60 protein-coding genes and 2 pseudogenes are annotated in these 57,671 nt (G+C 34.9%); 50 read left to right on the forward strand and 12 right to left on the reverse strand.

Annotation, left to right across the window (positions count from 1 at the left end):
• Positions 1 to 948 precede the first annotated feature (948 nt).
• From PGC35_RS19060 to PGC35_RS19075, 4 genes are all read left to right on the forward strand, one after another.
• Entirely contained in the window at positions 949 to 3,255 is a 2,307-nt protein-coding gene (locus PGC35_RS19060) for an ABC transporter permease (protein WP_375220267.1), read from the forward strand.
• A 4-nt stretch (positions 3,256 to 3,259) separates the two neighbouring features.
• Entirely contained in the window at positions 3,260 to 4,018 is a 759-nt protein-coding gene (locus tag PGC35_RS19065; protein WP_375220268.1) for an ABC transporter ATP-binding protein, read from the forward strand.
• Positions 4,019 to 4,261: 243 nt separating this feature from the next.
• Positions 4,262 to 5,737 (forward strand): serine hydrolase domain-containing protein, encoded by a 1,476-nt coding sequence (locus tag PGC35_RS19070; protein ID WP_375220269.1) that lies wholly within the window; start codon positions 4,262 to 4,264, stop codon positions 5,735 to 5,737.
• Positions 5,738 to 5,921: 184 nt separating this feature from the next.
• Positions 5,922 to 6,125 (forward strand): DUF2975 domain-containing protein, encoded by a 204-nt coding sequence (locus PGC35_RS19075; protein WP_375220378.1) that lies wholly within the window; start codon positions 5,922 to 5,924, stop codon positions 6,123 to 6,125.
• A 297-nt stretch (positions 6,126 to 6,422) separates the two neighbouring features.
• Here PGC35_RS19075 and PGC35_RS19080 read toward each other — a convergent pair whose 3' ends face one another.
• Positions 6,423 to 7,247: a metallophosphoesterase gene (locus PGC35_RS19080; protein ID WP_375220270.1), complete on the reverse strand. Its 825-nt coding sequence runs from the start codon at positions 7,245 to 7,247 to the stop codon at positions 6,423 to 6,425.
• A gap of 188 nt (positions 7,248 to 7,435) precedes the next feature.
• Here PGC35_RS19080 and PGC35_RS19085 point away from each other — a divergent pair, with 188 nt between their 5' ends.
• The gene (locus PGC35_RS19085) at positions 7,436 to 7,657 is read left to right on the forward strand and encodes a hypothetical protein (RefSeq protein WP_375220271.1); all 222 of its coding nucleotides are present in this window, start codon (positions 7,436 to 7,438) and stop codon (positions 7,655 to 7,657) included.
• Positions 7,658 to 7,749: 92 nt separating this feature from the next.
• On the opposite strand, the gene PGC35_RS19090 is transcribed toward PGC35_RS19085, so the two are convergent.
• Complete coding sequence (locus PGC35_RS19090; RefSeq protein WP_375220272.1) at positions 7,750 to 8,328, reverse strand: YkoP family protein; 579 nt, start codon at positions 8,326 to 8,328, stop codon at positions 7,750 to 7,752.
• A gap of 140 nt (positions 8,329 to 8,468) precedes the next feature.
• Here PGC35_RS19090 and PGC35_RS19095 point away from each other — a divergent pair, with 140 nt between their 5' ends.
• From PGC35_RS19095 to PGC35_RS19135, 9 genes are all read left to right on the forward strand, one after another.
• Complete coding sequence (locus tag PGC35_RS19095; protein ID WP_375220273.1) at positions 8,469 to 9,593, forward strand: MGDG synthase family glycosyltransferase; 1,125 nt, start codon at positions 8,469 to 8,471, stop codon at positions 9,591 to 9,593.
• A gap of 611 nt (positions 9,594 to 10,204) precedes the next feature.
• A complete protein-coding gene (locus tag PGC35_RS19100) occupies positions 10,205 to 10,411 on the forward strand; it encodes a DUF1657 domain-containing protein (RefSeq protein ID WP_053589392.1) in 207 nt (68 codons plus the stop codon).
• 77 nt (positions 10,412 to 10,488) lie between these two features.
• A complete protein-coding gene (locus tag PGC35_RS19105) occupies positions 10,489 to 10,962 on the forward strand; it encodes a YhcN/YlaJ family sporulation lipoprotein (protein ID WP_375220274.1) in 474 nt (157 codons plus the stop codon).
• A 20-nt stretch (positions 10,963 to 10,982) separates the two neighbouring features.
• Positions 10,983 to 11,462, forward strand: coding sequence for a stage V sporulation protein AC (spoVAC, locus tag PGC35_RS19110; protein ID WP_375220275.1), 480 nt, complete (start codon positions 10,983 to 10,985; stop codon positions 11,460 to 11,462).
• Positions 11,462 to 12,475, forward strand: coding sequence for a stage V sporulation protein AD (spoVAD, locus tag PGC35_RS19115; RefSeq protein ID WP_053589395.1), 1,014 nt, complete (start codon positions 11,462 to 11,464; stop codon positions 12,473 to 12,475). Before spoVAC ends, spoVAD begins: the two co-directional genes overlap by 1 nt.
• A gap of 2 nt (positions 12,476 to 12,477) precedes the next feature.
• Positions 12,478 to 12,828, forward strand: coding sequence for a stage V sporulation protein AE (spoVAE, locus tag PGC35_RS19120; RefSeq protein WP_053589396.1), 351 nt, complete (start codon positions 12,478 to 12,480; stop codon positions 12,826 to 12,828).
• 12 nt (positions 12,829 to 12,840) lie between these two features.
• Complete coding sequence (locus PGC35_RS19125; protein ID WP_053589397.1) at positions 12,841 to 13,047, forward strand: DUF1657 domain-containing protein; 207 nt, start codon at positions 12,841 to 12,843, stop codon at positions 13,045 to 13,047.
• Positions 13,048 to 13,070: 23 nt separating this feature from the next.
• Positions 13,071 to 13,931, forward strand: a complete 861-nt coding sequence (locus tag PGC35_RS19130; protein ID WP_375220276.1) for a DUF421 domain-containing protein — start codon at positions 13,071 to 13,073, stop codon at positions 13,929 to 13,931.
• A 624-nt stretch (positions 13,932 to 14,555) separates the two neighbouring features.
• Entirely contained in the window at positions 14,556 to 15,188 is a 633-nt protein-coding gene (locus PGC35_RS19135) for a histidine phosphatase family protein (RefSeq protein ID WP_375220277.1), read from the forward strand.
• A gap of 182 nt (positions 15,189 to 15,370) precedes the next feature.
• On the opposite strand, the gene PGC35_RS19140 is transcribed toward PGC35_RS19135, so the two are convergent.
• Both PGC35_RS19140 and PGC35_RS19145 read right to left on the reverse strand, forming a co-directional pair.
• The gene (locus PGC35_RS19140) at positions 15,371 to 15,700 is read right to left on the reverse strand and encodes a tRNA-binding protein (RefSeq protein ID WP_275786659.1); all 330 of its coding nucleotides are present in this window, start codon (positions 15,698 to 15,700) and stop codon (positions 15,371 to 15,373) included.
• A 33-nt stretch (positions 15,701 to 15,733) separates the two neighbouring features.
• Positions 15,734 to 16,631, reverse strand: a pseudogene (locus PGC35_RS19145) (DMT family transporter).
• A gap of 668 nt (positions 16,632 to 17,299) precedes the next feature.
• Between PGC35_RS19145 and PGC35_RS19150 the strand changes: the two are divergent.
• The 10 genes and pseudogenes from PGC35_RS19150 to PGC35_RS19195 all read left to right on the forward strand — a co-directional run bounded on the left by PGC35_RS19150 (position 17,300) and on the right by PGC35_RS19195 (position 23,971).
• A complete protein-coding gene (locus PGC35_RS19150; protein WP_375220278.1) occupies positions 17,300 to 17,578 on the forward strand; it encodes a hypothetical protein in 279 nt (92 codons plus the stop codon).
• 139 nt (positions 17,579 to 17,717) lie between these two features.
• Positions 17,718 to 18,587: a GNAT family N-acetyltransferase gene (locus PGC35_RS19155; protein ID WP_375220279.1), complete on the forward strand. Its 870-nt coding sequence runs from the start codon at positions 17,718 to 17,720 to the stop codon at positions 18,585 to 18,587.
• 100 nt (positions 18,588 to 18,687) lie between these two features.
• Positions 18,688 to 19,140 carry a VOC family protein gene (locus tag PGC35_RS19160; protein WP_056829996.1) on the forward strand — a complete coding sequence of 151 codons (453 nt, stop codon included), beginning with the start codon at positions 18,688 to 18,690 and terminating at the stop codon, positions 19,138 to 19,140.
• A 246-nt stretch (positions 19,141 to 19,386) separates the two neighbouring features.
• Positions 19,387 to 20,640 carry a Y-family DNA polymerase gene (locus tag PGC35_RS19165; RefSeq protein WP_053589405.1) on the forward strand — a complete coding sequence of 418 codons (1,254 nt, stop codon included), beginning with the start codon at positions 19,387 to 19,389 and terminating at the stop codon, positions 20,638 to 20,640.
• Positions 20,641 to 21,096: 456 nt separating this feature from the next.
• Positions 21,097 to 21,774: a GDSL-type esterase/lipase family protein gene (locus PGC35_RS19170; protein ID WP_375220280.1), complete on the forward strand. Its 678-nt coding sequence runs from the start codon at positions 21,097 to 21,099 to the stop codon at positions 21,772 to 21,774.
• Positions 21,775 to 21,942: 168 nt separating this feature from the next.
• Positions 21,943 to 22,380, forward strand: coding sequence for a hypothetical protein (locus tag PGC35_RS19175; RefSeq protein ID WP_375220281.1), 438 nt, complete (start codon positions 21,943 to 21,945; stop codon positions 22,378 to 22,380).
• Positions 22,381 to 22,386: 6 nt separating this feature from the next.
• Positions 22,387 to 22,788 (forward strand): annotated as a pseudogene (locus PGC35_RS19180) (DUF6157 family protein).
• Between the two features lie 16 nt (positions 22,789 to 22,804).
• Entirely contained in the window at positions 22,805 to 23,269 is a 465-nt protein-coding gene (locus PGC35_RS19185) for a DinB family protein (RefSeq protein ID WP_375220282.1), read from the forward strand.
• A 128-nt stretch (positions 23,270 to 23,397) separates the two neighbouring features.
• Entirely contained in the window at positions 23,398 to 23,544 is a 147-nt protein-coding gene (locus tag PGC35_RS19190) for a hypothetical protein (RefSeq protein WP_375220283.1), read from the forward strand.
• A gap of 118 nt (positions 23,545 to 23,662) precedes the next feature.
• Positions 23,663 to 23,971, forward strand: a complete 309-nt coding sequence (locus PGC35_RS19195) for a hypothetical protein (RefSeq protein ID WP_375220284.1) — start codon at positions 23,663 to 23,665, stop codon at positions 23,969 to 23,971.
• Positions 23,972 to 24,330: 359 nt separating this feature from the next.
• On the opposite strand, the gene guaD is transcribed toward PGC35_RS19195, so the two are convergent.
• Positions 24,331 to 25,698, reverse strand: a complete 1,368-nt coding sequence (gene guaD / locus PGC35_RS19200) for a guanine deaminase (protein ID WP_375220285.1) — start codon at positions 25,696 to 25,698, stop codon at positions 24,331 to 24,333.
• A 131-nt stretch (positions 25,699 to 25,829) separates the two neighbouring features.
• Here guaD and PGC35_RS19205 point away from each other — a divergent pair, with 131 nt between their 5' ends.
• On the forward strand, positions 25,830 to 26,285 hold the full coding sequence (locus PGC35_RS19205) for a GNAT family N-acetyltransferase (RefSeq protein ID WP_375220286.1): 456 nt from the start codon (positions 25,830 to 25,832) through the stop codon (positions 26,283 to 26,285).
• Positions 26,286 to 26,333: 48 nt separating this feature from the next.
• Here PGC35_RS19205 and serC read toward each other — a convergent pair whose 3' ends face one another.
• Complete coding sequence (gene serC, locus PGC35_RS19210) at positions 26,334 to 27,431, reverse strand: 3-phosphoserine/phosphohydroxythreonine transaminase (RefSeq protein ID WP_375220287.1); 1,098 nt, start codon at positions 27,429 to 27,431, stop codon at positions 26,334 to 26,336.
• 244 nt (positions 27,432 to 27,675) lie between these two features.
• On the opposite strand from serC, the gene PGC35_RS19215 reads away from it, so the two are divergent.
• The 6 genes from PGC35_RS19215 (at position 27,676) to PGC35_RS19240 (ending at position 33,235) form a co-directional block, all read left to right on the forward strand.
• Positions 27,676 to 29,433, forward strand: coding sequence for an ABC transporter transmembrane domain-containing protein (locus PGC35_RS19215; protein WP_375220288.1), 1,758 nt, complete (start codon positions 27,676 to 27,678; stop codon positions 29,431 to 29,433).
• The gene (locus PGC35_RS19220) at positions 29,430 to 31,214 is read left to right on the forward strand and encodes an ABC transporter ATP-binding protein (RefSeq protein ID WP_375220289.1); all 1,785 of its coding nucleotides are present in this window, start codon (positions 29,430 to 29,432) and stop codon (positions 31,212 to 31,214) included. Before PGC35_RS19215 ends, PGC35_RS19220 begins: the two co-directional genes overlap by 4 nt.
• Before the next feature lie 119 nt (positions 31,215 to 31,333).
• Positions 31,334 to 32,044: a cytochrome c biogenesis CcdA family protein gene (locus PGC35_RS19225; RefSeq protein WP_056829972.1), complete on the forward strand. Its 711-nt coding sequence runs from the start codon at positions 31,334 to 31,336 to the stop codon at positions 32,042 to 32,044.
• 18 nt (positions 32,045 to 32,062) lie between these two features.
• On the forward strand, positions 32,063 to 32,434 hold the full coding sequence (locus PGC35_RS19230) for a response regulator (protein ID WP_375220290.1): 372 nt from the start codon (positions 32,063 to 32,065) through the stop codon (positions 32,432 to 32,434).
• The gene (locus PGC35_RS19235) at positions 32,434 to 32,763 is read left to right on the forward strand and encodes a thioredoxin family protein (protein WP_375220291.1); all 330 of its coding nucleotides are present in this window, start codon (positions 32,434 to 32,436) and stop codon (positions 32,761 to 32,763) included. The genes PGC35_RS19230 and PGC35_RS19235 overlap by 1 nt, the downstream gene beginning before the upstream one ends.
• Positions 32,756 to 33,235 carry a CcdC family protein gene (locus tag PGC35_RS19240; protein ID WP_056829968.1) on the forward strand — a complete coding sequence of 160 codons (480 nt, stop codon included), beginning with the start codon at positions 32,756 to 32,758 and terminating at the stop codon, positions 33,233 to 33,235. The genes PGC35_RS19235 and PGC35_RS19240 overlap by 8 nt, the downstream gene beginning before the upstream one ends.
• Positions 33,236 to 33,290: 55 nt before the next feature.
• Here PGC35_RS19240 and PGC35_RS19245 read toward each other — a convergent pair whose 3' ends face one another.
• On the reverse strand, positions 33,291 to 33,746 hold the full coding sequence (locus PGC35_RS19245) for a DUF2621 domain-containing protein (protein WP_053589421.1): 456 nt from the start codon (positions 33,744 to 33,746) through the stop codon (positions 33,291 to 33,293).
• A 116-nt stretch (positions 33,747 to 33,862) separates the two neighbouring features.
• On the opposite strand from PGC35_RS19245, the gene PGC35_RS19250 reads away from it, so the two are divergent.
• From PGC35_RS19250 to PGC35_RS19265, 4 genes are all read left to right on the forward strand, one after another.
• Positions 33,863 to 34,078 (forward strand): DUF1659 domain-containing protein, encoded by a 216-nt coding sequence (locus PGC35_RS19250; RefSeq protein WP_375220292.1) that lies wholly within the window; start codon positions 33,863 to 33,865, stop codon positions 34,076 to 34,078.
• Between the two features lie 21 nt (positions 34,079 to 34,099).
• Complete coding sequence (locus tag PGC35_RS19255; protein WP_375220293.1) at positions 34,100 to 34,312, forward strand: DUF2922 domain-containing protein; 213 nt, start codon at positions 34,100 to 34,102, stop codon at positions 34,310 to 34,312.
• Positions 34,313 to 34,364: 52 nt separating this feature from the next.
• On the forward strand, positions 34,365 to 34,487 hold the full coding sequence (locus PGC35_RS19260) for a YvrJ family protein (RefSeq protein WP_082355352.1): 123 nt from the start codon (positions 34,365 to 34,367) through the stop codon (positions 34,485 to 34,487).
• Positions 34,488 to 34,591: 104 nt separating this feature from the next.
• The gene (locus PGC35_RS19265; protein ID WP_056829962.1) at positions 34,592 to 35,182 is read left to right on the forward strand and encodes an SCO family protein; all 591 of its coding nucleotides are present in this window, start codon (positions 34,592 to 34,594) and stop codon (positions 35,180 to 35,182) included.
• Positions 35,183 to 35,238: 56 nt separating this feature from the next.
• Here PGC35_RS19265 and mscL read toward each other — a convergent pair whose 3' ends face one another.
• Complete coding sequence (gene mscL, locus PGC35_RS19270) at positions 35,239 to 35,616, reverse strand: large conductance mechanosensitive channel protein MscL (protein WP_375220294.1); 378 nt, start codon at positions 35,614 to 35,616, stop codon at positions 35,239 to 35,241.
• A gap of 135 nt (positions 35,617 to 35,751) precedes the next feature.
• Here mscL and PGC35_RS19275 point away from each other — a divergent pair, with 135 nt between their 5' ends.
• Together PGC35_RS19275 and PGC35_RS19280 are read left to right on the forward strand one after the other, a co-directional pair.
• On the forward strand, positions 35,752 to 37,239 hold the full coding sequence (locus PGC35_RS19275) for a putative bifunctional diguanylate cyclase/phosphodiesterase (protein WP_375220295.1): 1,488 nt from the start codon (positions 35,752 to 35,754) through the stop codon (positions 37,237 to 37,239).
• 25 nt (positions 37,240 to 37,264) lie between these two features.
• Positions 37,265 to 37,960, forward strand: a complete 696-nt coding sequence (locus tag PGC35_RS19280) for a lytic transglycosylase domain-containing protein (RefSeq protein ID WP_053589428.1) — start codon at positions 37,265 to 37,267, stop codon at positions 37,958 to 37,960.
• Between the two features lie 16 nt (positions 37,961 to 37,976).
• Here the strand turns inward: PGC35_RS19280 and PGC35_RS19285 are convergent, their stop codons facing one another.
• The 3 genes from PGC35_RS19285 to yfkAB form a co-directional block, all read right to left on the reverse strand.
• On the reverse strand, positions 37,977 to 38,225 hold the full coding sequence (locus PGC35_RS19285; RefSeq protein WP_053589429.1) for a GlsB/YeaQ/YmgE family stress response membrane protein: 249 nt from the start codon (positions 38,223 to 38,225) through the stop codon (positions 37,977 to 37,979).
• Positions 38,226 to 38,305: 80 nt separating this feature from the next.
• A complete protein-coding gene (locus PGC35_RS19290) occupies positions 38,306 to 38,854 on the reverse strand; it encodes a cysteine hydrolase family protein (RefSeq protein ID WP_053592116.1) in 549 nt (182 codons plus the stop codon).
• A gap of 347 nt (positions 38,855 to 39,201) precedes the next feature.
• Complete coding sequence (gene yfkAB / locus PGC35_RS19295) at positions 39,202 to 40,311, reverse strand: radical SAM/CxCxxxxC motif protein YfkAB (RefSeq protein ID WP_053589430.1); 1,110 nt, start codon at positions 40,309 to 40,311, stop codon at positions 39,202 to 39,204.
• A 118-nt stretch (positions 40,312 to 40,429) separates the two neighbouring features.
• On the opposite strand from yfkAB, the gene PGC35_RS19300 reads away from it, so the two are divergent.
• On the forward strand, positions 40,430 to 40,933 hold the full coding sequence (locus tag PGC35_RS19300) for a DinB family protein (RefSeq protein ID WP_375220296.1): 504 nt from the start codon (positions 40,430 to 40,432) through the stop codon (positions 40,931 to 40,933).
• Between the two features lie 115 nt (positions 40,934 to 41,048).
• Complete coding sequence (acnA, locus tag PGC35_RS19305) at positions 41,049 to 43,757, forward strand: aconitate hydratase AcnA (protein WP_375220297.1); 2,709 nt, start codon at positions 41,049 to 41,051, stop codon at positions 43,755 to 43,757.
• 179 nt (positions 43,758 to 43,936) lie between these two features.
• Here the strand turns inward: acnA and PGC35_RS19310 are convergent, their stop codons facing one another.
• Complete coding sequence (locus PGC35_RS19310; RefSeq protein ID WP_056829953.1) at positions 43,937 to 44,500, reverse strand: GNAT family N-acetyltransferase; 564 nt, start codon at positions 44,498 to 44,500, stop codon at positions 43,937 to 43,939.
• Positions 44,501 to 44,643: 143 nt separating this feature from the next.
• On the opposite strand from PGC35_RS19310, the gene PGC35_RS19315 reads away from it, so the two are divergent.
• The 11 genes from PGC35_RS19315 to PGC35_RS19365 all read left to right on the forward strand — a co-directional run bounded on the left by PGC35_RS19315 (position 44,644) and on the right by PGC35_RS19365 (position 57,594).
• Positions 44,644 to 47,853 carry an AfsR/SARP family transcriptional regulator gene (locus PGC35_RS19315; RefSeq protein WP_375220298.1) on the forward strand — a complete coding sequence of 1,070 codons (3,210 nt, stop codon included), beginning with the start codon at positions 44,644 to 44,646 and terminating at the stop codon, positions 47,851 to 47,853.
• A gap of 40 nt (positions 47,854 to 47,893) precedes the next feature.
• The gene (locus tag PGC35_RS19320) at positions 47,894 to 48,505 is read left to right on the forward strand and encodes a hypothetical protein (RefSeq protein ID WP_375220299.1); all 612 of its coding nucleotides are present in this window, start codon (positions 47,894 to 47,896) and stop codon (positions 48,503 to 48,505) included.
• Positions 48,506 to 48,718: 213 nt separating this feature from the next.
• Positions 48,719 to 49,969 (forward strand): substrate-binding domain-containing protein, encoded by a 1,251-nt coding sequence (locus tag PGC35_RS19325; RefSeq protein WP_375220300.1) that lies wholly within the window; start codon positions 48,719 to 48,721, stop codon positions 49,967 to 49,969.
• 100 nt (positions 49,970 to 50,069) lie between these two features.
• Entirely contained in the window at positions 50,070 to 50,837 is a 768-nt protein-coding gene (locus PGC35_RS19330; RefSeq protein ID WP_053589437.1) for an ABC transporter ATP-binding protein, read from the forward strand.
• Positions 50,821 to 51,528, forward strand: a complete 708-nt coding sequence (locus PGC35_RS19335) for an ABC transporter ATP-binding protein (protein ID WP_056829947.1) — start codon at positions 50,821 to 50,823, stop codon at positions 51,526 to 51,528. The genes PGC35_RS19330 and PGC35_RS19335 overlap by 17 nt, the downstream gene beginning before the upstream one ends.
• A gap of 12 nt (positions 51,529 to 51,540) precedes the next feature.
• Positions 51,541 to 52,401, forward strand: a complete 861-nt coding sequence (locus PGC35_RS19340; protein WP_053589439.1) for a branched-chain amino acid ABC transporter permease — start codon at positions 51,541 to 51,543, stop codon at positions 52,399 to 52,401.
• A 6-nt stretch (positions 52,402 to 52,407) separates the two neighbouring features.
• Positions 52,408 to 53,421 (forward strand): branched-chain amino acid ABC transporter permease, encoded by a 1,014-nt coding sequence (locus tag PGC35_RS19345; protein WP_053589440.1) that lies wholly within the window; start codon positions 52,408 to 52,410, stop codon positions 53,419 to 53,421.
• A complete protein-coding gene (locus PGC35_RS19350; RefSeq protein ID WP_053589441.1) occupies positions 53,418 to 54,440 on the forward strand; it encodes a 3-oxoacyl-ACP synthase in 1,023 nt (340 codons plus the stop codon). The genes PGC35_RS19345 and PGC35_RS19350 overlap by 4 nt, the downstream gene beginning before the upstream one ends.
• On the forward strand, positions 54,440 to 55,351 hold the full coding sequence (gene phaZ, locus PGC35_RS19355) for an intracellular short-chain-length polyhydroxyalkanoate depolymerase (RefSeq protein WP_375220301.1): 912 nt from the start codon (positions 54,440 to 54,442) through the stop codon (positions 55,349 to 55,351). The genes PGC35_RS19350 and phaZ overlap by 1 nt, the downstream gene beginning before the upstream one ends.
• Positions 55,335 to 56,075, forward strand: a complete 741-nt coding sequence (fabG, locus tag PGC35_RS19360) for a 3-oxoacyl-ACP reductase FabG (RefSeq protein WP_053589443.1) — start codon at positions 55,335 to 55,337, stop codon at positions 56,073 to 56,075. Before phaZ ends, fabG begins: the two co-directional genes overlap by 17 nt.
• A gap of 19 nt (positions 56,076 to 56,094) precedes the next feature.
• The gene (locus PGC35_RS19365; RefSeq protein WP_375220302.1) at positions 56,095 to 57,594 is read left to right on the forward strand and encodes an AMP-binding protein; all 1,500 of its coding nucleotides are present in this window, start codon (positions 56,095 to 56,097) and stop codon (positions 57,592 to 57,594) included.
• The last annotated feature ends 77 nt before the right edge of the window (positions 57,595 to 57,671 follow it).

Consider the following 57,671-nt stretch of genomic DNA (forward strand, 5'->3'; position numbering starts at 1 on the left):
AAGCTCCACTACTGTTTGTTTAAATTCTTGGTTATAACGTTTTTGACTCATAATACAGACACGACCTTTCGTTAGTTCAATTTTATTGACTTAACCAAGATGTGTCCATAAATCTATTCTACATTCAGAAGTACATTATTTAACAAAATTGTTAAGGTGAAAAATGAAGAATAATAAAAATAAATCAAATGTTGGATATACAATATTTAAGCCAACGGGAGTATGTCACGAATTTCCTCAAGAGTAAAACAACAAGTGATTGGTAACGTACTTTTTATCGAAAAAACATATATGACAGTTATAGTTGAGTAAAAACTGAAAGTGTAAATGTCCAAGGAAGTATTGATAAAAAAGCGCTGATTTTGCGTTTCATGGATGGTTAACAGGAAATCTTTACAAATTCTTATTAATTCCCTGTTTTATTAAACTGTATAATTAACGTGTTATTCAAGCTCTATATAAATGTAACAGGAGGGGAATCTATGTATAAAAATTAAAATTTACTTTAAAAAAGACAGATTACAAGGCTTATTAAAAAACTACATATAAAAGGAAAATTATAATTATGCAAAAAAACAATTTGCTAATGACAAACATTTAGCTAATTGTTATTGGGTCAGTTACTAAATATGTGATGTAACAATCGATGTGCTTGAATAATAAAATAGTAGATTGACTTTTTGTCATCTTCCTTATGTACAAATTAAAAGGAGAATGTAGTTCTGAAAGTAAATTTTGAGGGATTAATATAATTATGAATAATATTCTTTGACTAATAGGAGCTTTAACCAGATGAGGAATAATGCTCTTTTTTGTTGAAAAGGACAATTATTTGGGAAATATTTTCAACCTTAAGATGCATAAAATCTCGGTCTTGAGATGTACTATAATTTTTTAATTATCTGTTAGATTTATATTATGAAAGAAAACCTAATACGGAGGTGACTTATGTATAACAGAATAATAGGCAATGACATTTTAAAGAGCAAAGCGATAACGTTGACAACAATGATATTTGTTGCTGCTGCGGCTATGCTTGTTTCGCTCGCGGCGATACTCGTCGTCAATCTTTCGGGTTCGCTAGATACACTTATGAAAAATGCTAAGACTCCTCATTTTATGCAGATGCATTCGGGTGAAATTGATACTGAGCGGCTTGCATCATTCGCTGAGCAAAATAGCAATGTCGATGATTATCAGGTGGTTGAATTTCTCAACATAGATAGTACGCAAATTATATTGGGCGATAATTCACTTGCGAATAGTGTTCAGGATAACGGCTTAAGCATACAAAACGAAAAATTCGATTATCTTCTTGATCTTAATAGTAACATCATCAACGTTTCCGACGGTGAAATTTATGTTCCAATAAGTTATATGAGGGACAAAACCACAAAGGTAGGTGACAAAGCGGTAATAAGCGGGAAGGAATTTACCGTTGCGGGATTTCTCCGTGATTCCACTATGAATTCCTCGCTCTCCGCGTCAAAGCGATTTCTTGTAAGCATCAATGATTTCGCGGAAATTAAAGACCTTGGAAGTATCGAGTATCTGATTGAGTTTAGATTAAAGGATTTCTCGGCGATAAGTGAATTTGAAACAGCTTATGCTTCCGCTGGACTTGAAGCGAACGGACCAACAGTTACATATACGCTTTTCAAAACGATGAACGCCATTTCAGACGGGATGATGATTGCGGTTATCCTTCTTGTAAGCGCACTTGTCGTTGCCATCGCATTTATGAGCATTCGTTTTACGCTCCTAGCAAAAATTGAAGATGACTACCGTGAAATTGGCGTTATGAAAGCAATTGGGCTTCATCTTTCCGACATAAAGAAGATATATCTTGCAAAATATGCAGCTATTGCGGCGGCAGGTAGTATCCTTGGTTTTGTTCTTTCGCTTATGTTTCAAGGCATTCTTCTTGAAAATATACGGCTTTTTATGGGCGAAAGCGAAAATTCTTCTTTTGCAATAGTTTTAGGAATCATTGGAATACTAGTTGTATTTCTTGCAATTATTGCTTATGTAAAAGGAGTGCTGAAACGTTTTAAGAAAATCTCCGTTGCAGAAGCTATACGCTTTGGTACTTCCCAGGAAAAAAAGGCTGGCGCTAAGCGTTTTTCCTTAAATAAAAACAGACTGTTTAGTACGAATATTTTTCTCGGAATCAAGGATGTCTTCGCAAGAAAAAGACTTTACGCCACAATGCTTGTAGTACTGGTGATTTCAGCATTTATAATTATTGTTCCGCAAAACCTTTACAACACGATTTCTGAAAAAAGCTTCATTCAATATATGGGAATTGGAAACTATGATCTGCGCATACAGACCAATATAACTGACAAAAGCGATGAAATTGTGAAGACAATTGACAGCGACATTACTGTTTCGAAATATGCTGTTATGACAACTAAGACATTCAAAGTAAAAACGAGTAACGGGTCAGAGGAAAATATAAAAGTTGAACTTGGTGACCATTCGGTATTTCCTATAGAGTATTCTGAGGGCAGAGCTCCTGTTGCAGAAAACGAAATCTCTCTTTCGTCTATAAACGCCGATGATCTGGGCAAAAAGGTCGGCGAGGTCATGACGCTGGTGATTGAAGGGAAGAAGAAAAATCTCACGGTAAGCGGAATATATTCGGATGTCACCAACGGCGGCAAAACCGCAAAGGCTGTATTCACCGACAATTCGGCGAGCGTCATGTGGACCATCGTCTGTGTTGAACTTTCGGATAAATCTCTTGTCGAAAGCAAGGTTTTAGGATATTCGGACAAATTCGATTTTGCAAAGACTTCCGACATTGATGAATTTGTTTCTCAGACCCTAGGCTCGACAATAACTTCCGTTAAAATGGCTTCCTACGCAGCAATTGCCGTTGCACTGATTATTACAGTACTAGTTACACTGTTGTTCATGAAAATGCTTATTGCAAAGGACAGATATTCCATTGCTGTCATGAAAGCGCTCAGTTTTACAAACTCGGACATTAAGACACAGTATGTTTCTCGTTCCGTTTTCGTTCTGATTGTCGGAATTATTCTGGGTACGCTTCTCGCGAACACTCTCGGAGAGGTCCTTGCCGGCGCACTTATTGCTTCGTTTGGAGCGTCAACATTTAATTTTACAGTTAATCCGCTTACAGCGTATTTGCTAAGTCCGCTGATGATGATAGTCGCGGTGCTTATCGCTACATTGTTGGGAACATCAGGTGCGGGGCAAATAAAAATTTCTGACAATATAAAGGAGTAGGCATATGAATAAGATTATTATCGGTGATCACATTGTGAAATCTTTTGGCGTGGACGATGAACAGCGAAATGTTCTCGACGGAGTGTCCGTTGATATAAATGAGGGTGAATTCGTTGCAGTTATGGGTCCTTCGGGATCGGGAAAATCTACACTGATGTTTGCTTTGAGTGGAATGGACAGCGTAGACGGCGGAAAGGTCGTTTTTGATGGCATGGATCTAACGGAGGTCGGGGAGAAAGAGCTTTCAGAAATACGCAGAATAAAAATGGGATTTATATTTCAACAGCCTACTATGCTGAAAAATCTAAATATACTCGATAACATTATTCTTCCGTCAATGCGAAACAACAGAAAAAACGCACCAAAAATATCTGAGAAGGCAAGAATGCTAATGCAAAGGGTAGGCATTGGAGATCTTGAAAAGCGCGATATTACACAGGTTTCGGGAGGTCAGCTTCAGCGTGCAGGAATATGCCGAGCGCTTATGAACAATCCGAAAATCATCTTCGGTGACGAACCTACTGGCGCGCTCAACTCTAAATCTTCGGAGGAGATTATGGACATATTTTCCGAAATCAACTTGGATGGAACCGCGCTTATGCTTGTAACTCATGACGCAAAAGTTGCAGCTCGGACAGATCGGATTATGTTTATGCGTGACGGAAAAATCGTGAGCGAGTTGAAGCTTCCGAAGTTTGACGGGAAGGAAATTGAAAATAGAGTTGATGAAGTTACAGTTAAAATGAGGGAAGTAGGAATATGATTTGATTTCTTCAAGAAATGAAAAGAAAAAAAACAACAATTAAGCATACCCTGCTCCATCGTTAAAAAAGAGGAGCGTACATTAATAAGTCTATGGATTTGGGTGGACTACTTGTATGAACTCCTCAAACAAATTTTCACTCTCTGTGGTGAAGCGCTGGTTATTGCGCTTCATCGATTACTAAAGGGGCAGAGAGATAACAAGGTCTTATAAAAAACTACATATAAAAGGAAATTTTAAATTATGCCAAAAAAACAATTTGTAATCGTTAAAATGTTAGTAATCACCATATTATTGCTAATGACAAACATTAGCGGAGTTGTATTTGCAAACGAAGATGAGTCTACAAATGGTAATCTAGATATTTCTGAGATCGATAAATTTATGAACAATGAAATTGAGAGACTGAACCTTCCTGGTGCTTCTTTGGCTATCGTAAAGGGAGATCAAGTTGAATACTTACAAGGGTATGGTTTTGCAAATGGAACAAATATAACACCGCAAACGCCAATTGTTATTGGGTCAGTTACTAAATCCTTTACAGCGCTTGCCATTATGCAGTTAGTAGAACAAGGAAAAATTAGATTAGAAGATCCCGTGCAATCTTATATACCTTGGTTTCAAATTGCAGATAAAGAGGAATCTAAAAAAATCACCATTCAACACTTATTGAATCAAACAAGCGGTTTTTCTACATATGATGGTCAAGTTGCTATTTCACAAGGAGATCAGACATTAAAAGAACATATACAAAGCTTGGTAAATATAAAATTGACATACCCTGTTGGGGAGCAATATCAATATTCGAATTTGAATTATAGCATTTTAGGTTTACTCGTCGAGGAAGTGACGAATACATCGTATAAGGACTACATAAATAAATATATATTCAAACCACTTGAAATGAGCAATAGCTTCACTGATCCTAAAGATGATATAAACAATACAATTGCGAACGGATATCAAACAATATTCGGCATAAAAGTGACGACAGAGCAATTAAACCATGAGGGCAATGTTCCTTCTGGTTACATTATTTCCAGTGCGGAAGATATGGCAAATTATATGATCGCACAACTGAATCAGGGAGAATTTAAAGGAAAGAGTATTTTATCATCGAATGCCATGAACACATTGCATCATCCATCATCTTTCTTAGGAAATGAAACCTACTATGCGATGGGCTGGGAAGTGAATAAAGAAGGAATCTCCCATAATGGTTGGACAGAAAACACATACTCAAAAGTTCTGTTAGATGGTGAGTATGGCATCAGCCTACAAATCAATTCCATGGATTATTTTAATCTTAATGAATATGATTCCATCGTAAGTGGAATAAACAAGCTGGTACATAATGAAGATCTTTCTATTTCAGATAGTAATCCATTTATGAAATATATAATTATTGATTTGATTTTACTTGCATTCATCGCTTTTATTGTTTGGTCAGCTTACAGAATCTTTAAATCTAAAAATCGAAAAGTACCGACATTCCGTAAGATTCTATATGGGTTGAGTATATTAGTATTTAACTGGCTGCTGCCGTTGATTATTTTAATTGGATTCCCTAAATTATTTGGCCCATTGTCTACGGTGACTTTATTTGCTCCTGGAATAGGGCACCTGTTATTTTTAATACCTTTGCTCCTTTTAATTGTGGGAGTCGTTAAATTAGGTAAAGTAACACTAACATTAAAGAAAAATACTTTGGATGCATAAGCTCTCTAAAATCGTGAATACAGGGGGTACTACTGAACGGGTATCGCCATTTCTTATTCAACTACCGGGGCAGGTTAGTTGAATAAGTTTATAAATAGAATAGTTTTTTAGTTTTATAAAGCATTTCTTTGTAATGAGGAATGCTTTTTTATTATTTTCTTAAAATGAAAATGATATCACTATAATCACCGTCAGTACATTGATAGTAGTAGGAATTATATTTGGAGTTATATTAGGTTCAAGTGAAGTTGAAGACATAACAGGTATTATAAGCTTGGGATTAATGCTCACTTTTGCTTCAATGGTGATTGGGATCTTTGCTACTGCTCTTCAAAAACTTTTACAAGAAGCAATCGACATAAAATCAGTGAATGACTTAATAGTCTGAGGTGAATTATCTAACTGATTTTAAAACAGAAAAAGAATTGATTCAAACTGTTGAGAATAATATTTACTACTATAACTATAAACGGTTCCAATAACGACTGAGCCACCGAGCTCCGATAGAATATCGAATCTCCATGGCTTAGTCTCTTTAGAACTGTCTACTTGACACAGGGGTAAGTGCAAATTTGGTCCTTTTTAATTATGATTGAAATTTCAAGAATATAGTTCTTGCTATTATGACAGAAGCATTTGTTTGTATATCAAGGTTAATATCGTTATCTCAAAATTTATTTCAAAGCTATATTAGTGTTAAATGATGTAGAGAAATTTCCGGGCGACTTCCAAAACGTATATTAACGCCAGTTTGTCCTAATCCTTCGCTAATATAAAATGATTTTCCCTGATGACTATGCAATCCTTTTATCATATTTAAGCGAACTAGTTTCCCCATTTTAATAAGATGATACGGTTTCGGCCAATGAATTTGCCCCCCATGAAAATGACCAGATAGTAAATAATCATAAGGAACATCTTCCATGCTAAGTACTATATTCGGATCATGAGTTAATACAAGATTGTATCCATCTGTCAGTCCTTCGTATGATTTATCCACGTTACTCCTATTTGTAGAGAAATCATCTATTCCAATAATGTTAATTTTCCTCCCATTATTCCATAGCACATCATTTTCATTTATCAACGTTTTACATCCATTCTGATCTAAAACTTGCTTTAATTTAATGAAATCTGGATGTCTTAAAACATAATCGTGGTTTCCAAACACTGCAAAAGTTCCGTGTTTTGGATTCAATTCATTTAAAACTTTTAAATATGGTAATAGTTTAGGGATAGTACGTTTACGATCTAAAAAATCTCCCGTTAAAGCAATCAGATCAATTGACTGATCTTCTAGAATAGAATAAAGGTGCGAAGGTGAAATGGAAATGTTTTCAAGATGCATATCTGAAATATGTAATACACGAAATGGATTCCCGTCTACCTGTGTATTCACTTTGGAATTAATAAACACATTATTAAATAATACTAGCTTGGTATTTTTATATCCTTTATAAAATAAAATAGACAGGATAGTTACAATGAAAAACGAAAACAAAATTAACAAGTAAATTCCCCCTCTTGGAAAATAATATAGGAGAAGAGAGAAGATTGTTAGCTTTAATTTATGGATACACAACCAGTAATGTTTATGATGAAACAAAATGAAGGAAATAATACTAAGCATAATAGCAAATTGATTACCGATACTAAGTGGGTTCAAAAATATTTTTAAAAGAAAGGAGGAAGATTGTAATGAGGTTTCTTACTTGGGGTGCAATAGGGGTTGCTATTTTTGGTGTAGTTCGAGGGATGCGAAATGGTACCTTTAAACAATTTACTCAAAATATGCCGAACAAATTAAATTTACAGAACTTACAGCAAATGACTAAACCATTGCAACAAGCGACGCAGCCATTACAAGGGATGGCAAATAACCCTTTAACCGAAAAACTACCGAAGCAGCAAAGCTTCTAATTTGTTGCAAAAAGATATAGAAATTCTCTTTTTTTATAAATTGCCTATAAGCAATGCCTATAATATTAGGCAGACCTATAGGCTTTTATTCTTCAAGAAGCAATAACCTTAGATGTTTTACCATATTTTATATATATCATATCTTTTGACATAAACAAGTAATGAGGATAAGGGGTCTTGTTACTTTTAGAAGAGTGTTTAGAATTGGAAAGGTAGTGGATTGGGTAAAGAGCAATCCGTTTATACCATAAATACGAAATACTAGAAAATGAAACAGATTCAAACCCTAAACGCCTAAATCCTTTATTAATCATTGTAATACCAATTACTCCTTTTATTTGTTGATTATTTTTATGATGGATAATATATAATGCAAGATCAGGTAAAGATTCCTGAACTTTCTTATAAAGATACAGGGATTTTTTAAAATTTTCGTCCTTGTTTTTCATTTCTTCTAATATACGGACGTTATGGAGATGGATCTTGATAAGAAGGTCATTTTTTTTAATTGAAGTTCCGTCAGAAAGAACTACTTCACGTCCTTTATAACGCGTTAACCGAACACGGAAAATATTATAATTCGTGCTAATTTTTTCAAGACATTTTAAACGAGTACAAAATAAGTAAACCTGGTCAAACATTCCCCATATTTGTATTATGAATTTTTTCATTATTGTTTACATTCCTCCTTGCATTTAGAAGTTACTATCCTGTTTAGATTAACCATTTCTCACTCTAATATTAATAAAAAATAGCTGGATATATTAGTGAATGGGGAACATACTACACAAAAAGACAGGTGGATGCATGTATGAAACGGATATTATTTATGCCCTTCTTGCAAATGTCATCTGGTCATCACCAAGTAGCAAATGGAATAATAGATTCACTTCAGGAGACTAATGACTTGTTTGAATGTGAAAAAATAGACATATTGTCGTACAGTTACGGAAATGTTGAAGGATTCATATCAAAATTTTATTTAAAATGGATTTATCTCTTTCCCAACTTATACAGCTGGTTATATAAGAAATCTGCATATAAATATAAAAATGAGGCAAAACGTTTTTATTTTTATGAATGGTTGTTCCTCTATTGGATAGAAAAATTGATTAAAGAAAAAAATCCGCAACTTATCATTTGTACACATGCATTACCTTCTTATTTGTTAAACCATTTAAAACAAAAAGGGAGTATATCTGTTCCAGTTATTAATGTCTATACCGATTATTTCATAAATCAAATATGGGGAATGGAATGTATAGACTACCATTTTGTACCCACCAAAGAAATAAAAGAAGTTTTAATTGAGCGCGGAGTCAAGTCTGATCATGTTCTTGTTACAGGGATTCCGATTCACCCTCGGTATAAGGCGCAGGCTAAGGTACTTCATCAAAAAGACAAATTTTCGATTTTAATATCTGGAGGTAATCTTGGTATAGGTTTAATAAAAACATTTGTTGAAACGCTCCAACCTTCAGGGAAAATTAATTATACGGTGCTTTGTGGGGAAAATAATAAGTTGTTTAATTGGATTAAACAATTGAATAATCCATTCATTAATGCTGTACCTTATATTTCATCGAAAGAAGAAATGAACAAATTGTACGATAGAGTTGACGCAATCATTACGAAGCCGGGAGGCGTGACGATAAGCGAATGTCTATTTAAAAGAATTCCTATCTTTATTTATCATGAGTTGCCTGGTCAGGAAGAAATTAATTTACAAAATTTAAAAAAGTGGGGTCTTGTGTATCACTTGGAGTGCTGGCGAGAAACCCCTAATTTTGAGGAAAAAATACTAAAGGTATTACATTGCGACAAGCTTCAGAAATTGCTGAATCAACAATTAAATACTTATCATCAACATTTATCAAAAGAGAATGTTTCTCTCTTCATTGAAAAGCTATTAGCTGAGAACAACATAGGTAAATAACATGGTTATCGCTAAATATCATGGGATGAGGAAAGTCACCATCCTTATCCTGAAATAGAGAAGAGGCTGGTCAATTAAAGTTGTTGACTGATTCTTATTCGACTAAAGGATACAGGAATAATCCGATACTTTTATTCAAACTTAATCGAAATCAACATTTTTAAAATAAATATTTTATTGCTTTTTCGTGAGTAAAGAATAGAAAAGAAAAGTAAGTGAAATTCTCTCTAGTAATAACGAAAAAATATGGATTATGGAAAAAAGAAAAATTTCACTATGTACTCTTAAATTCTATGATATAAGAACTATAAGGCAGGAATCTATTTTGAAATTTTCAAAATAGATTTTTTTTATTTATCGTAAAGATTCCCTAAAGAATAAATAAATTAGGTTTAATACAACATTGATTCAACAGACAACAAGTGAATTACAAGGATTAAGTACTGATAAATTGAACTTTTAAGGATTTAGAAGGTTTATTAACTAGAAGTATAAACTGCTAATTAAAGGGGTAAAATAGCGATTGTTCCAATTGACAATTAATAATTGGAAATGAAGACATTTTATTTTAATAGAATTTAGAATTCAAAAGACAAAAGGTGGTGTTAATCATGACAGTAGTTAATGACATTAAGACAGTTATAGCAGAATTGAAAAGTGCTCAGGCAAGCTTTGAAACATTTGCTCTAAGTACAGAAAATCAACAAGCGAAGTCGCTTTACCAAGATGCTGCTACACAAACCCAATCTATTGTAGATAGTATTGAACCTCGACTTCAACAAATACTACAAGAAGAACCTCAATACAAACAGGAATAATTAATATTGAGAGACAAAAGGTTGGTTACCTCAACTTTTTGTCTCGAAAATAATGCATAAAATATAGAGGTGAAATCATGATTTCCAAAACAACAAAATTGAAAGTTGCTATTTTAATATTAATGGTTATTGGATTATGCTCTGGTTGTAACGGAAATCAGAAACAATTTGCTGATACTAATGAGGATTTTACTGATTCACTCGTGAAAGTAAGTAATCCAATCAGTCAATCGGTCGCTAATCAAGTAAAAGAAAATATCAGCACAGAAGAGGAAATATCAGATGTAAAAGCTGTGAATTCTGATAAAGAGTTATTAGTGGCCATAAAAGTGAAACAATTTGATCGTTTCCAATTAAAAAAGATTGAGAAGAATTTAAAATCAGATCTGGAAAAAATGCATCCAGATTATAAAGTCTTGGTTTCTTCCGATCAAAAAATGTATTTTGAACTTGATAAATTGGAACAAAAACTTCTAAAGAATAACTTGAGTATGAAAAAGCTAGAAAAAGATATAAAAAAAATCAAAAGTCTCATGAAGGAACAATCGTAGAGGAAGAGGGGCTTGCTCCCATGTCGAATAATAAAAAGAAACAATTGACACCAGTACAACAGGAATATCAAGATCTTCAAAAGCAACACGAAATAAAAAGACCTGTAATTCGAAATTGTATAAAGGCATTTTTTACTGGTGGACTTATTTGCCTTATCGGGCAGCTAATTCAAACATTCTATATATATTTCTTTGATTTTACAGATCAAACCGCAGCAAATCCAACAGTTGGAACATTAATATTTATTGCCATGCTTCTTACTGGATTTGGAGTTTATGATAGAATCGCCCAATTCGGTGGAGCTGGTTCAGCTGTTCCAGTTACCGGATTTGGTAACGCGATTATATCTGCTGCAATTGAACATCGAACAGAGGGATTTGTGTTAGGTGTAGGGGGCAATATGTTTAAACTTGCTGGTTCCGTAATTGTATTTGGCGTATTTTCTGCATTTGTTATTGCTTTGATTAAAACAATGTTAATACAGTGGGGTGGTTTGTAATGTTAGCGGGTCATCGTACATGGATCTTTGATCATAAACCTGTCATTATTTCCACTGGAACAGTTGGTGGACCATTTGAGGCAGATGGAGCTATAGCAGACGATTTTGACCTTCTGCATTCGGATTTATGGCTGGCTCAAGATTCATATGAAAAAGCACATAAAATTCTTTTTGAAGAAGCTTGTCAAAAAGCACTAGAAAAAGGAGGAATCCAAAAGGAACAGGTACAATTTCTTCTCGCTGGTGATCTGATTAATCAAATTACCCCAACGAGTTTTGCAAGTCGAACTATTGGAGCACCTTATTTTGGTTTGTTTGGTGCTTGTTCGACATCTATGGAAGGCTTAGCTCTAGGTGCTTATATTATTAACACAAATGGTGCTAAATATTTATTAACAGGGGCTTCAAGCCATAACACTGCCGTTGAAAAACAGTTTCGATACCCAACTGAATATGGTGGACAAAAACCACCTACTTCACAATGGACGGTAACAGGTGCTGGGGCGGCTTTATTAAGCTCTTCCGGAGAAGGACCCCGTGTCACTTCTGCTACGATAGGCCGTGTAATTGATATGGGGTTGACTGATCCTTTTAATATGGGAGGGGCTATGGCTCCAGCTGCGGTAGATACAATTGAGGCGCATTTAAAGGAACGAAACATTGATCCTTCTTATTACGATTTAATTGTAACAGGTGATCTCGGTAGAATAGGCCAGGAAGCATCCTTTGATTTATTCAAAAAGCATGGCATTCCCATTGTAGAAAAACAATACCAAGATTGTGGTCTTATGATTTATCGAGAAGGACAACCAATTTTGGCGGGAGCAAGTGGTGCAGGTTGCTCAGCGACAGTAGTTTATGGCCATTTATTAAATAGAATGAGAAAAGGTGAATTTAAAAGAATGTTAGTAGTAGCTACAGGTGCTTTGTTATCTCCCCTGTCCTTTCAGCAAAATGAAACGATTCCTTGTATCGCACATGCGGTATCGATCGAATACGGGGGTGAAGAATAGAGATGATCTTTTTTTGGGCTTTTGTTGTTGGTGGATTTATTTGTGTAATTGGACAAATTATGTTTGATGTGTTTAAACTTACTCCGGCACATACGTTAAGTACCCTTGTAGTAATAGGTGCTATTTTAGATGGGGTAGGTTTATATGAACCGTTGATTGATTTTGCTGGCGCAGGAGCTTCGGTGCCTATTACAAGCTTCGGTAATTCTTTGGTACACGGTGCTATGCAAGAAGCTGAAAAACACGGTTTAGTTGGTGTACTTACAGGGATGTTTGAAGTGACGAGTTCAGGAATTTCATCTGCGATTATTTTCGGTATGTTGGGTGCGCTTATTTTTAAACCAAAGGGATAAGGAGAATGAAAGATGACCGTTGTTTCAGATGTAAAAAAATGCCTAGCCAGTCTTAAAGGAGTAGAAGCTAGTCTTTCCAATTTAGCGGAACGGACACAAGATTACGAATCCAAACAAACCATACATCAAACGATGATGACAGTATCCGAGGTAGTTGAGGATTTAAAAAAAAGAGTTGGAGAATTGGAAAGTGAAGAATTTCAATATAAAGGATTTTAAAAATAAAGGAGGTCTTTTATATTATGCCTGAATGGCTTGATGTCATAGTTCGATCGTTAACGTTTGTGATTTTTCTGTTTTTCGTTACAAAGATGCTAGGTAAAAAACAAATTTCCCAACTTTCATTTTTTGAATATGTTACTGGAATAACCATAGGAAGCATAGCGGCAGAAGTTATTATGGGATTAGAACAAAACATGTTTTTAGGCTTCCTAGCGATTGTAATCGTTTCTATTTTACCGTTTTTAGGTGGTATCGTTTCTTTGAAAAGCAAAAAGTTTCGCGATTTTACTGAAGGCAAAGGGACTATATTCATCAAAGATGGCAAGATTATGGAAGAAAATTTAAAAAAGGAAAGATATACAGTGGATGAAATGTTAGAATTACTTCGTAAGAAGGATGTCTTTCAAGTTTCTGATGTGGAATATGCAATATTAGAGGCAACTGGAGAGCTATCTGTCCTGTTGAAGAAAGAAAATCAACCTTTAACAGCAAAGGATTTAAACATTAAAGTAGCTTCAATTAAAGAGCCACAGACTGTTATTATGGATGGCAAGATTCTGGATGAACCCCTTTCTACCATTGGGTATAATCGGGGGTGGTTAAAGACTGAACTTGAAAAACTAGGGGTCACTATTGAAAATGTTTTTGTAGGGCAAGTAAACTCCTATGGGGAATTAACGGTAGATGTCTTTGATGATAAGCTACAAGTCCCATCTCCTCAAGAAAGGCCATTAATCCTTTCCACAATGAAAAAATGCCAAGCGGACTTAGAATTATTTTCGCTTTCAACAGAAAATAAGGATGCCAAGAAGTTATATGTAAAAAACAGTGAATTACTACAAAATGCTATTGATAAAGTTACCCATATCTTAAAGAGTTAAATCTACCATATTAGAGTTGACCTTATTTAGCAAGTTCTTATGAAGAAGATGAACCCAAACAAGCGATAAATTTCGAACAAAATAGTGAACTTCTATAAGTTTAGATAAATTATTATGGCCAATACGGAAGTAAATGCGATTAATATAATTAGAATGAAGTTACTATACTTAAATTTTGGTCTGATAATGATATAAAAAATTAGAATGCAAATGAGACAGGTTACTAAGACTGCTAAATTTTCTAATGTAGTTGGATAAAGATTAAACATATGATTACCAATCCTTCTTAATTTAGCTTAACCAACCTAGCCATAAAGTATTGTAGTACTAAAAAATAATCAAACAAATTTAGGCTTTCCCAATAAATCTTGGTGTTGGCTTTATCAGTTTAGACAAACATGCTAGAAACGATACTATTGAGGTTTTATCAAACAAAGGCTGTCTAGGGGGAAGTAACTTAGGGCTATAATTATGAACAAATGTACTTTAAGTAACGTTCGCTTTAGTTGGACAGCTCTTTTCTTATTAAAATAAAGACGCAACCAAGATATTAAATTAATGGTATATTTCTACAAGTAGGATAATTTGAAATATACCATTAATTTTTGGGGGAGGGAAGGCTGATTGAGCAACATTATCTTGATACAGCATTGTCAATCAGAACACCATATAAATAACATGACAGGAGGATGGACAGATACTCCTTTAACAGATTTAGGGAGAAAACAAGCAAAACTTATAGGGGACAAAATTAAAAAGGAAATAGTAGATCATAACGAATATGCTTTTTATTCATCTGATTTATTAAGAGCAGTACAAACAGCAGAAATAATCGCCAATTTGATAAACTTAAAAGTCAACAAAAATAAAGGACTTCGTGAAATAAATACTGGTGTTGCAACAGGAAAAACAAAGGATTGGGCAAGAGAAAATAGAATACCAAGGAAAAATAGTGGATTTGATTTAGATTATCAAGAATTTAAAGATGGAGAGACATGGAGACAGTTTTATAGTCGTGTTTGTAGCTGTATGGATAGGATATCTGAAATAGAAAAGGGGAAAAATTTAGTGATTGTCACACATGGCGGTACTCTGGGTTATATTACTGCTTGGTGGATGAGATTTGAACCTGAAATGATTGCTAACGCATACTTTTCTTCATCAGTTGGAGGTATTACAGTTCTAAATCGAAATAGTTTTCAACAGAACGTTATAAATAAGTTTAATGATACTTCTCATTTTTCTTTATTGAACTAACGGGTGCTTTAGAGAAAGATCATTGAGTTGTTATTTTAGCACATTTTTATTTTTCAACTAAAGGGGCTGTTTTGTGAAACATTGACTTTTAAAATAAAAAACACAAGTGGAAATATGATACCACTTGTGTTTTTTTGACTTTAATTTTAGGTGAAATTTTTAAGCTATGCTCATTACAGACCTTATCCTAATCGGTCTCCTTTTTTAACTTTTTGTTGTGGTTCTATAAGAACAACACCCTGTTCTGCATATACTCCCATCACTAAAACCTCAGAACTAAAACCAGCAACTTTCATAGGAGGAAAGTTAACTACTCCTAATACTTGTTTACCAATTAGTTCATCCAAATCATAACAATCTGTTATTTGAGCACTACTTTGTTTAATCCCTATCTCTTCTCCAAAGTCAACCCACAGTTTATATGCTGGTTTTCTTGCTTTAGGGAATGCTTCTGCTCTGGTAATTTCCCCAACACGCATATCTAGCTTTTGAAAATCGTCGAAAGTTGCCATAGTAATGCCTCCTATAATTTGTATTCGCTTTATTTATTGAGATAAAGAGTTTTGTTCTTCATGTCTATCTTTAATGACTATTAAGACCCCTAAGAGAATTAAAACAGAGCCTATCCAAAAGGTTATACTAATTGTTTCACCTAGTATTAACCATCTAATAATGTTCCAACAACGGGTTGAACGAAAAAGAAAACTCCACCACTGGAGGCATTTAGCATTTGTAATCCACGATTCCATAATAGAAATGCAATAGATGTCGATACTACACCCAAATAAATTAATCCTCCCAAAATGGTTGGATTAGTTAAATCGTTTATATCAATTTGTGGTAGTTTTGTTATAACAAAAGGAGTTAAAACAACAAATGCAATTAAAGTAGCATAGGTCGTAACGACAATTTGTGAATAATCACTAGGTAGACGTTTTATGAGTACAGACATTAACGCCCATGTTAATGCTGCTATTATAAGTGATACTCCACCAAGCATGCTAGACATATTAATATCATCCATTCCAACAATGGTAATCACACCAATAGTGGCTAAACTAACTGAAATAGCCTTCTTTAAAGTTAAACGTTCTTTAAGTATTAAACTAGCAAACAAAACCATAAATGCTGGTGTTGTAGAAGTTATAATAGCACCCATTTGTGAGTAGAAAGCATTGTACCTGTTTCTTGAGTAACAATGGAAATGACGTACCCTATTATAGAAATAGCAATTATAATGCCAAAGTGACGTCTTTTAATTCTCCAATTTTGTCTAGTCACCAGTCCAATTATGACTAGTGCCACTAGTGCTATTAAATAACGCATCCATACAAGTTCTAATGGTGGTATGACTGCCACTAATATTATAACGACAACATACATACCTCCCCAGATACTCGAAGCTAATATTAAATATAAAGAACCCATAAGTGTATTTTTCATTTTATACCCTCCGTTTTATTTTAGGCTAGATATGCCCTAACGGAGAGAAGTAGTATTATAATTTTCTCTCCATTAGAAGCGGGAGAGTACTACTGGTACATCGTTTTCGAATAAAGGTGCTAAAAACAAGATTATTCACTCCTTTTTAATATTAAGTAACGCATTTATTTTAGCAAATAACTATCCTAATTAAAATATAATAGGAGGTTGAAAATTAATAATATTAGAAAATCTATTTTGCCTAACGAAGTGCAATGCCAATATTATTATGGTGCTAACTGGTCCTTTAGTTAAATAAGAACATTAATTCGATGGTCTATTTTTATGTCCAATACAAATTTCGGTGATCAAGTGTGAAATGTTACACTTAAACTAACGTGGCAGGTTAGTTCAAAATCTAGAATCCAATGCCATACTATTAAAACAGGAGGTGACAAGATCATACTAGAAAAAAGGCACGTATAATCAACGGAATTTTCTATGAACATACCGTTTACCGTAATGGAAAATACAGACTTTATCCAACTATTACAGATTTAAATACTCTTATTGATAAATTAATTGAAGCAAACACAACAACTGAATATATCAGAATCACTCCATTTTATGTGAACGAAAAGGTAAACTTACAGCGTGAATTTGATCAATACATGTTCTTTGTAGAATGCATGGAACAGTTTAATGAACAAGATGCAGAAGATCGTATTTTAGAATCCTTAGACATGGATGCTACATCTGTGACACTAGAAGAATATGATAGGGGCAAAATACTAACCCCGATATGTAGATACGATGATTCAGAATCATTTAAAGCCTCACTAGATAAATACCGAGATTATTTAGATGTGCTATTACCCTGTTTATTTGATTACGCGAAAGTGGATTTGGAACTTTCAGAAAAGGATTTGGCATTTGGTTATTTTTGTTTTGAAATCCATAGCGAATAACTCTTATTCAACTAACGGGTACTTAGTTAAGGATCATGCGTTGCTTATGCAACTCATTCTTCTTATTGGACGAACAGGGCAGGATTATTTCAATAAATTAAAGTAAAATAAGAAAAAAACCAATATAGGGGGTGTTCTAATGCATACAGATAACAAATCAGTATTAGAATTAATGCAATTTGATGAATATGACGTATTAGAGTTAATAGAACTTTCAGCATCAGTGGGCTGGGATTATGATGAACATGAAATTAGAACTGTTATGTCATCCGGTAAAATATTTGGACATAAAAATGCTGTGGGGAAAATTGTCTCGAGTGCTGCAATAATACCTTATGATACTGATTTAGCTTCCATTGGTATGGTTATTGTTAATAAAGAATACAGAGGTTTAGGATTGGGAAAAAAAGCTACTCAGAAATGTATAGACAGTGTTTCTAAAGAAACCTCAATAATGTTAATTTCAACTGAAGATGGGAAACCCCTATATGAAAACTTGGGTTTTATTACTGTTGACTATATACATAAGTATTTAAGTGATAGTTATATTCAGACTAAAATGTCTATTAATCAAGAAATAACCTTAGGGAAATACAGTGAGAATGATTTTAATGAAATTGTTGAATTAGATTCGGCTGCGTTTGGTGATAAGAGAAGAAAATTTCTTCTTAACCGGATAGAACAATCAAAGCTATGTTTGGTCGTTAGAAATCAAAAGGGGAAAATTATTGGATATGGATTGTCTATATTAGGACCAATAAATCTAATATTGGGACCTATTGTAGCACCGAATCCCCAAACCGCAGCTTTAATAGTCGATGAGTTAGCTCTTAATCATCAAGGGAAGTTAAGGATTGATGTACCTTCCAGTAATAAGGAGTTAATGTTTTTCTTGCAGAAAAGTGGATTTATAAAAGTTAGTGAACCGCCCATTATGATAAAAAACTCTGTTAATATGCCATACAGGAATAAGGAGTTATTTGCTATTGCTGCCCAAATCTTTGGGTAAGGACAGAAATACCTTATTCAACAAACAGGTGCTTTAGCAGAAAATCATCGTGCTGCTTAGTTGAAGAAGATCAATATAGTATTTTAAAAGAGGTGTTACTTTGATAAAAGGTTTATATGAAGCACACTTACCAGTAAGTAACTTAGAAAATTCGATTTTATTTTATCAAAATTTAGGATTAGATATAGCCTATAAACAAGATAAACTAGCTTTTTTCTGGATTGCAAAAGGTGAAAGTTGGCTTGGTTTATGGGAAAGCGATAAAGTTGAGATACCTTATCATCCTTCGATACGTCATATCGCGTTTCGAGTAGAGAAAGAGGATATCATCTTCGCTAAGAAATGGTTGAGTGAAAAAGGAATAGGTATTCGTTCTTCATTTGGCTTTGATGAACATCGTCAACCACTTGTATTACCTAATAATCCTCATGCACATGCTGCGATTTATTTTGATGATCCAGATGGTAATTCAATTGAGTTCATCACTCCAATTAGATTAGATTTTCAAGAAGATTTTAAGATGATGACATTTGAAGAATGGCTGAAACGATAGGAGTCACAGCAGAAAACTTTCTTCAACTAACAACTAACGGATGCTTTCGTTCAATAAGAACTGCTAAATTAATAACTTGATTACAAGGTTTTGGATAAGTTAAATGAGAACTAAATTTTATCCATCTTGGATTGAAGAGGATGTAAAGGTGGATATAAAGTAAAACCTATTATTTACCATTGAATAAGAACGTTCGTTCGGCATATACTATGAGAACAGTTGTTCCTTATGAGAGGAGTAAATAATATGTATGAAGGGTTAGAAAGTCGGAAAATAATATGTATTGATATGCGGAGTTTCTTTGCGAGCTGTGCGGCGGCCGATGCGGGGCTGGATGTGATGAATACACCCATTGCAGTGATTGGTAATATGGAGCATAAGGGAAGTATTGTACTCGCAGCATCTCCTATGATGAAGAAAAAATTTGGTGTGAAAACAGGAACACGGCTATTTGAAGTTCCAGATCATCCGTCTATTCATTTAATTGAGCCGAAGATGGAATTTTTTGTTCGAGTTTCCGTTGAAATCGTTCGCTATTTAAATCAGTATGTTCCGAATGAAGCAATTCATGTGTATAGTATCGATGAGTGTTTTGCTGATTTAGGCGGTACCGAAAAGCTTTGGGGTCCAATCGAAAAAACAATTAAGCGAATCCAAGACGGCATGTACAGTCAGTTTCAATTGCCGTGCGCTGTTGGGATGGGACCAAACATGCTGATGGCAAAGCTTGCGCTAGACTTAGAAGCAAAAAAGACAGGTTTCGCGGAGTGGACGTATGAGGATGTGCAAAAAAAATTATGGCCCGTTACTCCTTTAAGTGAGATGTGGGGAATTGGTTCTCGTTTAGAGAAGACATTGAATAATATGGGGATTTTTACAGTTGGGCAGTTAGCCCAAACTTCTCTCGCTACATTAGAAGCAAAATTTGGTGTCATGGGCAACCAACTTTACCATCATGCGTGGGGAATTGACTTGTCCGAGCTTGGCGCTCCTTTAGTGAATGGACAAATCAGTTACGGGAAAGGCCAAGTATTGTATCGTGATTACTGTACAAAAAAAGAAGTGATGGCAGTGATTTTAGAAATGTGTGAGGATGTCGCTAGACGCGCCAGAGAAGCGAACATGGCAGGAAGAACCATCCATCTTCAAGTCGGATACAGCAAGGATTCATTTGGAGGGGGATTTAATCGTTCTCGCTCGATAGAAGAACCGACAAATGCCACGATGAAAATATATAAAGTATGCGAACAGATTTTTGATGAGTTTTATGATCATCGTCCTGTTCGTAGGCTGGCAATTTCTATTACCAATTTAGAGCCGGAATATTCGATGCAGCTCAGTTTGTTTGAAGAAGGAAAGTGGAAGGAACGAAAGTTAGGAAAAACAATGGATTTGCTGCGAAGCAAATACGGCTCCACTGCAATTCTACGCGCTGTATCCTATACAGAAGCAGGAACAGCGTTGAAACGTGCTGGTTTGCTTGGTGGGCATAAGAAGTAGAAGCGAGAACCAATCGAACATTTTTGACCCCAAACGAAAACATGACGTAATTCCTAGGACAACGTTATGTTTTTTTGAGTAGGTATGACATTGTGATGGCAACTGTTGTTAAATCAATAATGAGACCAAATTTTGTTAAATTAATCTAGATTTTTTGCGTAGATTTTCTCTGACATATCTAAAAAATTTATATTGATAAATCCCATGAAATATGTCCAACCTATGCCGATAATAAAAATAAATAGATACTAAATTAGTGTATACACAAGTGATGTAATGTGAAGAACAATTGCATCAATGGAAGAGGTGGCAGCATCTATTCATTTACAACTAGCATGTAAATGAAATTATTTTCGAGAATTCAACTAAACTCATATCACTATTTTTTGGACACTGACAGTAGGAATACATTTACGATTCATATAAAGAGATATTTAATACTAGGAGAAAATACTTTTGATAAATCAAAAAAATAGGAAAAGATTATTAATTACGTCAATTATTTTGGTTATACTCGTATGCTTAGAAGGCTTTCAAGCGACTTCAATGAGTGCTTCAACAATCCGTGTTGCCTGTGTGGGCGATAGCATTACTTATGGATATGGGTACCCTGCCGAATTGCAAACCCTGCTTGGTACCAGTTATAGTGTGGAAAACTTTGGTTACAGCGGCAGGACTGCGATGAGCACTGGCGACAAGCCATATGTGAATGAAAAAAATTTTCAGGACAGTTTAAATTACTTGCCGGATATCGTTGTAATTATGTTTGGGACGAATGATTCAAAAGTACAAAACTGGGTGAGTAAAGAGGAATTTAAAAAGCAATATAAAGAGCTTGTGCAGTCCTATACTCAGTTAAAATCAAAACCCGTTGTCTATCTCAATACACCAGCAACTCCCTTTTATGTTGATGGAAAAACAGAAGGCCCAATGGAGTTTAATATTCAAAAGGATATGGTCCATGAAGCAGCTGAAGCTGTACGGGAATTAGGAAAAGAGCTTGGATTACAAGTAATTGATATTAATGATATAACAAAGAACCATCCAGAATGGTTTAGAATAGATGGAATCCATCCAAATGCAGACGGAGCAAAAGCAATTGCCAATATGGTATACGATGCCATCAAAAAATAATTTATTATTTCAACCAAATCTGATTCAGCTTTAGAGCCGGATATTCGAAATGATCGAACGTTTACATGCGTTCGATTTTTTTGTTTTAAGATACGGACTTCAACTTTCCTATTTTGGAAGGGTATTCTCTCCTATATGTGGAATTAAATATAAAGGGAGAATAAGCGAATGAAAATGAAAAGTCTATATCTTATGAATTTGGTTTACATATTACTGTCGCTATACATGTTCCTCATCGCAAGAAAGTATATATTTGTTGATGAAACCGCGAGAAGCGCAGTGAGCACACTAGCTATAGGGATTATTGGAAGTATGAATACATTTTATATTAAACAAGATCGACTACAAAAAGCTTTCAAGCATTTACTCGCGATTTATACAATAGGACTAATAAGCTTAACTATTTTATTTTATATGGAATTACCTACTTATACGTACAAAGATGCAATAGCTAAAATAGAGAGCGAAACTGGTGAAGAAGTGGGTAAAGGAAAAGAAGTTAAAAAAACGATTGGGCACTATATTATCGAAACAAACGGTGGCACATACTTATTTAATGTAGAAAGTGGAGATTTTGCGAAGAGACAGGAAAATGCAAAGGAGTGATAGAAAGTGAGCTACAAAAACACTTTTATCCTAATATCTGAAGATTCACCAGTGGAATCTGCCATCATACCGATGTCGAGAAAAGAAAAACCAACTATTGCTTCAATTGAGTATGAATTAATCTACAATAATCCTTATAAATAAACGCAAGACGATGTGCAATTTCAAACTTATGTCATAAAAAATGAGATTGAATCAGACCAGCTAGACGAACTTCGCGAACAATTTTTCTCCAAACCTAAAGCATGCTTTAGAGCCTCTCCATTAGTTAAAAAATATGGATGGGGAATTCACTATAATGAAGAAGGAAAAGTCTCCATCTACGAAATGAATAGTAGACCATATCATCAATTTCTTCATTCGGATGAAACCACGATTTTAAAAGGAATGCGATCTAAGCGTAAATAAAGAGGGAGGACTTGAATTGGAACAAATGATATTTCATCATATGGAAACCGTACGAACAATAACAGAGAAGTCAATTAAAACGATACCAGAAGAGATTGCGGATATAGTACCAAAAGGTTTTAATAATAATATTCGTTGGAATTTCGGTCACATTGCATATATCCAAGAAAAACTCGTTTATGGTGTTTTGGGTGAAAAGATGAGCGTTCCAAATGAATATGAAGAGTTATTTAGTGCAGGAACAAAGCCAGCTGATTGGAAAAAGACGCCTCCTTCTTTAGCGGAAATTTCAGTAGTATTAAGCGAACAAAAATCCAGAGTAAAAAAAGCTCTACAAGGAAATTTCGATAAAGAGCTACCAAAACCATTTACAAACAAAGCTGGCATCACTTTTAATACCTTAGGAGAAACCTTTCTGTTCAGCTTTTATCATGAAGCACTTCATATGGAAGCAATTAAAAGAATTTATCTAGAATGCTAAAAAATGAATATGTAGTTGTGATCGTAAAAAAAGTTTTCTGCCCGGATAAGAAAAAATATGACCGGATAGATAAATTTCTGTCCATATAAAACTATTTGTGACCGCATAAAGAATATGGAGATATCAATATGAACTTAAAGTCTTTTCTCAGTGGAGTTTCTGTAGCTTTTTCTATCATACTCTTTAGATTGATAGATGAACACGTTTATAGAATGCCTATTATCTTTGATGCAATCTTAGTAGGTTTGTTCGCAGGGATTCTATACCGAATTTAAATAAAGAAATGAACAAATACATCTTTTATACACTATCAAGTATAGTTTTGTTGTGTATAGTTGATTCCTACTATTTATTTGATTTATAACAACAGACAGTGTTAAGGAGTCGATTTTATTGGAGTATCAATTTCCAGAGTTTATATATTTAAGACCAGTATTTATCGGTTTCATTATCATTTTACTCGTATTATTATTCGGAGTTATTTTTCTAAATAAAAACATAGTGAACCTATTTTCAGTTGTAAGTATAACGTTCATTTGTACATCCGTCTCTGCTATAACGTTTTATTCAAGTGGATATATTGTAGATGAGTATAATTTAGCGGGAGACCCCATTTCTTTTTACATGTTTTTTGTCATACTAGTATTAGCTTTTCTTAATTTAATTATTTTTATGACAAGATATAAAAAGAGCATGTTGTGAAGCATGCTCTCAGCTTGTCAACAAAAGGCTTCGAGATTTCATCCTCTCAATACCTTTCGATTTTGCCTAGAGAAATCTTAACTTATATAATATTCATTAGGTAATTATTCAATAGATTGATTGGAGCGGAGGCGGCGACTCCAGCGGGAAAAGCGGGACAGTCGAGACCCTGGACTGAGCCTTGCGAAGGAAGCGGCTCGGCCCCCGCCCGCCGAACGCGTCCGCCAGGAGCGGAAATCCCAATTCTATTTATCAAACTTTTTATTTTAAAAAAAGACTATAGAGAAACTCAAAATCCTAAGAGTTTTTCTACAGTCTGAGAGCATGTTGTGAAACATGCTCTTTTGTCTATTTATACATTACGTACGAGAATGAACTTTTTCACCTTGAACCCAAACTTCTCGAATGTTTTCTGGGCGAACTAAATACATTATTTTTTGGAAGACATCGATTAAGTCCTCATTCGAATTAAAAATAGGTAGTCTTGCGGATGGTAAAAGAGTATCAATGATTTGTACATCCCATGCATAGTTTTCTTCTAAACGACCAATTGGTAAGCTTAAACTTTCCCCACCACCAGCAGTTGCGAAGTAAAACGCCTCATTAATGGTGATCCGTGAATTTGACACACCGCGTTCATCTGCAGGTAATGACGTATTCACACCATCCTCTAACATTCTGGATGATATAACAGCTTGTCTAGCATTATCGAAAAGACTAGGCGAAAATCCACCGGAAATATCCGATCCTAACCCAATCTCAACACCTTTAGAATGCAAATGAGCGATTGGTATGACGCTATTTGCAAAGTAAGCATTGGAAACGGGGCAGTGGCTGACAGCCGTTCCCGTTTCTGCAAATAACTCTGCATCCGCATCATTTAAAAAATTACAATGAGCCATCACAGATTTTTCTCGTAGAAGCCCAAAATCATTTAAAGCAAACGCGTCATTCTTCTGAAAACGATTTTGTACATACTCATGTTCCCAATCACTTTCACTGCAATGCGACTGAATATATGTATCATATTTAGCAGCTAATTCTCCCAAACCTTTTAAGGCATCGTCTGTACAGCTAGGTATAAAGCGTGGCGTAACTACAGGATAGACACCTTGTTTAGTAGATTTTGCTAACTCTTTCACTGCAAGGATAAATTCCTCTGTGTCTTCTAGTGCGGTCTGCGTGTCAGTATCTCGATAGAAATCAGGATTTTCTTCTTGAGAATCCATTACTACTTTTCCAACTAGACCTCGCTGACCTTTTTCGGCACAGATTTCAGCTAGCAAGAGGCTCGCTTCCTTATGAACAGTTGCAAAATAAAGTGCAGTAGTTGTTCCGTTTGCTAAAAGCGTGTTTACTACTTCATCGTATACATTTTTTGCAAATGCTAAATCAGAGAATTTAGATTCTAGAGGGAAAGTATATGTGTTAAGCCAATCATAGAGTGGAATGTCTAATGCTGTTCCAGCTTGAGCCCATTGGGGTGCGTGTACATGAAGATCAATAAATCCGGGTAAAAGATATTGTCCATCGGCTAAACGGTGAAAATTTTCACTGACATGATAAGTCTCCAGTAAGGTTACATAATCCGTGTCATCTGGAGCAATTATTCTTTCAATCATTCCGTTCGAATTAATGCAGAAAAGATAATCTTTTAAAATTTGGACTTCTTTTGATGACTTACTTGAAAAAGCAGTTCCTTGAAATATTTGCGTATATTTTTCCATAAATTACACCTTATTGTTCGTATTTTTAGAATTACAGTTGTTATTATAGAGGATAAAAAATAATAAGTCTATTTAAAGAGGAGATAGTTACCTGAGTACCGAACTATTTACAAACATGGGGGTGCTGTGTAATGTATTTATACTTTAACGGCTTAATAATTAGAGAAGGTACCGAGGGGGTACCGGCACAAAATGTAGAACAACTTTTTGAAGATGCTGGATGGGCGAGAAATACTCCAGATTGGCAGAAAGAAAAATTCTCATTAATATTCAATAATTCTACCTGGGCATTTACTGTATGGAAGGAGAATAAAATGATAGCAATGATTCGAGTTATTTCGGATCAAATAATGGTGGCAAACATATTAGATTTAGTTGTATTATCTGAATATCGCGGGACAGGTATCGGTAAAAAGCTAGTGGAACTATGTGTACAGAAATTGCCTCACGGTGATTGGTTTGCTCATACGTCTTCCAACAATTTTAAATTCTACGAAAAGTGTGGGTTTGAAGTGAAAGATATCTCTCAAAACGGAACTTGTGCATATTATGGATATATACAAGCAAGAAAAGAAGGACATAGATAAAAGAAGAAGCCCTTGCCAATTGTTTTTAACGGCAAGAGCTTCTTTTTTTTACTGATGTTTGTTTTGAAATTCAACCATGAAATTGCTTAGTGCTTGGCATGCTTCTAAAGGAACAGCGTTATAAGTAGATGCACGGCAGCCACCCACAGATCGATGTCCATTTAAGCCTACAAAACCTGCCTCTTTTGCTTCCACTAAAAACTGTTTTTCCAGTTCTTCATCAGCTACTCGGAAAGTGATGTTCATAAGAGAACGGCTTTCAGGAGAAGCATGTCCAGTATAAAAACCATTACTATGATCAATAACATCGTAGATAACTTTTGCTTTTTCCTCATTTAGTTTGGCGATTTCTGTTAGTCCACCTTTTTCTTCCATCCAATTCAACACTTCTCCTAACATATAAATACCGAATGTAGGGGGTGTATTATATAAAGAATTGTTATCAACAAATGTACTGTACTTTAGCATAGTTGGAATTTCTGTGTTTGCAGTTTCAAGAAAATCTTTGCGGATAATAACAACGGTTACACCAGATGGACCAAGATTTTTCTGTGCACCAGCATAAATCATACTAAATTTACTTACATCAACAGGTTTAGACATAATATCACTAGACATATCCGCAATTAAAGGAACATCCCCAGTATCTGGGAAGTCAAACCAGCCTGTACCATAAATTGTGTTATTTGAAGTTAAATGTACATAAGCAGCATCTGAATCATATTGCATATCTTGTAATGAAGGAATGTTCCGATACTTGTTTTCTTTTGTACTTGCAACCTGATAAGGTTCTCCAAACAATTTTGCCTCTTTGAATGCTTTCTCTGACCAAGAACCAGTCATAATATAACCAGCTTTTTGTCCAGCATTAAGAAAATTCATTGGAATCATAGAGAATTGTAAGCTTGCTCCACCTTGCAAGAAAAGTACTTCATAATCATCTGGAACAGAAAAAAGTTTTTTCAATCGGGCAATTGCACCATTATGTATTTCCTCGAATGTTGAACTACGATGACTCATTTCCATTATGGACATTCCTGTACCACGGAAATTAATCAGTTCTCTTTGTGCTTTTTCTAGTACCTCTAACGGAAGTGCAGAAGGCCCTGCGTTAAAATTATAAGCACGTGTATTAGTTTGATTCAAATGAAACACTCCTTGTCGATATAAATTTTTTCATGTTAAAAGTATATACTGTTTTGTAGCTTTAGTTAGCTAAAGTAGCAAAATTTTTTTAAAAAAGTGAATAAAGTGTTAACAATAAATTTATTTCCGCAACAATAGGTATAGTTATTTCAGAATCCGAATAATTTTGTTTTCGTACCTTTCCCAATCTTCAAACATTTGCTAAACTAGTAAAGTCTTAATATGTAAATATGGGGGAAAAATTGTGAGGGTTTTTTTAGATTTAGGATGGTTTTTTAAAGAAAGGAAAAAGCAGTATTTAATAGGAATTCTAATGCTGATGTTTGTTGCTTTTCTCCAGCTACTACCGCCAAAAATAATTGGATATGTAGTAGATGAAATAAGTAAAGGAACATTAACTACAGCATTTTTAGTAAAATGGCTCGGTATACTTGCCCTTGCTGCTACAGGTATGTATATTTTGCGTTATTATTGGCGTATTATGATTTTCGGATCAGCCATCTATTTGGCAAGACTGCTAAGAAGGAATCTTTTTCATCATTTTACGAGAATGTCTCCATCGTTCTATCAAAAAAAACGTGTTGGGGATTTAATGGCCCATGCAACGAATGACTTGTCAGCAGTACAACAGACTGCAGGCGCAGGCGTATTGACTCTAGTAGATTCTATTACAACAGGTGGATTTGTTATTGCAGCCATGGCATTTACGATTAACTGGAAACTAACGATTATTGCACTTTTACCGCTTCCTCTTATGGCCATTTTAACAAGTTATTATGGCAAGCTTTTACACCAACGTTTTCGTTATGCACAGGAAGCATTTTCCGATTTAAATGATAAAGCACAGGAAAGTATTTCAGGTGCTAAAGTTATAAAAACATTTGGGCAAGAGAAAGAAGATACGGAAGAATTTGTTCAATTGTCCCAAGAAGTAGTAGAAAAAAATATTCGTGTTGCAAAGGTAGATTCCTTATTCGATCCTACAATATCACTTATAGTAGGAGCATGTTTCTTCTTATCTATTATATTCGGTACTCGTTTCATCCTTGCTGATGAAATGACTATTGGTGACTTATTTGCTTTTACATCCTATTTAGGACTACTAGTATGGCCAATGTTAGCATTTGGATGGCTATTTAACATTGTCGAGCGAGGTAGTGCCTCCTATGATCGAATTAAGAATTTACTTGAGGAAAAAGTAGAGATTGATGATAAAGAAGGAGCTTTAGATCAAAAACCTGAAGGAGATTTACAATTTGATTTAGAGGAATTCAAATTTCCAGAAGATGATCGAGTTGCCTTACATGATGTTCATTTTACTTTAAAACGTGGTGAAACGTTAGGGATTGTTGGAAAAACTGGTTCTGGAAAGACTGCTATATTAAAGCTATTAATGAGAGAGTTTGAAGGTTATCAAGGTGAAATTATCTATGGTAATCATTCCATTGATGCGTATAAGAAAAAAAGCTTACGTGAAGCTATTGGATATGTACCACAAGATCATTTTTTATTCTCCACAACAGTTGCTGGGAATATAGCCTTTGCAAATGCTAGCGCAACAAGTGAACAGGTGGAAGAAGCGGCGAAGCTAGCATATATTCATGAGGATATATTGCAATTCACAGATGGCTATAAAACAATCGTTGGAGAACGTGGGGTTTCTTTATCTGGAGGTCAAAAGCAACGTATTTCGATTGCTCGGGCATTACTGATGGAACCAGAGCTCCTCATTTTAGATGATTCCTTATCTGCAGTTGATGCGCGAACAGAGGAAGCTATTTTAGAGGCATTAAAAGAAAAACGAACGGATGAAACTACTATTATAACTTCTCATCGTTTAAGTGCTATTCAACATGCCCATCAAATTATTGTAATGAGTGAAGGAACTATTATTGAAAAAGGCTCTCATGACCAATTGATGGACTTAAAAGGAATGTATTATGAAATGTATCAATTACAGCAACTAGAATCTTTAGTTGAAAAGGGCGGTGAGTTACAATGAACGAGAAGCAACCACAGCTAACTGGAAAAGACCAATGGATGATTTTAAAAAGATTATTAACATACTTAAAACCACATACGAAAGCAGTATGTATAGCTTTATTTTTACTAGTATTAACTGTAACAGGAGATATATTGGGCCCATATTTAATCAAGGTTTTTATGGACAATTATTTAACACCTAAAAGTTTTCCAACTGGACCTCTAGTGGGATTAGCGCTAGGTTATATATTTATACAAATCGGGAATGTAATCATTAGTTATTTCCAACTTTTAAAATTCCAAGAAATTGCACTGAAAATTATTCAACAAATGCGAATTGATGTGTTTTCTAAAGTGCATAAGTTGGGGATGCGTTACTTTGACAAAACGCCAGCCGGAAGTATTGTGTCACGTGTAACAAATGATACAGAAGCTATCAAAGATATGTTTGTCAGCGTATTAGTAGGCTTCCTTCAAAGTGGGTTTTTAATAGTTGGTGTTTATATTGCTATGTTTATATTGAATGTAAAATTAGCATTGTTCGCAACGATTTTATTACCTATAATGTTTGTAATCATTCGAACATATAGAAAGTACAGCTCTGTCGTTTATCAGGATTTACGTGAAAGACTGAGTCAATTAAATGCAAAGCTTGCAGAATCTTTACAAGGTATGACTATGATTCAAGCTTTCAGACAAGAAGACCGTTTACAGGATGAATTTAATGATATTAATGACTCACACTGGAATGCAGGAAAACGTAACATTAAGTTAGATAGTATTCTTCTTCGTCCTGCGATCGATTTAGTGTACGCCTTAGCCATTATTATGGTGTTAAGCTACTTTGGGATAACTTCTATGAACAATTTCGTAGAAGTAGGGGTAATTTATGCATTTGTAACTTATATAGATCGATTCTTTGAACCAATCAATCAAGTGATGCAACGTCTTTCGATATTTCAACAAGCAATCGTTGCGGCATCCAGAGTGTTCACTTTGCTAGACGAGAAAGATTTAGCCCCTGCTCAAAAGGATAATGCAAAAGCTAAAATTGAAGAAGGAAAAATTGAATTTCAACATGTAACGTTTTCATACGATGGTAAAACGGATGTGTTAAAAAATATCTCCTTCACAGCAGAACCTGGTCAAACAGTAGCTCTAGTAGGACATACGGGAAGTGGAAAAAGCTCCATTATCAACTTACTAATGCGTTTTTATGAGTTTGAACAAGGTGATATTAAAATAGACGGGCATTCAGTTAAGGATTTTAAAACAGAAGAAATCCGAGAAAAAGTAGGCCTTGTGCTTCAAGATCCGTTTTTGTTTTATGGTGATATTGAAAGTAACATCCGATTACATGATAAAGATATGTCTGAAGAGGAAGTTAAGGCAGCAGCAGAATTTGTGCAAGCTAACAACTTTATTGAAAAGCTGCCGTTTTCATATAAACAAAAAGTGACAGAAAGAGGATCTACATTCTCTAGCGGACAAAGACAATTGGTGGCATTCGCACGTACAATTGCTACAAATCCGAAAATTTTAGTTTTGGATGAAGCAACAGCAAATATAGACACAGAAACTGAAGTGGCAATCCAAAGTAGCTTAGAGAAGATGCGTAAAGGTAGAACTACAATAGCCATCGCCCATCGATTAAGTACGATTCAAGATGCAGAATTAATACTAGTACTACATCACGGAGAAATTGTGGAACGAGGTACACATCAAGAACTCTTGAACGAAAAAGGTTTGTATCATAAAATGTATCTGCTTCAGAATGGCGTTGTTGAAGGCGTAAGATAATACCAATCATTTAAAATAACGAGATATAAAATAGTCAAAAAGCTGTCACAAGCATTAGTAGAGTAAAAGTGAATGAAATTTGGTACGATAGGGAGAGTAACTCGGAAAGGAAGACAGCCGTGAGTACCGATATTAATTTATTTTTGGCCTTTGGTGCAGGGTTTTTAAGTTTTATTTCTCCTTGTACATTGCCTTTGTATCCAGCATTTTTATCTTATATAACTGGAATGTCATTGGAAGAAATAAAAACAGATAAAAAATTGATGCAAAGAAGAGGGATGCTACATACTTTATTCTTCTTATTAGGTTTTTCCATTATTTTTATCGCATTAGGTTTTGCAACTTCGTTAGTAGGGACATTTTTCATTCAATATGATGATTTAATACGCCAAGTCGGTGCTATTTTTATTGTTATTTTTGGTTTAATAGTAATTGGTGTTTTTAAGCCAGAGTTTTTGATGAAAGAAAAAAGATTACAATTTAAAAACCGTCCCTCCGGGTATTTTGGAACTACATTGATTGGTATGGCTTTTGCTGCAGGGTGGCAACCTTGTACCGGTCCAATATTAGCTGCGGTTCTCTTAATGGCGGGATCAAATCCTGACGCAGGAGTTTGGTATATGTTAGCCTACGTCCTAGGATTCGCTATTCCATTTTTCGTGTTATCTTTCTTTATTACACGACTTAATTGGATTCGTAAGAATAGTAATTTAATCGTGAAAATTGGCGGATTTTTCATGATTGCTCTAGGAATATTATTATTTTTTGATGGATTAACTTATATTATTCGACTTTTAAGTCCGTTTTTTGGTGACTTTACTGGATTTTAAAGTGAGGGAGGCCTGACGATGCCAACAGTATTAGTAGTCGACGATGCCGTTTTCATGCGTGCAACTATCAAGAGAATGCTAGAAAATCAACAGTTTGAAGTAATTGGAGAAGCATCTAATGGAAATGAAGCAGTAGAATTGTATCGACAATTATTGCCTGATGTAGTGACAATGGATATTACAATGCCAGGAATGACTGGAATTGAGGCAGTTAAAGCTATTGTAACAGAGTATCCAGATGCAAAAATTGTCATGGTCACTGCACTAGGTCAACAAAAACTAATTGTGGAAGCAATTGAAAATGGGGCAAAGGATTTCATTACAAAACCATTTAATCCCGAACAAATCGTTCAAGTATTGCAGAATGTAACTAGCTGGAATGAAAATTGATGAAACTTATTAATAGCTACCATCATTGGTTGGAAGTTCTTGAGAAGGAATCTGCACTGTTACTGTTTGTGAAAACAACTAATTGTTCTGTTTGTGAAGGATTATATCCCCAAATAGAAAATTTGCAAAAAGAAGTGGAAATCCCTTTTTATGTAGTTAATGCAGCAGAAGTACCAGAAATGGCAGGACAGTTATCTTTGTATACTGCTCCTGTCGTATTATTTTATAAGCACCAAAAGGAATATCAACGATATGCGAGGTTTGTAAAAACAGATGATGTTCGTAGAATATTAAAAGAACTAAATGATATGGAGAATTATCATGATTGAAAAAATTTCACCAAATATAATGATTATTGTTTCTACCGTGATAGCTCTAGGTATGGGAATATTGGTAACAACAATACGTGCAAAGGCAGCAAAAAAGCCCGCAAGTGTTAAAAAAATATTGCTACCACCATTGTTTATGTCCACTGGTGCTCTGATGTTTGTTTTTCCATTCTTTCGAGTATCAGGGATGGAAATAATCGAAGCACTCGCAGTAGGAATCGTGTTTTCTTCTGTTTTAATTTGGACTTCTAAGTTTGAAAAAAGAGATGGTGAAATCTACTTAAAGCAATCTAAAGCATTTATCTTCATTTTGATTGGTTTACTAATAGTCCGTTTGGTTGGTAAGCTAATTTTAAGTTCTTCAATTGATGTAGGGGAACTTAGCGGTATGTTTTGGATTTTAGCCTTTGGTATGATTGTTCCTTGGAGAATTGCTATGTATTTACAATTTCGAAAACTACAAAAAGCATAATCTTTTGTATAAAAGTTAAAAAGCGAGGGGCTCTCATAAAGGGCCGCTCGCTTTTTTATCGTTTCTTTGGACTTACTTCAGATAGCTCAAAAAATTTAGTATACGGAGTAACGTCAATATTTAATTCCGCTAATTTTTTTCTTAGAAATTTATGATCCCTTTTAGGTGTTGCTATAATGTAGCCCCTGATTAGTAATTCACGCGAAATGGAAGTAGCTTTTTCTTCAAGGGCCAGCTGACCAATTTTACCAGCAATTTTCTGTTTAGCAACGGGTCTAAAGAGGTCTGGGACTGGACTAACTAATTCATTTAAGAGTTCCTTTTGATCTTCATTCCATAGATGAATGGTTTTATCAACATAATATTCTTCCCAGTCTAAGTCAGATTTACCGTCGTCTTTAGGTAAAGCCTTTAAGAATTTACGAAACATAAAGAATCCACCAATTGCCATTAAAGTAACTAAAACTACTACCCAAAATAATATAAACCATAAAAACCAACCCTGTAACAAATCTATTCACCTCGTTTTTCTATATTAAGTATAAGATGTTCCCCAAAAAATTTCACTCTCTATGTATCCTTTCTTTTAAAAAGACTCTATCTACTTGTTGAAAGGAGGTGATACACATGGCAAATCTTGAATACAAACAAGCAGTACTGAAGTTAACATTTGAAGGAGGGTTAACAGGTGACGGGAAAATGAAGACAAAGTCTAAATCCTATCGAAATATACTAGCAGCTGCTACTGCGAATGGATTAGACACTGTTGCTATCACACTAGCAAACTTTTCAAACAGCCCCTATATTGGAGCTGAAAAAGTAGAAACATCCAATATAATCTAACATTAATAAGGAGGAAATGGAATGGCAAAAACATTACAACTTCAATTTGAAACAGAAAACGGAAAATTGTTAATGGTTACAGTAGATAATCCAAAGGACACGTTAACAGAAGCAGAAATTGAGGCAGGTATGGCAGTTATCATAGCGAGCAATGTGTTTCATGTTGCGGGAAGACCAGTTTCAGCTGTGAAAAGCGCAAAAGTAGTTGAGCGAAACGTCACACAAATTATCTAAGATTCCAAGACTCTCCTTCAAGGAGAGTCTTTTTAAAAAAGGAAGTGATACTATGGAACAGTGGTTTTCATTGATTCAAGATGTAGGCTTTCCAATTTTCGTGTCATTTTATTTAATGCACCGAGTAGAAGGGAAACTAGAAGAAATCAAAATTGTACTGTTATCATTAAAATGAGTACTCTAGTCACAAAACTGTTGAAATACACGAGACATAGTAGTTGAATGAACATATTTGTTTCGTTAAGATAAGGCTATGAATAGAAAAGAGAGGTCTCATCAATGAAGAAATTTATAGCTGTTATTATCATTTCTGTAGTGGTACTCGTAGGATGTGGTAGTAGTGGAAACTTTGAAGCCCAAACAAATTGGGAAGTGCAAGATTTCAATTATACGAACCAACACAATGAAAATGTTTCTTTGAATGATTTAAAAGGCAAAGTATGGTTGGCAACATTTATCTTTACGAATTGTGAAACAGTGTGTCCTCCTATGACATATAATATGAGTGATATTCAGCAGATGTTAGTTGACAAAGGAATAGAAGATTATAACATCGTAGCTTTTAGTGTAGATCCGGAAGTCGATACACCAGAAAAACTTCAAGAGTATTTAGGGAACTATGATGTAGCAGACGACAGTAAATGGCAACTTTTAACGGGCTATAAACAAGAGGATATCTCCAAATTTGCAGCTGATAATTTTAAAACACTAGTAAAAGACGATCCCAATACAGACCAAGTAATCCATGGGGTATCATTTTATTTAGTGGATCAAAACGGTGTAGTTGTAAAAAACTATAATGGGTCAACTGATGTACCAAAAGAAGAAATCGTTATTGATGTTGAAACGCTTATTGAAGATGGAAAATAAAATACAATGCCTAACCAAGAAATAATAATTTCATGGTAGGCATTTTTGTTACTTCTTTAAACATTGTTTTGCTTTTTCAATAAATCTCTAATTTCTTCAAGCAATACTTCTTTTGCATCAATTGGTGGAGCTTCTTCCACAGCTTCTGCTACGTCTTCTTTACGCTTAAATTTTGACAATAAACGAACAAACAAGAAAATAGAAAATGCAACCACAAAGAAATCAAATACCGACTGGATAAATTCTCCGTAAAAAATTTCTTTGTACTTTAACGTTGAAAAATCTGCTCCGAATAATAGTAAGCCAATTATTGGCGTAATGATATTTTCAACTAATGAAGAAACGATTTTACCAAACGCTCCTCCTATTACTACCGCAATAGCTAAATCTAACACGTTCCCTTTAAATGCAAACTTCTTAAAGTCTTGCCACATAGTAAACACCTCCATTTAACAGACTACAAAAAAACAATTCTCTTGTATAGCTACTTTTTACATTAATAGACTATTGTTTATAGTCAATTTATGCTATTGTTTTTCTAGGAAGTTAGATGGGTGGTGTTCCACAGATTGTATAAAAAGACATATCGAAAAATATCTTTTCAAATAGTTATTATTTATACCATTACTAGTGTTCTTTGGATTTTGTTTTCAGATTCATTATTATTTAAATACTTTCCTAATGGGAAAACAATTTCTATCATTAAATCATTTATTTACATAGGTATAAGCGCTCTTTTACTTTTATATTTAATGAAGCAATCGTGGAAGATTCAGCAGGATCTTTTATTGAAAGAATTTGTAGACGATTTGACAGGCTTACAAAATAGAGGATCGTTACAAGCTACTTTACATAATTTAATATCGAAAAAAGAAACATTTCATCTGTTATTCGTTGATTTTGATCGGTTCAAAATGATAAATGATTTACATGGTTATGATAGTGGGGATTTAGTCCTGATGGATATATCAAACCGTTTAAGGAATAATAAATATGTTGTTTCTTCAGGTATGGTAGCAAGATGGGGAGCAGACGAATTTGTAATCATATTAAGAAATCGTTCCTATGATGAAGTTGTAAAATTTGTCGAAACTCTTTTAATAGATTCCACAAATCCACTATTTATATATGGGAAAGAGATCGTAAGTTCGATAAGTGTTGGATCTGTTCATTGTCCAATTGACTCGAGAAATGCTTCTGAATTATTACGGTTTGCAGAGCTCGCAGCTGACGAAGCTAAAAAAAATGGTGGGCTTAAACACGTACCTTACCGGAAAGAAATGTCCGACTTAGCAAACAAAGAATTATACCTAGAAGAGGGCTTACATAACGCATTAGATAAAGGAGAACTGTACTTAAACTTTCAGCCACAAATTGCTTCTAAAACAAATGAAATAATTGGAGTTGAAGCACTTGTCCGTTGGAAGCACGAAGATAAAATAATCTCTCCCGGAGAATTCATACCAGTTGCAGAAAAGAGTGGACATATTATTAAAATTGGTGACTTTGTTTTACGAGAAACATGTAGAAGCATCCCTATCATAGAAAAGGAAATAGGGAAGGAAATGTTGTTTAGCATTAATGTATCTGCCCGTCAATTCTATCAAAAAGATTATATTAAGCGAACGAAGAAAATACTAGAAGAAACCAATATACATCCGAATAAAATAGTTTTAGAAATAACCGAATCAATTATCATGGAGTATACTGATTTTGTGTTAAAATCATTACAAGAGTTAAAAAGAATTGGATTTCAAATAGCAATAGATGATTTTGGGACAGGCTATTCTTCCTTCAAATACTTGGAACTATTGCCGGTAGATATTATTAAAATTGATCAGAGCTTTACTCAAGCAATTCATAAACCAAAGACTAAAGCAATCGTACAATCCATTATCTCGTTAGCACATAATTTAAACTTAAAAATTTTGGCAGAGGGTGTCGAGGATCTGTTCCAGGTTACTAACTTGAATCATTTGAAGTGTCACTATCTTCAAGGATATTATTTTAATAAACCACTTTCACTAAAACATCTGCTAGCAGAATATAAAAAGTAATTCATGGGATAGGTGAAAAAGAGCAATGAAACAAAAAAAGAATATATCCTATAAGGCTAAAATATGGATGATAATATTACTTCTACCTTGCACAATTACTATTTATATTTTAGCAATCATCGGTTGGCAAGAACTTCAAAGAATCCCTGCTATACAGGAATGGGCACAATCCGTTCAATCTGTATCCACAGGTAAGAATAAACTAGACGTTCCCAAAGAATATATATCCATCTATAAAAAGGCTGAAGAGCTGTATGGTGTACCCTGGACACTTTTAGCTGCTCATCATCGTATTGAAACGAAATTCTCCACAATGGATCCATTGCTTTCTCCTGTTGGAGCAGAAGGACATTTACAATTTATGCCTTGTACCTTTGTCGGTTGGTCTCATCCTAGTTGTGATGGCTTAGGGAAAGGGGATATACCAGATAAGGATAAAGTGAACCCAGATATAATCGCTAAGTATGGTGGCTACGGAGTAGATGCAAATGGGGATGGTAAGGCAGATCCATATGATATGGAAGATGCAATTTTTAGTGCTGCAAATTATTTAGCAGCTAGTGGGGCTGCAGATGGGGAAATTGAAAAAGCGATTTTCAATTATAACAGAAGTGATAAATATGTTGAGGATGTTCTACATTTTTATAATTTATACGAAAGTCAGTTAGACGAAATTCAAGCTGCTTCTATAAAAAAAGAAAATAAAAAGGATGGGTTATAACAACCCATCCTTTTTATTATTTTCGCATAGCTTTTAAAATAAGACTAAGTATTGCAACTAAAATGATAGCTCCAATTAAAGCTGGAATGATTGCCATGTCCCAAATAACTGGACCCATGTCTGGGAATATTAGCCCACCAATCCAAGCTCCGATAATACCCGCAATAATATTACCGATAATACCACCTGGAATATCTTTACCTAAAATTAATCCTGCTAGCCATCCGATGATACCACCAATAATTAGATATAATATAAATCCCATTTATTTCATCTCCTTTAAGAATGTTGATATGGTAACACTCTTTATATATCCATAAATGAGAAGAACTAAACATCGAGCGATTATTTTTTTAATACTAATGCACCAAGAGAGTTTGCAAAATGACCTAGAGCCCAGTCATGTCCCTGTTCATTGAAGCTTGCTACAGCATTTTCGTGAATGACAATTCTAAAGCCTAAATTGTAAGCGTCAACTGCAGTGTGAAGAATACAAATATCTGTACAAACTCCTACTATGTGGATCTCTTCTATATTACGTTCTGTTAAAATCTGATGTAAATTAGTACCTGCAAATGAGCTGTAACGTGTTTTATCCAACCAAATTATTTTCTCTTTGTTATCTTCATATACTAAATTTAACTTTCCGTATAATTCACGACCTGGGGAATTACGAATATTATGGGCTGGAAAAAGTTTTGACTCAGGATGATAAGGATCATTTTCTTCATGCAGATCTACAGGAAAAACAACTAACTCATTATTTACTATAAATTCTTTCGTTAACTGTACAATTGAATCCTCTATTAATTGTCCAGGTTTTCCACATGTTAATGCTCCGTTATCTGCCACGAAATCAACTGTATAATCCACAACAATTAAAGCTTTTTTCAACATTAAACAACTCCCTTCCATTTCTTCTTATTATGAATAATATAAAATAATAAAGCTATGAAAATATTAAAATGGAAAGTTCTAAATATTTTGCTTTTTTGAATGATGCATATTATAATTGCAAAAAGGGGAGTGGAAAATATGGATAGACAAATGACAAAAAAGTTGAATAAACAAGCAATATGGTTTGTGATTCTTCACACTATATTTTTATTAGACCTTGCTGTCGAATTTTTTTCCATTCATTAAAACTAAGTCAACAGTTTAGAGTAAAAAATAATTTTATTATGTAAACTAATTGTATTGAAAGAAACCGAACGTTAACTTAACGTTCGGTTTCTCTATGTTTATTTTACTGACCCACTTACAAATGTATCTTCTTTATAATACATATTTTTTACTAGTATATTAGGGCCCAAACATTTTACTGCAGGACAATGACAATTAAGAGTTTTGGAAAGTGGGGAAGCCATCCATTTTTCAAATATAGACGGAAGGGTGTCCGTTAGGATGTTACCAAGCTGCGGTGCATCACCAAAGTCCGTCACAATAACCTCACCAGAGAAGATATTAACATTTAATCTTGATCTACCATCCGGATCATTTCGTACGGATACATTTTTACTATTATTTAAACGATTAAGCAAGTGAAGGCTTCTTTCCGTTTTACTACATGGATAAAATGGTAATGTTCCAAACAGCATCCAAACGTTCTCATCTCGGAAGCCTAAAATTTTCTCTATAGCCTCGTGTGTTTCTTCCAATGTAAGTGAAGTTAAGGAACTAGCAAAATCGGAAGGATACATAGGATGTATTTCATGACGAGCACATTTCATTTCATCTACGATTTGTCGATGAATATGTTCTAAATATGGAAGAGTTTTTTTGTTCAGCATTGTTTCGGCAGAAACCATAACCCCAGCTTCAGAAAGCATTCTACTATTATCAATCATTCGTTGAAAAAGTCGTGCACGTTGCTCATATGTAGGCTTTTTCTCCATCATTGCAAAGCCGGTTTCGACAAATTCATCTATGGTTCCCCAGTTATGAGAGATATGTAGTACATCTAAATAAGGAGCGATTAACAAGTATCTTTCAGGTTCAAGTGTTAGATTGGAGTTAATCTGTGTACGAACGCCACGATTATGTGCATACTTTAGTAGTGGCAAAACATATTGAGTCACAGACTTCTTAGATAGCATCGGTTCTCCACCAGTAATACTAATCGTTTTCAAGTGTGGAATTTCTTCTAGTCGTTGTAAAATCAAATCAATCGGAAGAGCAAGAGGGTCCTTTGTTTGTAAAGTGTACCCAACTGCACAATGTGCACAACGCATGTTACACAGGTGTGTAGTAGTAAACTCTATATTGGATAATGTAAGATTTCCGTGTTCTTCGATGTCTCGATAAGCTTCCCACGGATCGTTAATTGGTGTCATTTCTTTTAAAGCAATCATAAAAAACTTCCTTTCTAATGGATTATTCTCTCATATTTTTGTTCAAAAGAAAATGTTGGATTGTTTGTTAATCAGGAAGGGTATATAAAAAATGAATAAATAAGTTTGGAGGAATCGAATGTTTATAGAAAAGAATAATAAAATTAGAGCGGCTTTATTCAAACAGTTAGAACTTTTAAATGATGAACAATTCAATCAAAAGCCCGAACTAGATGCATGGTCACCAAAAGAAATCATCGAACACTTAATAAAGCTTGAGAATGTTATTAAGGATGGTATTACGTATCAATTAGCTAATCCCAAAAGCCCGAAGGCAAGAAGAAAGCCAATACAACTTACAACATTACGTATTATCAAAGCTAAAGCACCGACCTATATTATGCCGTCTACTGAATTCCAAACTATTGAAGAGATGAAAACCACTCTTCATACCGCTCGGATGGAACTTCTCACTGTATATGAATCTTCCGATAAGGAAACACTTAATAACAAATCATTAAAACATCCTATATTTGGACAATTACCGTTAGTTCAATGGTTTTCCTTTGTAGGATATCATGAAAAAAGACATTTAAGACAATTAGAAAAAACGATTGAAAAAATAAAAGGTCATAAGGAATAATTATCACTTATAATAATTTTAATGTAATTTACTTATAGACTTTATTCGAGTATGATAGGGAGTGGAGAAAAGTCACTAGATAGAGTCTTCTCAATAGACATTAGGAGGAATAATAATGGCAAATAGTAACCTACACAACAGCCGCGCTTCTTTTTCGCTAAATGGTAAAGAGTATAACTACTACCGTCTAGCTGCAATCGAAGAAGCTGGTATCGCAAAAGTATCACGCCTTCCTTATTCAATTAAAGTATTATTAGAATCAGTTTTGCGACAATATGATGGATATGTTATTAAAGAAGATCATGTAAACCAATTAGCAAAATGGGGTAAAGATGCAGACACAGAGGCAGAAGTTCCATTTAAACCTTCCCGTGTTGTACTACAAGACTTTACTGGCGTACCAGTAGTAGTAGATTTAGCTTCATTACGTTCAGCTATGAATGAAATGGGTGGAAATCCAGATAAAATTAACCCTGCTATTCCAGTCGACCTTGTAATTGACCATTCTGTACAAGTTGACAAATATGGTACATCAACTGCATTAAAAGCAAATATGGATCTTGAGTTCGAACGTAACGCTGAGCGTTATAACTTCTTAAAATGGGCTCAAACATCATACGATAATTTCCGCGCTGTTCCACCAGCTACTGGTATCGTTCACCAAGTAAATTTAGAGTATTTAGCTCCAATCGTACACGTGAATGAAAATCCAGATGGCACTTTAGAAACATTCCCAGATTCAGTAGTTGGTACTGACTCACATACAACAATGATTAATGGTCTTGGTGTATTAGGATGGGGTGTTGGTGGTATTGAAGCAGAAGCAGGTATGCTTGGTCAACCATCATACTTCCCAATTCCAGAGGTTATCGGTGTTAAATTAACCGGCGATCTTCCAAACGGAACAACTGCTACTGACTTAGCACTTAAAGTAACACAAGTATTGCGTCAACGTGGCGTAGTAGGTAAATTTGTAGAATTCTTCGGACCAGGGGTATCTAAATTACCACTTGCTGACCGTGCTACAATTGCAAACATGGCTCCAGAATATGGTGCAACATGTGGTTACTTCGCAATTGATGAAGAATCACTTAACTATTTACGTTTAACTGGTCGTGAAGAAGAGCATATTGCTGTAGTAGAAGCTTACTTAAAAGCAAATGACATGTTCTTTGACCCAACTTTAGAACCTGTATATACAGATGTTATAGAAATTAATTTGGCAGATATTGAAGCAAACCTTTCAGGACCAAAACGTCCACAAGATTTGATTCCTCTATCAGATATGAAAGCTCGTTACCGTGAAGCAGTAGTTGCTCCTCAAGGTACTCAAGGTTTCGGTTTGAATGAAAAAGAATTCGACAAAACTGCAACTGCAAAATTTGCGGATGGAGATGTAGCAATCCCAACTGGTGCTGTAGCAATCGCTGCAATCACTTCTTGTACAAATACATCAAACCCTTACGTAATGTTAGCTGCTGGATTAGTTGCTAAAAAAGCGGTAGAAAAAGGCTTAACTGTTCCTGCTTATGTAAAAACATCATTAGCTCCTGGTTCAAAAGTTGTTACTGGTTATTTACAAGATTCAGGATTAGACAAGTTCTTAGATGAAATTGGATTTAATACAGTTGGTTACGGATGTACAACTTGTATCGGTAACTCTGGACCATTACTACCTGAAATAGAAAAAGCAATCGTTGACGAAGATTTGTTTGTAACTTCTGTTCTTTCTGGTAACCGTAACTTCGAAGGACGTGTTCACCCACTTGTAAAAGCGAACTACTTAGCTTCACCACCACTAGTAGTTGCATATGCACTTGCTGGAACAGTAGATATCGATCTACAAAAAGATTCTTTCGGTAAAGACAAAGATGGCAACGATGTATTCTTTGCTGACATTTGGCCTTCTACGGAAGAAGTAAATGACGTTCTTTCTAAAGTAGTTACTCGTGAACTATTCCAAAAAGAATATGCACGCGTATTTGATGAAAATGAAGCTTGGAATGCCATTGAAACTTCAACTGAGTCTCTATATTCATTTGATGATAAATCAACTTACATTCAAAACCCACCATTCTTCCAAGGTTTATCGAAAGAACCTGGTGATATTCAAACTCTTGCTGGACTTCGTATTGTTGCGAAATTTGGTGATTCTATCACTACAGACCATATTTCACCAGCTGGTGCGATTGGTAAAGATACTCCAGCAGGTAAATACTTGCGTGAAAATGGCGTAGAAGTACGTGATTTCAACTCTTATGGATCTCGTCGTGGTAACCATGAAGTAATGATGCGTGGAACATTCGCAAACATCCGTATTCGTAACCAAGTTGCTCCAGGTACAGAAGGTGGATATACTACTTACTGGCCAACAGGAGAAATCATGTCTATCTATGATGCAGCGATGAAGTATCAAGAATCGAATACTGGTTTAGTAGTACTTGGTGGAAAAGATTATGGAATGGGATCTTCCCGTGACTGGGCAGCTAAAGGAACAAACCTATTAGGTATCAAGGCTGTCATTACTGAAAGCTTTGAGCGTATACATCGTTCAAATCTCGTTATGATGGGTGTATTACCACTTAACTTCTTACCAGGTGAAAATGCTGAAAGTCTTGGCTTAACTGGCAAAGAAGAAATTAGTATTAATGTTGCAGAAGGTGTAAAACCTCGCGATATTCTACAAGTAACAGCAAAAGCAGAAGATGGTTCTGAAAAACAATTCAATGTTCTTGCTCGTTTCGATTCAGAAGTAGAAGTAGACTACTACCGTCACGGTGGTATCCTTCAAATGGTACTACGTAACAAAATGTTAGAAGCGTAAGATAATATGTAAAGGACCTGATTCTTAATGAATTAGGTCCTTTTTTGTATGGAGAATTCAAGTACAAAATAAAGAAGAGGGACGTGATGTTCATCACAACCCTCTTCTTTAAAATTACTCGATACTGTTGTAGCAAACATACAGTCCTTTATACTCCGAAAACGACGGAAAATGCGAAATTAGAAGATTTCTTTTATTTCTCTCTTATCCCAATCAGGTCTTATTAAAGAGAAAACTAGTGCATCACTCGATTGATCATTTTGATATAAATAGCCTCTTAATAATCCTTCTTTTTGAAAACCTAATTTTAATAATAATTTGAAGGAAGCTTCATTTTCAGGAAATGTCACTGCACCGATACGAAATAGCTCTAATTCTTGAAAGCAATATTGAATTACAGCCTGAACTGCTTCCGAAACAATTCCTTTCTTCCAATGGGTAGGGAGTAAATCGTAACCAATCTCTGTACGTTTGCTTGAAATTAGTAAATTGTTTAATCCAACTGTGCCAACTAAATTACCACTTTCTTTTAATATAATTCCCCAACGCAGTGAACGCTTATTGTTAAAATTACTTGCAAATGAATCTATCAGTTTCTTTGCCTGATCCTTATTTGTAAAAGGAGTCATTCCATAATATTTCATTGCTTCTCGATCAGAAAAAATTGCAAAAATATCATCTAAATTTTCATCTGTTATTTCTAAAAGCTTCAATCTTTTTGTTTCTAAAATTGGAAAATCCATTGATTCTCATCCTCTCCTTAAACCTCTATTATATTTTATCATAGTTCCGTATTTTCTAAGACATCTGAATTATCATTCAATTAGAACGACAAATATGGTAGTATTAGTAATAAATAACGTGCTTCGAAAATGGAGGTTTAGCGATGGAACAAACTACAATAATTATGTCAAAATTAACCCCTCCTATGACCTCATCCTTTTACATGAGAAGATCATCCCTTATAAAAAAATTAAAATCAAATTCTCATAAGAAATTATCTCTTTTACATAGTGGAGCTGGATTTGGTAAAAGTTCAGCTTTAGCACAATATTATGCTGATTCAAAGGAATTATACTCCTGGTACACCATTACCGAAGAAGACGATGATATTCTTCCTTTTCTAAGACATTTATTACTTAGCATTCGGAAAATAATCCCTACATTTGGTGAAAGTCTAATAGAAAAAGAAGTAATATCTATGTATCCTAAAGAAGCAGAATTAACTCGTTGGTACTCACTATTTAGTAATGAATTGGTTTCAATCGATCATCCATTTACTATTATATTAGACGATTTTCATCTGATTGATCATGTTTTTCAAATAAATTATATAGTAGAAAAAATAATAGAATTCCTTCCTCCAAATATACATCTTGTTGTCGCATCCAGAATTCGACCTAAATGGACTATATTATTAAAGCTAAAATTAAAAGGACAGCTAGTTGAAATTAGCGAAAAAGACTTTATGTTTAGTGAAGAAGAAATTCAAGTATTTTTTGAGGATTATTTTGATAAAACGATTTCATTGAACGAAGCGGAAGAAATTATGAAACTAACAGAGGGTTGGGCAATCGCTATTCACTTGATAGCAATGCAAGTTGCCGAGACGAGTAAACAAATAGCAGAACTTTTTGATCCAGCTTTAAAAGATCTATTTTCCTATTTATCCGAAGAAGTATTTTTACGGATGAACGAAGAAGATAAGCAATCCTTATTAAATTTTAGTATCTTTCCAACCTTTACTCTAGAAGATATTCATGCTTTTTTCGGAGAGATTGAAGCAAGAAATCTCGTTAGATTAGCGAGTAGCCATGCTTTCATCCAAGCATTAAGCGATACCGGCGCCTATCGATACCATTCTTTGTTCCAACAATATTTAGAAACAAAGTGGTTACAAAAAGATCAAGCTCTTTACGTGGAAACACACAAAAGAGCCGCCGCATATTACAGTAAAAAGAATAATTTAGTCCAATCTATTCATCATGCGGTAAAAGCAAAAGATGATTTTTTTCTAGGTCAGACGATTGTTCAGTTTGCGGAAATGATGATCAAATCTGGACAATTCGATTGGTTGTTAGATTTGTTAAAAGAACATCTTTCTGAAGAAAGAAAAGAAGAGTTCTATGAGCTTTATTATTACGAAGGTGAATGTCATCGATATAGAGCTTTTTATGAAAAAGCTAAAAAAGCATATGAAAAATGTATCAACTTTGCCAAGGAACATAATAACCATTTGTATCATAGTCGAGGCAATGCTGGAATTGCGCATATCTATTTAGATACTATCCAACCGGCATTTGCAAAACCTTTTTTAGAAGAAGCTGTTAAATGGTCTGAGATGAGTACGGATATGACAAGGCATGAAATGTTATTATTAAAGAGATTATTAGCGGAAAATCTAGTAAACTTGGGAAAAGCAAAAGAGGCAAATAAATTTGTTCAACAAGAAAAGTTAGAGGCAGCTATTTTAAGAGAAGGAAATTTGGATGCTAGAATTCTGCTCCGGACAGGTATGCTAAATGAAGCACTGAAAATATTAAAAAATAGGATAAGCGATGAAAATAGTTTACCTGATTCTCATCGAGAGACAGAGGTTTTACTTTCCTTTATATATTCTTTAATGGGACAAGTAGAGCATGCAAAACAAGCGGCTATAAAAGGCATTGAAACTGGAAATCGTGAAAAGTCAGGTTTTGTTGAGGCGGTAGGATGGATTCGTAGAGGACATGCAGAAATATTAGACAATCCATTTGATATGGAAACGCCTGAAACTTATTACTTGAAAGCTGTGAATCGAATGGAAGAGTTGAATGTTTCTAGGGGTAAAGCCGAACCTTATATGGGACTATCCATTTTAAAGTCCAGACAAGGATGCTTTCAAGAGGCGATCTCATACGGTGAAAAAGGTCTCCGAGAAACGGACAAGGGGAATGATTATTGGTTATCTGCATATATATTGATCTGTTTAACAATAGTTTATTTTGAAAATGATGAACACCATCAAGCATTACAAACAGTTCATGAGGCTAATCGACTGTTTGTAATTAGTGGGGATGTTTATGGTGAAATGGTATCGGACTATTGGCTAATGATAATTCATCACCATTTAGAAAATCAAGACGTGTTCATTCATTACGCAGAAAGATTTGCAACTTTATGTGTTCGTTTTGATTTCGTATTTTTTTTACAAAGAAAAACGGTTTTTGGACCATATGATTTGCAAATGCATTATCCTATTCTCCAAAAAGCGCTTATCGCAAAACCGGACTCAATTGATGTAAATACTGTTTCTAATATATTAAAGATAAATACAGTGAGTAATTACCCAGGTTATCAACTTACAATACACCTGCTTGGACCCTTTACTCTTTATATGAGCAATAAAGAGGTTAGCGAACGAAAATGGCAAAGAGATAAGGCAAAAGAATTATTAGCTTATTTATTTATGAATAAAAACCGCTTTGTCCCAAAGGAAGAAATTATCCATGCATTATGGGGAGAAAGCAATGAAAAAAACATGGACCGTGATTTTAAAGTAACCTTGAATTCTTTATTAAAAGTAATTGAACCAAATCGGTTAGCAAGAGAGGAATCCTTTTTCATTGTGCGCAAGCAGTCGATGTATCGATTGAACCCTAATGTATCGATTGCTAGCGATATCGATAATTTTCATCATTATGTTGATAAAGGATTAAATGAACATAACCCAGTGATATCTAAAGAGTCACTATTAAAAGCTGAAAAATTGTACAAAGGCCAATTGTATGAAGAAAAGACAACAATAGAATGGATTTCCCATGATCGAGAAAATGCACAACAACTCTACATTACCGTGTTAGAACGACTAGCACAAACCAGTACCAGGTTAAAGGAGTTCGAAAAAACAATTTATTGGGCTGAGAAGCTCCTACGAATAGATCGAACTTGGGAGGAAGCATATCGGCTGTTGATGTACGCTTACTATCAATTACAAAACCGCTCCCAATCTGTAAAATGGTATGACCGTTGTGTTACTATACTTGAACAGGAACTTGGCATTGAGCCAATGGAAACTACCATACAAATGTACGATATGATAACAAATTATGAATAGAAATTAGAAAAAAAATCTTTCATATAAAAGGAGTGTTAATTTGATCCGGAATATATTTAAAAGAAAAGATCCTATTGAAGCATTTTGGGAATGGTTTGTGGAACATGAAGAAGAATTATATTTGATAAGGGACGAGCATTCTGTGAAATTGTTAAAAGAATTAGATGCGGTGACGAGTAAGGTAAACCGCCAATTATCATTTTCGATTGAATTAGAAGAAAACAAAGACAAAAAACGCGAGCTGACAATTAGCGCATATGGCAATCCTAACAATTTCCCAGACGTGATACGGTTAGTGGAAGCTGCACCTCAGTTGGAAAGATTCACTATTATAGCATTTAACCAGCGAAATGACGATGATATAGCAATTTCATCTAATGGGTTTGAAGTTAGTCGTGAAGATGTCTTTTTCACGTATGAAGTAGATCAAGAGAAAGAAGAATTCTACCTTATTTTGTATATTAAAGAGTTTCGAGAAGACGTGGAACATAGTAACGCAGTATTGGAGTTTCTTGAAATCGTTATAGGAGAGTATGTTCTTGGTACGGAGATTACAGAAATAGAATTTAAAAAGTTTAATTCAGAAGAAGGTTTGTTGCCAATAAATGAATTACCTAACATATTAGATCAAGTGAAAGAAAACAAAATATAAGATTTTGATAGATCTTGCATACGTTCTATTTAATGTTACAAGAACTTGGGTAATTGCCCAAGTTCTTTTTTATGAAATCCTATTTATCTTGAAAATTTCTTATTTACATGAGACTTTTGATTTGCTTTTTTTGTAACTGATTTGTAACTACATTTTTGTACTCTATAACAGAAGCATGATAACGCTTACAAAAAGCTTTGAAGGGGGATTTACATGACAAAAAAATGGGGATTATTGTTAACGCTATTATTCGTTCTAATTGTCAGTGCTGCATGTAGCGAAAAAGCTACTACAAAAACAGAAAAAGAAAAGGACGAAACAACTCCAGTTACAAGTGAAGTGACTGAAGAAGGCGGTACTATCAAAGTTGGGGTACTTGCTTCTTTAACTGGGGCTCTTGAGTCTTATGGTAAACAAACGAAAAATGGATTTGAGTTAGGTCTTGAATATGCTACCGATGGAACAATGGAAGTAGCAGGCAAAAAAATCGAAGTTGTTTTTGAAGACACAGAAACAAAACCTGAAGTAGCAGTTCAAAAAGCAACAAAGCTTTTGGAAGAAGATGAAGTAGATTTCTTAGTAGGATCCTCTAGCTCAGGTGATACATTAGCTGTCCTTCCTCTAGCAGAAGAATATGAAAAAATTATGATTGTTGAGCCAGCTGTTGCTGACAGTATTACAGGTTCAGAGTACAATCCATACATTTTTAGAACTGGTCGTAACTCCTCACAAGATGCTGTAGCAGGTGCTGCTGCAATCGCTAAACCAGGAGTAAAAATTGCTACGTTTGCACCAGATTATTCATTTGGATGGGATGGAATAGCTGCATTTAAAGCGGCTGCAGAAAAATTAGGAGCAGAGGTAGTGTTGGAAGAGTACGCTGATCCAGCTGCTACTGACTTTACTTCTAACTTACAAAAGATTATCCAAGAAAAGCCTGACTACTTATTTGTTGTGTGGGCAGGTGCAAACTCTCCTTGGAATCAAATTGCTGACTTAAAACTACAAGAAAAAGGTATTAAAATTTCAACAGGAGCTCCTGATATTCCTGCATTATCCGTAATGGAACCATTAGTTGGTATGGAAGGCTTCTCTGTTTACTATCATACACTTCCTGATAATGAAATTAATACTTGGTTAGTAGATGAACACAAAAAACGTTTTAACGGTGAAGTTCCTGACTTATTTACTCCAGGAGGAATGTCTGCTGCAATAGCAATTGTAGAGGCTTTGAAAAAATCTGAAGGAAATGCAGATGGTAATGAGCTGATCAAGGTAATGGAAGGTATGTCATTTGAGACGCCAAAAGGAACAATGACATTCAGACCAGAAGATCATCAAGCATTACAATCTCTTTACTCTATTAAACTAGAAAAACAAGATGGTGTTGACTATCCTGTTCCAGTTTTAATAAGAGAGCTATCTCCAGAAGAAACAGAACCACCGATTTTGAATAATAAATAAAAAAAATTGAGTGACGGCCTAATAATATTAGGTCTGTCACTCTCCATATTATAGATTTCTCTATGATATGGAGAGTGACAGTTGAAAGGAGTTAAGTGGAATGGAACCTATACTGAGAACTGAAAATCTAACCATTAAGTTTGGTGGTCAAACTGCTGTTGACCATGTTAATTTTTCTATGCCAGCAAAACATTTCAAGTCTATTATTGGACCAAATGGTGCAGGAAAAACTACTTTTTTTAATTTATTGAGTGGTGAGTTAAACCCTACAGAGGGAGATGTGTTTTTTAGAGGTGAATCAATGTCTAAATATTCCTCCGTTCAACGAACAAGAAAAGGGCTTGGGCGTTCTTTTCAAATTACAAATGTATTTCCTAATTTAACGGTAATAGAAAATGTTCGTTTAGCTGTTCAATCTAAAGAAAATATTCGTTATCAAATTCTTCGCCATTTTACATCATATAAAGACTTGCACATTCAGGCTGAAAAGCTATTAGAAATAGTTTTGCTTTCTAGTAAAGCAAATGCTTTTGCAAATCAACTATCACATGGAGAAAAACGAAAACTAGAAATTGCGATGTTACTTGCTTTAGATACAGAAGTATTACTGTTGGACGAACCAACTGCTGGAATGTCCTTAGAAGAAGTCCCTGCCATTTTAGATGTAATCAAACAGATTAAACAAACGGGTGAAAAGACGATTTTATTGATTGAACATAAAATGGATATGATTATGGATTTATCTGATTCTATCATGGTTTTATTTAACGGTAGATTACTAGCGGATGGTACACCTACAGAAATTATGAATAATGAAACCGTTCAACATGCATATTTAGGAGGGTTGTACGATGAGCATCTTGCTTAAAGTAGAAAATGTTCACACGTATATAGGGCAATATCACATTTTACAAGGTGTTTCATTTGTAGCCAAAGAAGGAGAAGTAAGTGTTTTACTAGGTAGAAATGGAGCCGGAAAAACAACTACTTTAAAAACAATCATGGGATTGACTCCTGCTAATTCAGGTTCCATTGTTTTTCAAGATAAAGATATAACTAAAAATGCGACTCATCATATTGCTTCAAATGGCATTGGATATGTTCCGGAGGATCAAGGAATATTTGGTGCACTTACGGTAGAAGAAAATATCAAAGTTGCTATGCGAAAAGAAGATGATAGTGCACTTGCAAGACAGGATTACGTACTGGAGTTATTCCCAGATCTTAAGAAGTATTGGAAAAAGGAAGGCGGACATCTATCTGGTGGTCAAAAGCAAATGCTATCAATGGCAAGAGCTTTTGTTAACGAGAGTAAACTACTGTTAATAGATGAGCCATCTAAAGGCCTTGCACCAGTTGTCATCGAAAAAGTGATGGAAGCTATAATTGAAATGAAAAAACAAACTACAATTATATTAGTAGAACAAAATTTTATTATGGCTAGTAGAATTGGCGATACATACACACTAATAGATGATGGCGAGACCGTACAATCTGGTCAAATGAGTGAGTTAATACAGAATGAAGAGCTAAAACGTAAGTATTTAGGAATTGGGTGAGGGGGTAATAAAATGGAACTAATCATCAATTTATTGATAAATGGCTTAGCTACTGGGATGCTAATATTTCTATTGGCTGCTGGTTTAACGTTAATCTTTGGCTTAATGGATGTTTTAAACTTTGCTCATGGTGGGTTATTTGCATGGGGAGCCTTCTCTGGAGTATGGTTTTATGGATTAACTGACAGTTTTACTATTGCCATCCTAGGAGCTATTTTAACGGGTATAGTGCTTGGATTTATAACGGAGAAACTCATTATTACTCCCGTTTACGGTAATCACATTCAACAAATATTGATCACCTTAGGTTTTATGATCGTTTTATCAGAAATGTTGAAGGTTGTTTTCGGACCAAATCAAATTGCGGCAAAAACACCTCCTTTATTATCCGGGAGCTGGGAAGTTGGCGATGTCATCATTATCAAATATCGCTTATTTATCATATTGATAGGCTTTCTAGTATTTGGCGTTTTCCAGTTTATACTGAAGCGTACTAAAATTGGTTTGATCGTACGTGCAGGAGTTATGAACAAAGAAATGGTTCAAGCTCTTGGTATAAATATCAAACAAGTTTTCTTATACGTGTTTATGGTAGGAGCTGGTCTTGCAGCATTGGGCGGCGTACTTATGGCTCCTTATTCTGGGGTAATTTATGCAGAAATGGGTATGGAATTTGCGATTTTAGCATTTATAGTCGTAGTCATTGGTGGTATGGGAAGTTTTCCTGGATCTCTTCTTGCCGCAATACTTGTTGGTCTTGCAGGCAGCTTCATGGCGTACTATGTTCCAGCTTTATCACTTGCGGTCAATATGATGCTAATGGCAATCGTATTAATTTTCCGTCCACAAGGTTTGTTTACTGCGAAAGGATGATGCGAAATGAAGTCAAAATTCCAATTAACTAATGCTGTATTAATAATAATGGTAGCTGCTTTGACAGTTTTCCCGTTTGTTTCAGACTCTAGAACTTGGACAATATTGCTTACACAAATATTTATTTTTTCTATCTTAGCTATGAGCTATGACATTTTGCTTGGATATACTGGGATCGTCTCATTCGGTCATGCAATGTTTTTTGGGATGGGCGCTTATGCTACTGCTATTATGCTCAATCATTTTGAGGCAACGTTGGGTATATTTTTTCTATCTATCCTAGTAGGTATGGTGTTAGCAGCCGTAATCAGTTTTTTGGTTGGATTACTCACTTTAAGATTAAAAAGCCATTTCTTTGCAATGCTTACAATGGCTGTGTCAGGTTTATTTTTAGTACTTGCAGAAAAATGGAGAACACTTACGTATGGTAATGATGGATTTACATTTCGTGCACCAGAGTTCTTTAAAGATCGTATGATGTTTTATCTTCTTGTTCTTGCTTGTTTAGTACTTGTTTTCTTTTTCTTAAGAAGATTTGTTGAATCTCCTTTAGGAAGAGTCTTAATAGCTGTACGTGAAAACGAACAGAGAACAAAATCATTAGGATTTCAAACATTGCATTATAAAGTAATCGCTTCCGTCGTAGCTGGGGTTGTCGCAAGCTTGGCTGGTTCACTGTACGCTATTTCTCTACGGTTTGTGAATACGAGTGTACTCACAATGGATATAACACTTGATGCTCTCCTGATGACTATAATTGGAGGCGTAGGAACATTAATAGGTCCAATTATTGGGGCAGGAGTAATTGAACTAGCTCAGCATTACTTGTCTGGCCTTGCTAAAGAGCATCCTATTTTCGAAAGATGGATTATTTTCTTTGGAATCATCTATATATTAGCAGTAATATTTTTCCCAAGAGGAATTGTTGGTACAATACGACATGCATTTTGGAAAAGAAAAAACAAAGGCGGCGTATCAGTTGCGATCAATCCAACTAAAAGAAAGGCGGAAGCAAAATGACTGTAGGAATTGTCAGTACTGGTGTGTATATTCCAGACAACGTCATGACAGCCGAGGAAATTGCCGCTCTTTCTAATTTACCTATTGACGTTGTAAAAAGTAAAATGGGGATTACACAAAAACCAATTCCCGGTCCTGAAGATCACACAGTAGCAATGGGAATCAAAGCAGCCGAAAAAGCACTGCAAAAAGGGGCTGTAGATCCAAAAACAATTGATTTAGTTATTTATATCGGGGAAGAACATAAGGAATATCCATTATGGACTGCAGCTATTAAACTACAAGAAGAGATAGGTGCTTATCATGCTTGGGGATTTGATGTGGCTCTTCGTTGTGGGACGACAATTATGGCCATCAAAATAGCAAAAAATATTATGGAATCTGATTCGTCCGTTAATACTGTTCTACTTGCTGGCGGTTACAGAAACAATGACTTTATAGATTATACAAATGAAAGAACTCGCTTTATGTTCAATCTCGGAGCGGGTGGAGCAGCAATTATATTAAAAAAAGATCATCATGAAAATATTATTCTAGAGTCAGAGATTATAACAGATGGGTCTTTTTCTGAAGATGTAGTAGTACCAGTCGGCGGAACGAAAGAACCACTTACAGTGGACCATTTACAAAAGGGATTATATAGATTAGATGTGTTAGATCCTGAAGGCATGAAGGCAAGACTTGAACAAAAGTCGATGCAAAATTTTATAAAAGTCATTCGTAATGCATTATTTAAAAGTGGTTATTCAGATAATGATATTGACTATTTAGCTATTCTCCATATGAAAAAATCAGCTCATGATTTTGTCTTAAATGAACTAGGATTATCCAGTGAACAATCGATCTATTTGAGCGATTATGGACATATTGGTCAAATGGATCAGATTATTTCGTTAGAGCTTGCACAAGAAGCTGGGAAGCTAAAAGATGGTGATCTTGCTGTTCTTGTAAGCGCCGGCATTGGTTATGCATGGGGAGCTGTAGCAGTAAGATGGGGTCAGCAAGGGGGAGAAAAGTGATGAGTTTACCAAAATTATCTTTAGCAAATGGAGAAACAATTGCGTATCGTTTACGTCCAGGCGGCGAAGAAGTGATTGTATTAGTACATGGCAATATGACCTCTTCAAAACATTGGGATGTGTTTATCGATACAATAGATCAAAAGTATACGTTATATGCAATTGATTTAAGAGGATTTGGAGAGTCTACGTACCAAACGAGAGTTCAAAGTATAAAGAATTTCTCAGATGACTTGAAGGAAGTTGTCGACCTTTTATCATTAGAAAAGTTCTTCTTAATAGGTTGGTCTACAGGCGGAGCAATTTGTATGCAGTTTGTTGCAGACTATCCAGACTACTGTGAGAAACTAGTTTTGTTAGCATCTGCCTCAACGAGAGGGTATCCTTTCTATGGAACAAATGAGGATGGAACACCAAACATGAACGATAGATTTCAAACGATTGAAGATGTAGAAAATGATCCATCTAAAACAAGAGCGATGCAAGAATTATATGACACCAATAATAAAGAAGGATTGAAGGCAGTATGGAATGCTGCTATATATTCTCACAAGCAACCGGAGAAAGAACGTTATGAAGCTTATTTGGATGATATGTTGACACAACGAAATTTGGCGGATGTCTACCATTCATTAAACACATTTAATATTAGCTCATATCATAACGGAGTAACTGAAGGAACAAATCAAGCAAAAGATATTACCATTCCCGTACTTATTTTAAGAGGAGATCGGGATTATGTCGTGAACGAGGAAATGACACAAGAACTTGTGAAGGACTTAGGAGACAATGCCACTTATATACCATTAGTAAATTGCGGTCATTCTCCATTAATCGATGATTTGGAGCAGTTAACAAATCGTATCGAAACATTTTTAACGGAGGAGAAAGCATATGAGGTTAAAAGATAAAGTCGCTATAATTACAGGAGCAGCCAATGGAATAGGTTTAGCTGCAGTTCTTCGATTTGCAGAAGAAGGAGCTAAGGTAGTGATAGCTGATTTTGATGCAAACACAGGTACAAACCAAGAAAAAGAATTAATAGAAAAAGGATATGAAGTTAAATTTGTTCAAGTGGACGTTGCAAACCGCGAAAGTGTAGAAGCACTTGTACAACAGACGGTTGACCATTTTGGAACAATCGATATCTTAATAAATAATGCTGGTATTACAAGAGACGCAATGCTGTCTAAAATGACAGTGGAAGACTTCTCGCGTGTTCTAGATGTAAATTTAACCGGCGTTTTTAATTGTACACAGGCAGTTCTTCCACATTTAGTGGAAAAAGGATACGGAAAAATAATAAATACTTCCTCAGTTAGTGGGATTTATGGAAATGTCGGTCAAACTAATTATGCTGCTTCAAAAGCTGCGGTTGTTGGCATGACCAAAACTTGGGCAAAAGAATTAGGACGTAAAGGCATTAATGTTAATGCAGTAGCACCAGGTTTTACAAGCACGTCTATGGTAGCTAAAATGCCAGAAAAGATTATTGACCAAATGAAATCAGTTGTTGCCTTACAGCGACTTGGCATTCCTACAGAAATAGCGAATGCATATTTGTTTTTAGCATCAGACGAATCAAGTTATGTACATGGTCACGTCTTACACGTCGATGGCGGTATTATGATGTAATGAAAGGAGCGGTTGCAAAGTGTTTACAGAACAAGCTTGGATATATAAACGTGCAGCACTGTCTCCGACAAAAACCGCTTTGATCGACAGTAATTCTGGCGAGCAATGGAATTATAAAACGTTAACAGATCATATATCTAAATGGGTTCACTATTTTCAAGAAAAGCAGTATGTAAAAGGCGATCGAATAGTAATCCTTTCTCAAAATCGAATTGAGTTATTCGCGATCCTGTTTGCTTGTGGATTAAAAGGGCTTTTATATGTTCCTCTTAACTTTCGATTGAGTGTTTCAGAGCTGAATTATATATTAAATGACTGTGAACCGGTATTGGTGATCCACGATGAAGAGCATAAAGAAATATGTTCCAAATTTGAAAAAGTAGATTGTCTGCTACTTACAAAGGTATTAGACGAGAGAATTGAATTTTATCCTTCTAAATCAGTATGGAGTTCAACGGATCCATGGTTAATCATATATACTGGTGGAACTACCGGAAAGCCAAAAGGGGTTGTCCTTTCATTTGATGCAGTGAATTGGAACGCTATTAATACAATTGTTAGTTGGGGACTAAGCGACATGGATTGTACATTAAACTATATGCCAATGTTTCACACAGGAGGCCTAAATGCACTTTGTATTCCAATATTAATGGCAGGGGGCACAGTCGTCACTGGTAGTCGTTTTAATGCTGAAGAAGCACTTATGGCTTTAAATACTTACAAGACGACGATGTCTCTATTCGTTCCTACTATGTATCAAGCGATGCTAGAGACTGATTATATTAAAAGAGCAACGTTTCCAACTGTAAAAGCTTTTTTATCAGGTGGAGCTCCATGTCCAAAGACTATTTACAACCAATTTGAAGAAAAGGGAATTCTTTTTAAAGAAGGTTACGGTCTTACTGAAGCTGGACCTAATAACTTTTTTATTTGTCCTCAAAGAGCGAGTAATAAAAAAGGATCCGTTGGTAAATGCATGCAATTTAACGAAGTAAAAATTATGAATGAGTTTGGCGAATTATGTAATGAGAATGAAATAGGAGAATTATATATCTCAGGCAAGCATGTATTCACAATGTATTGGAACAACGAAGAAGAAACCAAGATAGCAAAAGTAGATGGCTGGTTAAAAACAGGTGACTTGGCTATGTATGATGATGAAGGTGATTATTATATCGTAGGAAGAAAAAAAGAGATGATTATTTCAGGAGGAGAAAATGTATATCCCCAGGAAGTAGAGCAGTGTCTCGTTTTACATCCAAACATACGAGAAGCAGCAGTAATCGGTATAGAAGATGAAAAATGGGGAGAGTGTGTGACTGCTTTCGTCACCTGTAAAGAATCAATCGTATCTTTTGAAGCTGAAATAATTACTTATTGTAAAAAATCACTCGGAAGCTATAAAGTACCGAAAAAAATATTTATCTTAAATGAACTTCCTCGAACCGATGTTGGCAAAATAGACAAAAAGAAATTACAACAATTACCTAGTAACGAAAAAAAAAGTGAAATCTGTTAACACGGAGTCAGTTATTCCGATAACTGACTCCTTCCTATGCTCATTCATAGGTTTACTTTTCAGCTTTTTATGTTACT

This window comes from Psychrobacillus sp. PGGUH221 (assembly GCF_042055255.1).
Classification (GTDB): Bacteria; Bacillota; Bacilli; order Bacillales_A; family Planococcaceae; genus Psychrobacillus.

Coding starts and splice junctions, on each gene's coding strand:
- PGC35_RS19060 (WP_375220267.1), top strand. CDS start 949: ATGTATAACAGAATAATAGGCAATGACATTTTAAAGAGCAAAGCGATA.
- PGC35_RS19065 (WP_375220268.1), top strand. CDS start 3,260: ATGAATAAGATTATTATCGGTGATCACATTGTGAAATCTTTTGGCGTG.
- PGC35_RS19070 (WP_375220269.1), top strand. CDS start 4,262: ATGCCAAAAAAACAATTTGTAATCGTTAAAATGTTAGTAATCACCATA.
- PGC35_RS19085 (WP_375220271.1), top strand. CDS start 7,436: ATGAGGTTTCTTACTTGGGGTGCAATAGGGGTTGCTATTTTTGGTGTA.
- PGC35_RS19090 (WP_375220272.1), bottom strand. CDS start 8,328: ATGAAAAAATTCATAATACAAATATGGGGAATGTTTGACCAGGTTTAC.
- PGC35_RS19095 (WP_375220273.1), top strand. CDS start 8,469: ATGAAACGGATATTATTTATGCCCTTCTTGCAAATGTCATCTGGTCAT.
- PGC35_RS19100 (WP_053589392.1), top strand. CDS start 10,205: ATGACAGTAGTTAATGACATTAAGACAGTTATAGCAGAATTGAAAAGT.
- PGC35_RS19105 (WP_375220274.1), top strand. CDS start 10,489: ATGATTTCCAAAACAACAAAATTGAAAGTTGCTATTTTAATATTAATG.
- spoVAC (WP_375220275.1), top strand. CDS start 10,983: ATGTCGAATAATAAAAAGAAACAATTGACACCAGTACAACAGGAATAT.
- spoVAD (WP_053589395.1), top strand. CDS start 11,462: ATGTTAGCGGGTCATCGTACATGGATCTTTGATCATAAACCTGTCATT.
- spoVAE (WP_053589396.1), top strand. CDS start 12,478: ATGATCTTTTTTTGGGCTTTTGTTGTTGGTGGATTTATTTGTGTAATT.
- PGC35_RS19125 (WP_053589397.1), top strand. CDS start 12,841: ATGACCGTTGTTTCAGATGTAAAAAAATGCCTAGCCAGTCTTAAAGGA.
- PGC35_RS19130 (WP_375220276.1), top strand. CDS start 13,071: ATGCCTGAATGGCTTGATGTCATAGTTCGATCGTTAACGTTTGTGATT.
- PGC35_RS19140 (WP_275786659.1), bottom strand. CDS start 15,700: ATGGCAACTTTCGACGATTTTCAAAAGCTAGATATGCGTGTTGGGGAA.
- PGC35_RS19150 (WP_375220278.1), top strand. CDS start 17,300: ATGGAACAGTTTAATGAACAAGATGCAGAAGATCGTATTTTAGAATCC.
- PGC35_RS19155 (WP_375220279.1), top strand. CDS start 17,718: ATGCATACAGATAACAAATCAGTATTAGAATTAATGCAATTTGATGAA.
- PGC35_RS19165 (WP_053589405.1), top strand. CDS start 19,387: ATGTATGAAGGGTTAGAAAGTCGGAAAATAATATGTATTGATATGCGG.
- PGC35_RS19175 (WP_375220281.1), top strand. CDS start 21,943: ATGAAAATGAAAAGTCTATATCTTATGAATTTGGTTTACATATTACTG.
- PGC35_RS19190 (WP_375220283.1), top strand. CDS start 23,398: ATGAACTTAAAGTCTTTTCTCAGTGGAGTTTCTGTAGCTTTTTCTATC.
- guaD (WP_375220285.1), bottom strand. CDS start 25,698: ATGGAAAAATATACGCAAATATTTCAAGGAACTGCTTTTTCAAGTAAG.
- PGC35_RS19205 (WP_375220286.1), top strand. CDS start 25,830: ATGTATTTATACTTTAACGGCTTAATAATTAGAGAAGGTACCGAGGGG.
- PGC35_RS19220 (WP_375220289.1), top strand. CDS start 29,430: ATGAACGAGAAGCAACCACAGCTAACTGGAAAAGACCAATGGATGATT.
- PGC35_RS19230 (WP_375220290.1), top strand. CDS start 32,063: ATGCCAACAGTATTAGTAGTCGACGATGCCGTTTTCATGCGTGCAACT.
- PGC35_RS19235 (WP_375220291.1), top strand. CDS start 32,434: ATGAAACTTATTAATAGCTACCATCATTGGTTGGAAGTTCTTGAGAAG.
- PGC35_RS19240 (WP_056829968.1), top strand. CDS start 32,756: ATGATTGAAAAAATTTCACCAAATATAATGATTATTGTTTCTACCGTG.
- PGC35_RS19250 (WP_375220292.1), top strand. CDS start 33,863: ATGGCAAATCTTGAATACAAACAAGCAGTACTGAAGTTAACATTTGAA.
- PGC35_RS19255 (WP_375220293.1), top strand. CDS start 34,100: ATGGCAAAAACATTACAACTTCAATTTGAAACAGAAAACGGAAAATTG.
- PGC35_RS19260 (WP_082355352.1), top strand. CDS start 34,365: ATGGAACAGTGGTTTTCATTGATTCAAGATGTAGGCTTTCCAATTTTC.
- PGC35_RS19265 (WP_056829962.1), top strand. CDS start 34,592: ATGAAGAAATTTATAGCTGTTATTATCATTTCTGTAGTGGTACTCGTA.
- mscL (WP_375220294.1), bottom strand. CDS start 35,616: ATGTGGCAAGACTTTAAGAAGTTTGCATTTAAAGGGAACGTGTTAGAT.
- PGC35_RS19280 (WP_053589428.1), top strand. CDS start 37,265: ATGAAACAAAAAAAGAATATATCCTATAAGGCTAAAATATGGATGATA.
- PGC35_RS19285 (WP_053589429.1), bottom strand. CDS start 38,225: ATGGGATTTATATTATATCTAATTATTGGTGGTATCATCGGATGGCTA.
- yfkAB (WP_053589430.1), bottom strand. CDS start 40,311: ATGATTGCTTTAAAAGAAATGACACCAATTAACGATCCGTGGGAAGCT.
- PGC35_RS19300 (WP_375220296.1), top strand. CDS start 40,430: ATGTTTATAGAAAAGAATAATAAAATTAGAGCGGCTTTATTCAAACAG.
- acnA (WP_375220297.1), top strand. CDS start 41,049: ATGGCAAATAGTAACCTACACAACAGCCGCGCTTCTTTTTCGCTAAAT.
- PGC35_RS19310 (WP_056829953.1), bottom strand. CDS start 44,500: ATGGATTTTCCAATTTTAGAAACAAAAAGATTGAAGCTTTTAGAAATA.
- PGC35_RS19315 (WP_375220298.1), top strand. CDS start 44,644: ATGGAACAAACTACAATAATTATGTCAAAATTAACCCCTCCTATGACC.
- PGC35_RS19325 (WP_375220300.1), top strand. CDS start 48,719: ATGACAAAAAAATGGGGATTATTGTTAACGCTATTATTCGTTCTAATT.
- PGC35_RS19330 (WP_053589437.1), top strand. CDS start 50,070: ATGGAACCTATACTGAGAACTGAAAATCTAACCATTAAGTTTGGTGGT.
- PGC35_RS19335 (WP_056829947.1), top strand. CDS start 50,821: ATGAGCATCTTGCTTAAAGTAGAAAATGTTCACACGTATATAGGGCAA.
- PGC35_RS19340 (WP_053589439.1), top strand. CDS start 51,541: ATGGAACTAATCATCAATTTATTGATAAATGGCTTAGCTACTGGGATG.
- PGC35_RS19345 (WP_053589440.1), top strand. CDS start 52,408: ATGAAGTCAAAATTCCAATTAACTAATGCTGTATTAATAATAATGGTA.
- PGC35_RS19350 (WP_053589441.1), top strand. CDS start 53,418: ATGACTGTAGGAATTGTCAGTACTGGTGTGTATATTCCAGACAACGTC.
- phaZ (WP_375220301.1), top strand. CDS start 54,440: ATGAGTTTACCAAAATTATCTTTAGCAAATGGAGAAACAATTGCGTAT.
- fabG (WP_053589443.1), top strand. CDS start 55,335: ATGAGGTTAAAAGATAAAGTCGCTATAATTACAGGAGCAGCCAATGGA.